This window comes from Exiguobacterium sp. A1_3_1 (genome assembly GCF_048985645.1).
GTDB classification, from domain to species: domain Bacteria; phylum Bacillota; class Bacilli; order Exiguobacteriales; family Exiguobacteriaceae; genus Exiguobacterium_A; species Exiguobacterium_A indicum.
This window is the reverse complement of sequence record NZ_WBYY01000001.1, coordinates 1-57,671: the sequence shown is the minus strand read 5'-3', so window position 1 is coordinate 57,671 and position 57,671 is coordinate 1. Positions and strand designations below refer to the sequence as shown.

Sequence of the window (57,671 nt, the reverse complement as noted above, 5' to 3'; positions counted from 1 at the left end):
TTCGCCACTGTCCTTTTCACTAAAAGCAGTCGCTAAAGCGATGACCGATCAACTGATCGTGACGAACTACGTCTATGATCCGGAAAAGACGGAACAGCTTCGTAAGCAGACGAGTGATAAAGTTGAACCAGTCATCATTTCAGAAGGCGAAGTGATCGTTAAACGAGGCGAAGTGATTTCACAAGATGCCTATCGTCAGCTACAATTAGTCGGCTTGATTTCTGATCGACAGTCGTTGAAACCGTTACTCGGGGCGATGCTTGTCAGTGCGTTGATGACTGCCTTTTTATTTGGATTCATTCACCGTTCAAAACTGCGATACGCTCAAATGGGGCGGATTCGATTATTCGGGCTTGTCTACCTCGTCGTCAGTCTACAATTACTCGTCATGTATGGTATGGCGTTCTTAGCAGACGACATCAATCCAGCATTTTACTTACTCACGCCGACCGCTTTTGCTGCGCTCGTCTTGCGCAATTTATTGAACGAACGGATTGCATTATCGAGTTCTCTGTTTACGGCGCTTGCCGGAACGTTCTTCTATAGTACGAACCAGAACTTCAGCTTCAATATCGCAATCTATTTATTGGTCGGTGGTTTAGTCGCAACGTTTTTCCTGCGCTCTAGTTTGTCACGACGTCGTATTTTCATGAGCAGTGTTTCGATTGCCGGAGCAAACATCGCGATTTTCTTAGCATTCGTCCTGTTACGAAGTGGAACGTTCGAACTACGAGAAACGCTGATTTTAGTTGGTTTTGCGATTGCGAGCGGTATCTTGAGTGCCGTCCTAGCAATTGGACTATTGCCGTTTCTTGAAATGACGTTCGGTATTTTAGCACCGACCCGTCTACTCGAACTGTTGAACCCGACGCATCCGTTACTCAAAAAATTATTAGTTGAAGCACCGGGAACGTACCATCACAGTATGATGGTTGCGAATCTAGCAGAAACAGCCTGTGAAGCAATCGGAGCAGATGGCTTGCTTGCACGAGTCGGCGCCTACTATCATGATTTAGGGAAAACGAGACGACCGCTTTATTTCATTGAGAACCAGCATGGACGCAATCCCCATGATCGATTGACACCGGAAGAGTCGGCACGTGTCATCTTGGCACATACCGAGGATGGTGTTGAATTACTCGAAGAAGCAAAACTGCCTGCAGCGATCATCGATATTTGCCGCCAGCATCATGGAACCTCTCTGCTGAGATACTTTTATGTCAAGGCAGCAGAACAAGGTGAGGTCGATGAGGAGACGTTCCGTTACACGGGTCCGAAACCACAAACTCGTGAAGCGGCGGTCATCATGATCGTTGACTCGATTGAAGCGGCAGTTCGTTCGATGAAAGCTCCTTCAGAAGAAGGAATTCGGGACTTGGTCGCGAAAATCATTCGTGAAAAGATGATGGATGATCAATTTGCGGAATGTGACATTACGACACGTGAGATTTATCGCGTTGGTGAAAGTGCGTGTCATACCTTATCCGGTTTGTTCCATGAACGAATCGAGTATCCAGAATTAAAGAAAGAGGCAACGACATGAATATTTATATGACAGACGAAAATAATCGTCTAACGGAAGAACAACGACAGCTTGTCGAATCGATTTTGATTTACACGGCGGAACAAGAAGAAGTCGATTCAAATAGTGAGTTGTCCGTGACTTTCGTCTCAAACGATGAGATTCAAGAAATCAATCGTGAATGGCGTGGAAAGGATCAGGCGACAGACGTCATTTCCTTTGCGATGGAAGAACTAGGAGAAGATGAAATCGATTTTGGATTGCTCGAAGACGAACCAATCGTCCTCGGCGATTTGATCATTTCCGTAGAACGGTGTCGTGAACAAGCGGCAGAGTATGGGAATCATTTTGAGAGAGAGCTCGGTTTCCTCGCTGTCCATGGTTTTCTCCATTTACTCGGATACGATCACATTGAAAAAGCAGATGAGGAAGTCATGACGAAGCGACAGGAGGAAATCCTGCATCACTTCGAGTTATATCGGGGCACATTGTGAAAAGCTGGTGGCAACCCTTTCGACATGCCATGAACGGATTGCGCCAATCGATTCGAGAAGAACGGCATATGAAAGTTCACGTGACAGTTGGTGCCATCGTGTTGCTTGTCGCCTTTCTATTACCCTTGACGTCTGTCGAGCGAGCGATCCTCTTCTTGACGGTCGGGATCGTCATCAGTGCCGAGATGTTCAATACAGCGTTTGAGCGCGTCGTTGATCTCGTGACGCAGGAATGGCATCCACTGGCAAAAGCAGTCAAGGATATTGCAAGTGGAGCTGTTCTTGTGTTGGCGCTTACATCTATTGCAATTGCACTATGCATCTTCATCCCATATTTGGTACAATAAGAATCCGGCCTTTTTGGCCAATATCGTTCCTAAGAAGGGGATACTCACATGAAAACAGAACAATTACTCGAACAAGCTAAACGTGCACGCGAAAAAGCGTATGTTCCATATTCGAAATTCCAAGTCGGTGCTGCTCTACTAACAAAAGACGGACAAGTCTTCCATGGTTGCAATATTGAAAACGCTGCATATGGTCTTTGTAACTGTGCAGAACGGACAGCAATCTTCTCTGCGTGGGCACAGGATGCGCGCGAGTATGCAGCGATGGCTGTCGTTGCGGACACAGAAGGACCGGTCGCACCATGTGGACAATGCCGCCAAGTGCTATCAGAGATGTGTGACGCAGATATGCCAATCTATTTGACGAACCTTAAAGGGGATGTCACAGAAACAACAGTGGGCGCCCTCTTACCAGGAGCATTCACGAAAGGGGATTTACATGTTTAAAGAAGGATTCAAATCGGGCTTTGTCTCGATCATCGGACGCCCGAACGTCGGAAAATCGACATTCCTCAACCGTGTCATCGGACAAAAGATTGCCATCATGTCTGATAAGCCACAAACGACGCGAAATAAAATCCAAGGTGTCTATACGACAGAAGACGTTCAGACGATTTTCATCGATACACCAGGGATTCATAAACCAAAACATAAACTCGGTGACTTCATGATGAAGGTCGCAACGAACGCATTGCGTGAAGTTGATGCGATTTTGTTCATGGTCAACGTGACAGAACCAAAAGGAAAAGGCGACGATTTCATCATTGAAAAATTGAAGGAACTCGATACACCCATCATTCTCGTCATGAATAAGGTCGATTTGATTCATCCGAATGATATTCCGCCAATCATCGAGTCATATAAAAATGAGCTCGAGTTTGCGGCAGTCGTTCCGATCTCTGCGCTTCAAGGTAACAACGTCGGACCGTTACTTGAAGAAATCGCGAAGATCTTACCAGAAGGACCGATGTATTATCCGGCGGATCAAGTCACTGACCACCCGGAGCGTTTCATCATCTCAGAGATGATTCGTGAGAAAGTCTTGCAGAAGACACGCGACGAAGTACCACACTCGATCGCAGTCGCGATTGATCAAATCAAGACGCGTGAGAATGGAAACATGGTCGATGTCCATGCGACGATCTTGATCGAGCGCGATTCCCAAAAAGGAATCATCATCGGTAAACGCGGAGCACTTCTAAAAGAAATCGGCTCTGAAGCACGAACGGACATCGAGATGTTACTCGGAACGAAAGTTTACCTGAACTTGTGGGTCAAAGTCCAAAAGGATTGGCGTAACAAGGCCGGTCAATTGCGTGAACTTGGCTTCCGCGATGACGAGTATTAAGCGATGATCGATAAGGCGGAAGGGCTTGTACTACGAACGGTCGTATACGGTGAATCGAATAAGATCGTCACGCTACTGACACGTGAATACGGCAAGCTCGCCGTCATGGCGCGAGGAGCGAAGAAGCCGGGTAGTCGTTTCAACGCGGCAAGCCAGCCTTTCGTTCGAGCCGTCTATATCTATCCACGGTCACGTGGTCTCGGTCAGTTGAAATCAGCAGACGTCATCACGAGCCACGCGCATATCCGGCAAGATGTCGTCTTGATGGCGTATGCGATGTATCTACTGGAGCTGGCAGATAAAGCGCTTGATGAACGAGTGCCGCAACCGGCACTCTATGATTTGTTCGTCGAAGGACTGGAGGCGATGGATGAAGGACTTGATCCCGACGTCGTCTCTTTCATCATCGAGTTGCGCCTGTTGCGTCATCTAGGGATTGCGCCGCACTTGAATGGCTGTACGATTTGCGGGAGTGCTGAAGCACCGTTTGCTTTTTCGTTACACCATGGTGGGTTATTGTGTCGCCGGCACCGTCATGAGGATGAACATGCGGTCTTTATGTCAGAAGCAGTCGCGAAGATGCTCTATGTGTTTTCCGTCTATGATTTCTCGCGGATCGGTACCGTGACGGTGAAGCCGGAAACGAAGCGTCTACTGCGTCAAATCATGGATGCTTATATGGAACGCTACAGCGGGTTACGTCTACGTTCAAAACGTGTCCTCGACCAGTTGATTGATTTCGGCAACGATTGACAGCAACAAGCGGGTTCGGTAGAATAAATGCGGTAGAAGCAACTAAATGAACACGATGACGAAAAGGAGTACCGTCTTTTTCTCAATCAAGCGATTCCAGGGTGGTGTGAGCTGGAAGTGAGAGGGGCGCGAATGGCGTTTCGGAGTGTTCTTTGTCAAAAAGAGTGGCATGCGATGCATGCAAGTAGGGTGGAACCGCGGGCTCGTCTCGTCCCTATGTGCAACGATTGTTGTACATAGGGGCGTTTTTTGCGTTCCTTAATCATTTCGGAGGTGAAAGTCGTGAAGATGACAGTACAAGACATGATCTTGACATTACAAAAATTTTGGGCAGAACAAGGCTGCTTGACGATGCAAGCATACGACGTAGAAAAAGGAGCCGGTACGATGAATCCGATGACGTTCTTACGGAGTCTCGGACCAGAACCATGGAACGTTTGTTATACAGAACCATCACGCCGTCCGGCTGACGGTCGTTACGGGGAAAACCCGAACCGTCTGTATCAACACCATCAATTCCAAGTCATCATGAAACCATCACCTGACAACATTCAGGAATTGTACTTACAAAGTCTCGAGTTGCTTGGTATCAACCCACTCGAACATGATATTCGTTTCGTAGAGGATAACTGGGAGAACCCGACGTTCGGTGCTGCAGGTCTCGGCTGGGAAGTATGGCTGAACGGGATGGAAATCACACAATTCACGTACTTCCAACAAGTCGGTGGAATCGAGTGTAATCCGATTGCAGTAGAGATCACGTACGGAATCGAGCGTCTCGCTTCGTACATCCAAGACGTCGAGAGTGTCTTTGATCTCGTTTGGACAGATGGCTTCAAATACGGTGATATCTTCTATCAACCGGAGTTCGAACATTCGAAGTATACGTTTGAAACATCAGATGTCGCCTTACTCTTCACGTTGTTCGATCAATATGAAAAAGAAGCGAATCGCGCCTTGGACGAGAACCTCGTTTTCCCAGCGTATGATTACATCTTGAAATGTTCACATACCTTTAACCTTCTCGACGCGAAGGGGGCGATTTCCGTCACGGAACGTACAGGATTCATCCATCGTGTCCGGAACATGTCGCGCCGTTGTGCGCAAAGTTTCATCGAAGAACGGGAACGTCTTGGCTTCCCATTGATCAAGTCGAAAGCAGGTGAGTCACATGCATGAATTATTACTTGAAATCGGTTTAGAAGAGATGCCGGCTCGATTCGTCCTTCAATCCGAAACACAACTCAAGGAACGCGTGACGCGTTTCCTTGAAGAAGCTCGGATTGAGTTCACAAGCGTCGAATCCTTCTCGACACCACGTCGTCTTGCAGTGTATGTCAAAGGTCTCGCAGCACGTCAAAGTGACCTCGAAGAGACATTAAAAGGACCAGCAAAACGTATCGCGATGGACGAAGCAGGGAACTGGACGAAAGCAGCCGAAGGGTTTGCGCGTGGTAAAGGGTTAACGACGGACGATCTCTTCCTTGGAGAAGAAAAAGGAGTCGAGTATCTCTATGCGACACGTAAGGAAGTCGGACAAGCGACAGCCGATCTACTTCCTGGACTAAAACAAGTCGTCGAAGCGATGACATTCCCGAAAAACATGCGTTGGAGCACACAATCGTTACGTTACATGCGTCCAATTCGTTGGTTGATTGCCCTGCTTGACGATCAAGTCATCCCGTTTGAAGTCGCATCCGTCGAAACGGGTCGGACATCACGTGGACATCGTTTCCTCGGGCAGGACATCACGATCCTGCGTCCGAACGCTTATGTTGAAGCGCTCGCAGGAGAAAACGTCATCGTCAGTTATGAAGCACGTCGTCAATTGATCGAAGAACAAATCGCAGCGCTTGCGGCACGCGAACAATTCGAAGTGCCGATCGATGCGTCTTTACTTGAAGAAGTCACGAACCTCGTCGAGTATCCGACAGCCTTGTTCGGTGCATTCGATGAAGCGTATCTTGAGTTACCAGAAGAAGTCTTGATCACGACGATGAAAGAACACCAACGTTACTTCCCGGTCAAACGTGACGGTGCGTTGCTCCACTATTTCGTCACGGTACGAAACGGAAACGCAACACATCTTGAAAACGTCGCACGCGGAAACGAAAAAGTCATCCGTGCCCGTTTAGCCGATGCGCAGTTCTTCTATGAAGAAGATAAAAAAGCAGATATCGATGAACAGGCGAAACGTCTTGATAAAATCGTCTTCCATGAAAAATTAGGAACGACAGGCGAAAAAGTCCGTCGCGTCCGTCAGATGGCACTCGCACTTGCAGATCGTGTCGGTGCAGACAAAACACGTGTCGAACGTGCAGGACAGATCTATAAATTCGACCTCGTCAGTCAAATGGTCTATGAATTCACAGAATTGCAAGGTCTGATGGGTGAGCGGTATGCGAACATGAAGAATGAGGATCCGGAAGTCGCGGCTGCGATTCGTGAACATTACATGCCACGCTTCGCGGGGGATGCAAGTCCGGAAACACCGACAGGAACACTCTATGCGATTCTCGATAAGATGGACAGCGTCGCTGGATTCTTTGGTGTCGGTATGATTCCAAGTGGATCAGCGGATCCGTACGCATTGCGTCGTCAAGCACAAGGGATTGTTCAGATTTTATCAGATCGCAAGTTGAATCTGACATTGACTGAATTGATTGCCTTCGTCGTTTCAGAACAGGTGGCAGCAGGTCTTTACGCGAAGGATGCCGAAGAAGTCCAATCTGCATTACAAGACTTCTTTGCACAACGCTTGAAATACCGTCTATCGGAAATGAACTTCCGTCATGATGTCGTCGAAGCCGCTCTTGATCATACGTTGACAGTCGAAGCGAATGAGCAACGTGCTGCAATGCTTGAAAGTGCGACGAAAAAAGAATCGTTCAAGAAAACGGTCGAACAACTCAGCCGTGTCTTAAACATCTCGAAAAAAGCAGAAGACGTCACAACTGTTAATCCAGCGCTCTTTGAAAATGATGCGGAACGCGCGTTGCATGAGGCGATTGAGAAGACCTTACCAGAGGTTGATCAAGCAATCGCGTCACTTGATTATGAACGAGCGCTTGAGGCACTTGATGCAACCGTTCCGTCGATTACAGCCTACTTCGACGGTACGATGATCATGACGGACGACGAAACAGTCCGTACGAACCGTCTTAGCGAAATGAAACGATTTGCGCAAGCCATCGAATCAGTCGCCCGGTTCAATGCACTTACTTTAGCGTAAAGAAAAAGGACGGATGAGCCGATGAAGTTAAATGAACGGCAAAAAAAGATACTCCAAATCGTCAAAGAGAATGGTCCGATCACGGGAGAGCAGATTGCTTCTGCACTCTCCCTGACACGGGCGACATTACGACCCGATTTGTCGATTTTAACGATGACCGGCATGCTAGAAGCGCGTCCACGTGTCGGCTATATGTACGTTGGAAAGAAAAATGCGTCCATGCTTCATGAGAAACTCGACACCTTGACCGTCGGCGAATTCATGTCGTCGGCAAAGGTCATTCATGAAGGGATGACCGTATACGATGCGATCGTTCACTTATTCCTTGAAGATGTGGGTTCGCTGTTCGTCGTCAGTAAGGACCATGCGTTAGTCGGTGTGTTGTCACGTAAGGATTTTCTACGTGCGGCAATCGGTAATCAAGAATTAGATACGTTACCGGTCAACATCATCATGACACGGATGCCGAATTTGACGGTCTGTGAAAAATCGGAAACGTTGATTGGTGCCGGCATGAAACTGATCGAAAAGCAGATTGATTCAATGCCAGTCGTCGAAGAGGAGAACGGCGTCTTGAAAGTCGTGGGTCGAATGACGAAGACGAACATGACGAAAGTGTTGGTCGCTTTAGCACGTGATGAAGAAATTTAAGGAGGGTTCCTGATGCGTCAACGGATTTATGTCGTGAGTGACTCTGTCGGAGAGACGTGTGAACTCGTCGTCCGCGCAGCTGCAATCCAATTCCCGGAACAAGCCATCGAAACGGTCCGCATTCCGTTCGTCGATGATGATCAAGTTATTTATGACTTGGTTCTTCATGCGAAAGAAGAACAAGCGACAATCGCTTTCACGATCGTTCATGCGACCCATCGTCGTCTGCTTGCAGACACAGCTCGCGCTCACGGTGTTAAAGCGATTGATCTACTTGGTCCATTGCTTGACACGATGGAAGATCGCTTGCAGATGCAACCGAAGGAAGAGCCAGGGTTAATCTATCGCCTAGATGAGGAGTATTTCCGAAAAATCGAAGCGGTTGAATTTGCTGTCAAGTATGACGATGGACGTGATCCAAAAGGTATCAAACGTGCGGATATCGTCTTGATCGGGGTGTCGCGTACATCAAAGACACCACTTTCGCAGTATCTGGCTTTGAAGCGATATAAAGTAGCGAACGTACCACTCGTACCTGAATCGATCCCGCCAGCGGAGCTATTCGATATTCCAAAAGAAAAATGTTTTGGACTACTCATCTCACCGGAAAAGTTGATCGACATCCGAATGGAACGCCTGCGTTCATTAGGACTCAAACCAGAAGCAGCATACGCGCAGATGGACCGAATCAACCGGGAACTCGAATACGCACGGAATTTATACGAACGAATCGGTTGCCAAGTCATCGACGTGACGAATAAAGCAGTCGAGGAAACGGCAAACCTGATTTTGACCGGAATTTCCGGGAAGGCGCATGACTAGTCAAGCAGTCAGGAACATAGTATACTTGTTTAGCTGATAAATGAGATAATGCCCTTTTTCTAATGAAACGGAACGAGTCATCGTTCCGTTTCATTGCGGGTATGGTCATGTAAGGATAAGTTCTCAAGGAAAGGGGAGAGGACGGAATGAAGCGAATTCCTGATGAAATCGTCGATCAGGTCCGCCAAGCAACGGACATCGTCGAATTGATTTCAGAACGTGTAGAATTAAAAAAACAAGGGAATCGATATTCAGGGCTTTGCCCGTTTCATTCTGAGAAATCACCTTCCTTTTCTGTTTCTCCTGATAAAGGGATGTACTACTGTTTTGGATGTGGTGCAGGTGGAAACGCAATCACTTTCGTCATGGAAACAGAAGGAATGAGTTTCAAGGAAGCCGTCTCTAAATTAGCTGATCGAAGCGATGTCACACTTCCGGAACTGGAGCCGGATCGATTCGAACAATCGGAATCGACACCCGAACAGGAAAAGAAGTTCCGGATGCGCGAGGCACATCGGATCGTCACCGAGTTGTATCATGAGGTGTTGATTCAAACGGAAGCAGGCGACGCGGGACGAATCTATTTAGAGAATCGTGGTATCCGTGAAGGTGCGATGCGTGAGTTCCGACTCGGGTATGCACCGGATCAAGATCGTTTTACAGTGGATTCCTTGGCACGACGTGGGTTTGATTTAGATGAGATGGTCGAAGCGGGATTGATTTCAATCGGACGCGATGGCGATTATCGAGATCGATTCAACGGTCGAGTCGTATTTCCTATCTCCGATCGTGATGGCACGATCGTCGGATTTAGTGGACGTTCGATTGATGGTCGTGATCCGAAGTATGTCAATACAGCGGAAACACCTTTGTTCAATAAAAGTGAACTGTTATTCGGATTCGCTCAAGCACGAGGAGCGATGCGCAAAATCAAACAAGTCGTCCTCGTTGAAGGGAATCTTGATGTTGTGCGTGTCGCTCAAGCGGGTATACCTTATACGGTAGCCTCTTTAGGAACAGCCTTAACACCGGTTCATGCCCAAAACCTAGCACGTATCGTCGATGAAGTCATTATTTGTTATGACGGAGACAAGGCAGGACGCGCTGCGACGTTAAAAGCCCTACAGTTGCTTGAAGCCGTTGCCGTCGACTGTTCCGTCATCCGTTTACCGGATGGCGAAGACCCGGATTCCTTCATTGGAAATCAGGGCGAAGAGACGTTTTTACACTGGATTGAACAAGAACGGGTTTCAAGTCTTGAATTCAAATCTTTTTATTTTCGACAAGGAAAAAACTTGCGATTAGAAGGAGAACGCGTTCGATATATTGAAACTATGCTTGAAGAGATTGGTCGAACATCCAATCCGTTGTTACGGGACATTTATTTAGGAAAACTTTCTGAGGAATTTAAACTCTCGAAAGACTCCTTGATCGCACAAGTGCGTCCAACCGTCCAACAACCGAAGAGAGAACAAATCGTTTCCGATCGCCCAGCTGCTCTACCGACAGCACCTCCTGACCGAACTTTCGCGAACTGGAAAAAGGCAGAACGCTTCTTGCTTGCCTACATGATCCGTTCAGAAGAAGTATGTCTTGAAGTGCGAGAGCAACTAGGTGTCCAATTCAATGATCCGGCACACCAATTGATTGCCGGCAAGCTATATGAATTTTACGGAGCAGGTACGCAAGGAAGTCCTGATCGTTTTTTGACGATGTTGCACGACGCCTCTTTGCAACGAATCGTAGCGGATTTAGAGTTCATGCTAATGCCTGAATATGATCCTGATTTGCTCAGTCACTACATTCGTGCCGTCCAAAATGAACAGCAACGTCGGTTGTTAGAAGAAGAAAAGTCACGATTGAATCAACAAACAGATATCCGTGCTCAAGCGGAGCTGATGCAGGCGATCATAGAACGGAAGCGTCGTTTAAAAGATCGATGACCTGCTGCATGATGTGGAAGGAGTGTATGGTTCGATGGCAGAAAAAGCAAGATCAGAAGCTGAATTACTCCGTCTCGCGAAAGAGGAACTCATCGCGCTCGGACATAAAAATGGTGAATTGTCACACCAAAAGATCGAAGACAAACTAAGTTCGTTCGAATCAATGGATGCTCAGCAATTCGAGGAATTCCTTCAATTGCTTGAAACAGAAGGTATCAAGGTCAACAATGACGGTACAGGGGACGAAAAAGAAGAGGCGGATCTAAACGATTTGTCTGTTCCTCCTGGTGTCAAGATCAATGACCCTGTCCGGATGTATTTAAAAGAAATTGGTCGCGTTGATTTGTTAAATGCAGAAGATGAAGTCGAACTTGCTAAACGAATCGAACAAAACGATGAAGAAGCAAAAAAACGATTGGCGGAAGCAAACTTACGTCTCGTCGTTTCGATTGCGAAGCGTTATGTCGGACGCGGTATGTTGTTCCTTGATTTGATTCAAGAAGGCAACATGGGTCTGATCAAAGCGGTCGAGAAATTCGACTATACGAAGGGATATAAATTCTCGACGTATGCAACATGGTGGATTCGTCAGGCAATCACACGTGCGATTGCTGACCAAGCGCGGACAATCCGAATTCCGGTTCACATGGTTGAGACGATCAATAAATTGATTCGTGTCCAGCGTCAACTCTTGCAAGATCTCGGACGTGAACCATCACCGGAAGAGATTTCGAAAGAGATGGAAATCACGCCAGAAAAAGTCCGTGAAATCCTGAAGATTGCGCAAGAGCCGGTTTCTCTTGAAACTCCAATCGGGGAAGAGGACGATTCACATCTCGGAGATTTCATCGAGGACCAAGATGCGACGGCACCACAAGATGCTGCAGCATACGAACTCTTGAAAGAACAACTCGAAGATGTGTTAGATACACTGACGGATCGTGAAGAAAACGTCCTTCGTCTTCGTTTTGGTCTTGACGATGGTCGGACACGGACACTTGAAGAAGTCGGGAAAGTATTTGGCGTTACACGTGAACGAATTCGTCAAATCGAAGCAAAAGCACTTCGGAAATTACGTCATCCGAGTCGTTCGAAACGCCTGAAAGATTTCCTCGATTAATTCAAAGTGTGAAGAATATATGAAATTTTAGTGGGAAGGAAGAAAAAAGTTTCGTTTTTTTCTTCCTTCCCTGTTTTTTTTACAGTAGAATAGTAACGGGGAATACCATTCAGTCACCAACTTGGTTGGGTATAGAATATGGGGGGAATCCAAATGCGTAATCCATTAGTACCGTTCGCGGCGATCGCAGTCATCGCCATCATCGCTATGATTTCATTGTCTTACTTTGGGGTCGATCAGGTGAAGGAAGCTCGCAAAGGGCCGTCAACTGCAGAAATGAAGCCAGAAGACTTGTTTGCATCTAAAGGATGTACAGGATGTCACGGTGGAAACTTAGAAGGCGGAACAGGTCCGAACTTAACAAAGATCGGTGCGAAGCTGAAAGAAGATGAAATTAAGAACATCGCAATGAACGGTAAAGGGCAAATGCCTGGCGGTCTTGCGAATGACGAAGAAGCAGCTGTTCTAGCCAAATGGTTAGCTGCTAAGAAATAAGAACAAGGGCATCTATCTCGTTACGAGATGGATGTTTTTTTGTGGTGTATGGTATCTTTTTTAGCGTAAATCCGCTATTTTTAAAAGAGAGTTTTTCGGAAAATAGGAAGGATGAAGATGATGCAAATGAACGTCGTATTGGATCAACGACTCCAAAAAGTCGTGTCGTATATTCCACAAGGAGCTATCCTCGCAGATATTGGATCAGATCATGCATTCGTACCATGTTTTTGTATCCAGCAACAGAAAATTGAACGCGCGATCGCGGGAGAGGTAAACGAAGGACCGATGGAAGCGGCAAAAGGACAAGTGGCGCTTGTCGGGCTCGAGTCACAAATCGATGTCCGCCTTGGAAGTGGACTATCGGTTTTAAAGCCGGGCGAAGCAACAGCGATTACGATTGCAGGAATGGGCGGAACACTGATTGCCTCAATCCTTGAAGAAGGCAAAGATCGGCTGTCGGGGGAGGAACGTTTGATCCTTCAACCAAATGTTGATGCAGTTGATGTTCGGAAGTGGTTGCTGACGAATTCATATGCGTTATTGTCTGAAGCCATCGTCGAGGAGAACGGAAAGATCTATGAAATTCTCGTTGCAGAACGTGGAGATGAAACACTGTACTCAGAGGACGAAACAACACGTCAGTGGGAATTGTTCTTTGGACCACAGTTAATGCGGGAACGTGCACCAGAATTCATTGAAAAATGGCAGATTGAAAAACAAAAGCGAGAGTATATCCTAGCTCAGATGAAACAAGGACAAGCAACGGAGGTTTTATCTGAAAAAATCGAAGCCATCGAACGATTGATTCAAAAGATGGAAGAGGTGACGAACTAATGGCGAATGGGAACCATGTCATTGAGCAGTTTGAAGCATTTGCTCCGAAAAAATTTGCACTCGAAGGTGATCCGATTGGTCTACAAATCGGAACATTGAACAAGGACGTCAAACGTGTGCTCGTGACGCTTGATGTCTTGGAGTCTGTCGTCGATGAAGCGATTGAAAAGAAGGTCGATCTCATCATCGCGCATCATCCACCGATTTTTAGTAAATTAGCAAATGTGACGGATCGTTCTGCAACAGGACGGATCGTCACAAAATGTATCAAACACGATATTGCGGTGTATGCTGCACATACGAACCTTGACGTAACACCAGGCGGGGTCAATGACTGGATGGCAGATGCGCTTGGTCTTGAGTCTTGTGAAGTACTAGCACCGACGTTTGAAAACACGCAATATAAACTAAGTGTCTATGTACCGACCGAGGCTGTAGAGCGCGTTTCAACAGCCCTTGCACAAGCGGGAGCAGGAAAAGAAGGAGACTACAGTGATTGTCAATTCCACGTCGATGGAACAGGTCAATTCCGACCGTTGACGGAAGCTACCCCGTATATCGGTGAAGCAGGGCGACTCGAACGCGTTTCAGAAGTCCGAATCGAAACGATCGTTACGGAACTGAATCAGAAACAAGTCATTCGAGCGATGAAACAGGCTCATCCATATGAGGAAGTCGCCTATGATCTCATTCGCCAAGAACGCCCGGCAACATCACTTGGTCTTGGACGGATTGGTCGGTTACCGGAAGCAATGACGTTACGAGAATTTGCAGAACATGTTCGCGATGCGTTTGGTGTACAAAACTTACGCTTCGTCGGAGACGAATCGCGCCATATCCAAAAAGTAGCGGTCCTTGGTGGTGACGGCAATAAGTACGTCTCGACTGCAGCATTTGCAGGAGCAGATGTCCTTGTGACAGGAGATCTCTATTTCCATGTAGCGCATGATGCGATGGCACTTGGACTAGCAGTCGTCGATCCGGGACATCATGTGGAGTCGGTCATGAAAGAAGGCGTCGTCAACGAATTAAGCAAACGATTCAAAGAGAAGAAGATAGATGTGGAACTCATCGTCTCGACAGCCAATACGAATCCCTTTCATTTTTTGTGATATGTAAAGTAAAAAATGAGATAAAACACCGGACGGCGATGATTCGCTGTCCGGTGTTTGTTATTACTTCTATCATATTCAGGTTAAAGGATTTTTACTTTTGGTAAAATCCGTCGTAGTTCAAGGAATGGTGTCTTGTCATGTGTACTGATGTCTGATGGATCATATTGCTGTAAGAAATCAATGACCTTTTTCGTGATTGGTGTTGGTGTTGATGCACCTGATGTGACACCAACTTGCTGTACACCTTTAAGCCATGATAGATCGAGTTCTGTTAAATCACCAATCCGATGCGCTGGAGTTCCTGCGATATCGAATGATACTTGTGCCAATCGGTTCGAGTTGTTCGAACGTGGATCACCGACGACGATGACAAGGTCACAATCTCCTGCTTGATCAGCCACCGCTTCTTGCCGGACTTGTGTTGCGTTACAGATTTCATTGTGTACTTCTACATGCGGATACTTTTTACGCACGTGTTCCATCAAAGCTTGGACATCCCATTGGCTCATCGTCGTCTGATTCGTGACGATGATTTTTTTATGAGCGAGCTGAGGCGGGAGTTCATCGATATCTTCGACTTTTTCGATGAGGTGCACATGCTCTGGTGCTACACCGACTGCACCTTCAGGTTCCGGGTGTCCATGTTTGCCGACGTAGATGACTTCATAATCATCCGCGACGACTTGTCGAATCAAATCGTGTGTACGCGTCACGTCAGGACATGTTGCATCGACGACGTGCAGATTTTTTTCGGCGGCGCGTGCATAAACAGCAGGCGAAATACCATGCGCTGTAAAAATGACAGTTCCTTCTTGAATCGTCTCAAGTGCTTCGAGGCGATCGGGACCATCGACTGTGATGACACCCATACTTTCGAATTCACGTGTGACATGAGCATTGTGAACGATCATACCAAGAATATGAATCGGGCGTGGCAAGTCTTTATTCAATGCCGCTTGTTGTGCAAGTTTCATTGCATCGACGACACCGTAACAATAGCCGCGGGGGCTGATTTTTTTTACTAGCATAGTTGTAGATTCTCCCTTTGTGAAAAAGAATGATTAGTTAGAGTGTACCATTGTTTAGACGGGAATGAAAATAGAGGAGTCTGTTTCAGAAACAGAACATGGTATACTAATGAAGTTGCAATTATTTAATAAGGGGGCGAAAGGGTGGAGTCTAAGAAAATGATGCGGTCGTATTTTTTTCAAATCACCGCCATCTTATTCATCCTGTTATGTCTTGTCATTTCAGCGCTTGCCTTTACTGCGGATCGAGTCACGATTTCACGAGTCGAACAGCAAACGGAAAAGCAGAGTGAGAAAAGTGTCGAAGTTTCTGGAAACGCGATCCGTGATAACATTGGGAATTTACATGAGGAAATCATGAGTTTGCAGTTAAACGTCGAAAATCCTGATAAGCTAAGTCGAAAAATTGAAGAATCAAATCTTCTTGATATTGATACTGGATTTAAAAGTCTTTTTTATTTTGACAGAAAGACGAAACAGATTACTTGGTTCTCAAGTGAAGATCGTCGCGTACCAGATAGTACGATAGTAAAGGATGATGATTTTCTACAAACTCTGACAAGTACGGATTTTCATATGAGTAAGCTGTACTCAATGGAATCAGATGCCGTCACATATATGTTCGTGCCAGTTCGAGATGGTAACGAACGTGTAGGTGTGTTTGGTGGTGGACTAAGTGCGATGAATTCAATCATTTTCCGGAAATCATTAGAATCTTTTGATGATCAAACGATTGCCTATTTATTTAATAGTAAAAAAGAATTGCTAGCAACGTCGAGTAATCTTGTGACAGACGAAGAACGACTATTGTCGAGAAGTGTGATCGATCGTGCATTTCAATCCGTCGAACCATCTGAAATCTTTAGTACGAATCAAGATATGTATTACTTTGCAAAAGATTTAAAGGTGACGGATTGGAAAATTCTCGTTCGAACGCCGCGAAACGTTTTTTATGAACCTGTCTACACGACACGGCAGCAGTATTTGATCATCGCCGCTTTGACGCTCGTCCTTAGTCTGATTGTTGGCTATTTAATGTCACGACAATTGACATCTCCTTTACTTGAGCTTGTTCATAAAATTGAGAAAAGTAGTTCCCCGAAACCGATCGTCCTTGAACGTGTCGGATCAAACGAAGTGAAGACATTGGTCGCTGCTTATAATGAATACTCACAGCGAATGGAACATGCGCGACTTGAGCAGTTAAGTCAACAGCAAACCATGTTGCAGCAAGAGAAGCTAGCGTCACTTGGTCAATTAGCGGCGGGCATTGCTCATGAGATACGTAATCCATTAACACCAGTCAAAATGACCTTACAGTTATTAGCCGCAGAAAAGGATCGAGATACAGAGATGTTGATGTTAGCTTTATCTGAGCTTGATCGAGCGAACGGCATGATTCAGACGATGCTTGATTTATCCAAAGGCGAGAACAATGCGCTTCAAAAAACGACGATTGATATGAATGATTTAATGAAGAAGCTGACATATATCTTAGAAGCGGAAGCTCATCTTTACGAAGCGGATTGTAAAATTTATACACCTTCCTTTATGCCAAAGATTCATGCATCAGAAGAGGGGATTTTGCAGATTTTAGCAAACTGTGTTCGAAATGCCCTTCAAGCTGTCGCGTTTAAAGGGCCAGATGGGATTTGTCATTTGCATGTGCATATCTATCCGGAAGAGGTTGTCTTCATCATCCAAGATAATGGTGTCGGAATGGACGGTGATCAGATTGATCATGTTGGTCAAGCATTCAAGACGTCAAAAGTGGATGGAAATGGTCTTGGACTGTTCATGTCAAAACAAATCGTACGCGATCACAAAGGGAAGATGATTTTTGACAGTAAACCTGGAGTTGGCACAACGATTCAAGTTCACTTACCTCGAAAGGAGCAAACGGAATGAAATTCAATAAAGCGTGGCTATTCGTCTTAGTCATTTGGATATCATCCGTTCTTCTTATATCCAATATGTTCGTGAATACGGATTCGAATCCGCGTCGTCATCTCATCGGTTTTACGATCGTCAATGATAAACATGAATTTGCGCAGCGGCTCGTTGATGCGTTCAAGACACAAGCGAAACTGAATAAATATGAAGCAGTCGTCGCGACGTCGCATAATTCACGCATTAATGAAAGAGAGCAGATTGAAGAATTCATTCGAATGAAAGTGGATGCAATTTTCGTTACCACACTCGACGATGTTTACATCGCTGAATCTTTAGAAAAAGCTGCCAAAGAAGATATCCCTGTTTTTGCGATCGATCGATTGATTCGCTCCGATGCAGTCGTCAGTTCGATTACCTCAAATAATCAATTGATTGGTGAACAACTTGCATCATTCATCAAACACGAACGCATCAAGCAGACGGGACGAGCCACCGCTAATATCATTGAAGTCGCAGGTACGGCAAACGTCAACACGACGAATGAACGACACCGGGGATTTTTGACTGGTCTTGAGCGGGAGTCGGATCTGAAAATCGTCGAATCCGTGAATGGAGATTACGACCCCGTCACTTCAGAACAGGTCATGACACAGGTGATTGAGTCGGGAATTCCGTTTGATGCAGTCTATTGTCACAATGACGATATCGCGCTAGGTGTCCTCGAAGCATTGAAAAAAGCAGGGATCAAAGGAAAAATAATTGTCGGCATAGACGGGAATCGTGCTATATTAGAAGCTGTTGACATGAAATCGATGGATGCGACGGTCGTCCAGAGTGCTGATGAGATGATGAAAGTCGCCTTCAGTGCATTGAAGCTTCATACGAAAAACAAAAAGATTCCAACTCGTTTTTATACGTACTCCTATCTGTATGACGGTAGTAGACCCATAACCATGTTGAACTAATCGAGAGGCAGAAGCCTCAGCAAATAAGGAAAGGACGGTGTCAATTCATGAATGGATTCAGCCATTATCAATTACACCCGTTCGTCATCGAAGCACTCGATGACGCCCGCATCACAAAACCGACCGACATTCAGTCGCGGATCATCCCAGCTGCAGTAAAGGGACGCGATATCATCGGTCAATCACAAACAGGAACAGGAAAAACGTTATCGTTCCTTCTTCCAATCGTTCAAAACGTCGATCCAAAGCTTCAAGAATTACAAGCCATCATCGTTGCTCCAACGCGCGAACTTGCATGGCAAATTCATGAAGAACTGAAATCGTTACTCGTGAAGGAACCAGACTTCATCAAGACGAGTCTTATTACAGGTGGAATGGATCGCGAACGTCAAATCGGTCGTGTGAAAGTCTCGCCCCAAATCGTCATCGGAACACCAGGACGTATTTTAGACCTATTCAAAGAACAGGCTTTAAAACCACATTTCGTGAAGCACTACGTTATCGATGAAGCGGATCAAATGCTCGACATGGGCTTCTTGCCAGAAGTTGACCGGATTGCGCAAGCTCTTCCAGAACAGCTTCAGATGATGGTCTTCTCAGCAACGATTCCTGAGAAATTGCAACCGTTCTTGAAAAAATACATGAACAACCCGCGTTATGCGCATGTGGATCCAAAACAACAGACAGCGAAGAAAATCGTTCACCATACGATTCCGGTCAAGCATCGTGAGCGCTCACAATTGACGTTGAAAGTCGCGAAAGCGCTGAATCCGTATATCTGTCTAATTTTTACGAATACAAAAGCAGAAGCAATCGAAGTCGAAGCTTTGTTCCTAGAAGCAGGACTGAACGTTGGTTCCCTTCACGGAGATCTTCCGGCACGTCGTCGTAAACAAGCCATCAAAGAAATCAACGATGCGAAGTATCAATACGTCATCGTGACGGATCTTGCTGCACGCGGAATTGATATTTCAGGTGTCTCGCACGTCATTAACCACGGCATTCCAAAAGATTTAGACTTCTACGTCCACCGTGTCGGTCGGACAGGTCGTGTCGATCAAGATGGATTGGCATATACACTGTTTGAAGATCACGAGAACGGCATGATCAATCGTTTAGAGGACCGTGGCATTCAATTCACAAACGTTGATGTCAAAGGAACTCAAATCGTCGAAGTTAAAGAACGTCGCCGTGCGAAGCCGCACATGAAGACTGCCGTCTCGAAGACAGCACATAGCCGTCTTTCGGGTGAAGCAGCAAAAGCGAAAAAACGTGTTAAACCAGGTTATAAGAAGAAACATCAATACAAGCTGAAAGAAACAGCAAAACGTGAACGCATCAAAGAACAACGTGGTGTCGGTCGCGCGCAACGTAAAGAAAACGCACGCAAATCAAAATAATTCCATTGATGACACCCGTGAAATGAAAAAACATTTTTCGGGTGTCTTGTCGTTTTCAAGATTTGGTACACTGTAAAAAGAGAAAGGTGGAAAAGAACATGAAAATAGGTTCACACGTCTCCGTTTCGGGGAAAAAAATGCTGTTAGGTGCAAGTGAGGAAGCGGCATCTTACGGTGCAACGACGATGATGGTCTATACAGGAGCACCTCAAAATACACGCCGTAAGCCGATGGAAGAGTTACGGATTCAAGAAGCATTGCAACATATGAGTGCTAATGGAATAGAGGAAATCGTCGTGCATGCGCCGTATATCATCAACTTAGGGAATACGACGAAACCCGAGACATTCGAACTCGCCGTTTCGTTTTTAGCAGCAGAAATCAAACGAGCAGAAGCTCTTGAAAAGGCGCAACACATCGTATTACATCCTGGTGCGCATGTAGGTGCTGGGGAAGAAATCGGAATCAAACGGATTGTCGAAGGACTCAATGAAGTACTGACAGGTGACGAACAGGTCAAGATCGCGCTTGAGACGATGGCTGGAAAAGGATCGGAAATCGGAAAAACTTTTGAGGAACTTGCTCAAATCATCGAAGGCGTCACACATCATGATCGTCTGTCCGTCTGTCTCGATACATGTCACGTGCATGATGCAGGATACGATATCGTGCACGACTTAGATGGTGTTCTTGAACAATTCGACCGGATCGTTGGACTGGATCGTCTTGGTGTCATCCATGTGAATGACTCAAAGAATATCCGTGGTGCTCGAAAGGACCGTCATGAAAATATTGGTTTTGGTGAGATTGGATTTGATGCCTTACATCGTGTCGTGCATCATCCTGCTCTGGCACATTTACCGAAAATCTTAGAGACGCCATACATTGGTCTCGATCCAAAGAAAAAAGTGGCACCGTATAAACAAGAAATCGATATGTTACGTTCGGGTGCGTTTGATGCAGACTGGCGTCTACCGATTCTAGGAGCACCAGTCGAATAACTCATAAAGGGGTGTCTGTGATGTGTCATATACTCGTCGTTGATGAGACTAGTTTTGCGATACGACAAGCTGTTGTCCACTACTATGAAACAAAGGAACCGTTTTATTTGCCGGCAGAACTGGTAGAGGGAGAAGAGGTGTTTCTTGCGACGACTGACGGTATCATGGCGTATGCTGAAGCCTTGTTCACCGAGTATACGACACGTCCAGAAGATCCATTTTGGTTGACGAATGCTGACGACTCAGAAGGGTCATATGTGTGCCTTGATCTCATCAGTGTGGATTTACGTCATCCCTTACTTGGACGACCACTCGATCAACTTGGTCTTAAAACTGGACCAGTCGAAGGAGTGTTTCGCACGCGTCTGCTTGATTCATGGCAGTATGGGTATTTCGAAACGGATGTACTGACACTCGAACAATCTAAACAACGTCGAATCGAGCGCTTCAAGGAGCGAAATCATCTGGAACAAGTCGCGCGTCAATGTATGCATTGTGAGGAGTCTAGGCAGTCGTTACTGGAATGGCATTTGACACCAGAAGGATATCAGACGGTTTGCCCGACCTGTCACCGATGGTTACATCAACAGATGCTTCATGCGGTGGATACGGCAGCAGCAACGGAAGAGAGTGAGTAAAATCTTTTCCTATTCAAGCAGAGCTCCCACGATCGACATTTAATCATTAAAACCTTAAAAAGAATCAAAAAACAGTTCTCTTTTCTGCGCTGGCAGCAAAGAGAACTGTTTTTGTTTGGATTAGAAAAAGCGTTCTACTAAAAATAGATAGATTTTCATCCCAAGGAAGACACCGAAGATTCCGACGACGGCTGGAAAAACAGGTGGAGCAGGAATCGGCAGTTTCAGTGCGGTGAACACAACGCCGCAGATGACGCCGGCGAGAAGGGATAATAAGATTTGCTGAAGCATACATTTCGTCCTTTCTGCTGTAAATCAGCATTTGAAGTAGAGTACGTGGTAAAACATGACCAACATCATGTAGCATTTTGATCAAGAATGACTTTGTCCTCTTTCTTTTCAATCGTGATCCACTTGTGTGTCAATGGAGCTGTAAAACTAGGTTTTTGTTTTAGTTTGCCGCTCGTATAGTCTTGAATCAGCAGCTGGGATTCACAGCTCTGTTTTCCATCCTTCACGTAATGATAAGATCCATCGGCTGCCTGCTCACGCGACTTTACATTATCAGCAAGGGCGAGGGCGAGACAATCCTTTAAATACTCCTTATGTTCTTCGTCCATGATCGGGAACAAGATTTCAATCCGTTTTCGCATGTTGCGTGTCATCCAGTCCGCGCTTGACCCATACATCAAATCCTGTCCATTGTGGTGGAAGTAGAAGATGCGTGAATGCTCCAAGTAACGGTCGACGATCGAGATGACGCGAATATTCTCCGAAACATCTGGAATGCCAGGACGCAGACAACAGACGCCCCGAACGATAAGTTCGACTTGGACACCGGCGCGCGATGCCTTGTAGAGCCGTAAAATGATGTCTTTTTCCGTTAGACTATTCATCTTAGCAACGATTCGACCATTTCCGTGTTTTTTATGATGATGAATCTCTTCATCGATTAATGACAGGAACTTCTCAAGCATCGCGTTCGGTGAAGTTTGGATAACGTTCCATTCCGGCTGTTCCCCGTACCCGGATAACCAATTGAAGAAGTTCGTCGCATCTTCGGCGATCTCTTCCCGAGCGGTTAATAATCCGACGTCCGTGTATAGTTTCGCCGTCGAATCATTATAGTTGCCGGTACCAAGGTGGACAAAACGCTGAATTTTGCCTTCGTGGAGTCGGACGACGAGCGTGATCTTCGAGTGTGTCTTTAAATCACTATATCCGTAGATGACATGGGCGCCGGCCTTTTCTAGTTGCTTTGCCCATTCGATGTTTTTCGCCTCGTCGAATCGAGCCTTGAGTTCAACGAGGACGGTGACCTGTTTCCCGTTTTCGGCAGCCGTTTTTAAGGCCTTGATGATCGGTGAATCACCAGATACGCGATAAAGTGTTTGTTTGATGGCAAGGACGTTCGGATCATTTGCCGCTTGGACGATGAACCGGACGATAGGATCAAACGTATGATACGGATGATGCAAGAGATAATCGCGTTCGAGTAATTGATTGAACAGATTTTTTGAACTATCGAGTGCTGGTGGGTCGACTGGCATGATCGTCTGATAAATCAAATGATCATATTCAATACCGATTTGACTGTAAAAGGCAAAGGAGAACGTTAAATCAATCGGACCATCCACGGCAAAGATGTCGCGTTCCTGTAAATCAAGCACATCGCGCAACATGTTGAGCAGTTCGGTATTGATGGCAGCTTTTTGAACTTCGAGTCGAATCGCGACTCCCCAACGCCGCTTTTTTAATTCTTTCTCAATCAGCTTTAATAAGTCATGCGTACCTTCCTCGTGAAACGGAAGGTCGGCATTCCGCGTAATTCGAAACGGCATCGCAGACAACACACGATAGCCTTTGAATAGACTATCGATGAAGGCGATGATGACGTCTTCGAGTAAGATGACAGCGGTCGTCTCATCATCTTCTACCGGTAAATCGACGAATCGTGGCAAGACAGCAGGTACTTGTACAAGCGCCAAATTCCGTTTTGTCCCGTCTTCTGCCTCGAGTACCGTCGCGATGTTGAGTGACTTTGACGAGAGCATCGGGAATGGACGATAGGCATCGACGGCGACAGGCGTGAGTACCGGAAAGACTTGTTCACGGAAAAAGGATTTTACATAGGTCGTCTGATCCGAAGTCAGGGCATCATATTTTAAGAATGTAATGCCTTCATCGGATAACGTCTGATTGATTGATTGAAATGCTTCGTATTGCCGATCGACTAACTCCTTTGTTTTCGCTGCGATCGCACGTAACTGCTGTTTGGGTGTCATTTGTTGTTTATTTTCCGGTTTATTGAATCCGGCGAGTACTTCATCCTTTAAACCACCGACCCGTACCATATAGAACTCGTCTAGATTGGAACTAAAGATACCGAGAAACTTAAAACGTTCCATTAACGGATTGCGTGTGTCAAACGCTTCATCCAGTACACGTTTGTTGAATTGGAGCCAGCTAAGCTCACGATTATTGAAATGTTCCGGTATGTCGAGCTTCATGAAGGAAGATCTCCTTTCGTTTCGAAGGTAATCGTACAATCAATGATTCGTTCCAGGTGTTTCTTTTGTTTTTCCGCTTTTTCGACTTCGAATCCATAATCATGATCCCCTGTATCGAGGACGAATTGGAGTTGATCCTTTTGAAGGAATAGCTCCAAATGATCGACAGCTTTTCGCTCCGTCACGTCGAGCGCATGACTTAATTTGAGGAGAGAACCAAGTAGATCGAAGCGATCCAGCGATTTTTCCGTAAACCAGTCCTTGAAAGGTTTCGCAAGCTGGTTCATCCGTTTGGCAGAAGAATAGGAGCTGACAAGCGAGAGAGCAACGCGATCCTTGTGCGTCATGCCATTCATTTCGGTATTCGTCAACAGGTAGAACGTCTGGTCCGATCGTGTATCTGGATTAATGTATTGTCCACAATAAAATAAGCGACTTGCTGAATCGAGCAGTCGTAGATCAGACGCGCGTTCTGAAATCAAGTCGAGCGTGACGAGCTGCCGGTACATCGATTTGGCGAGAGTTCCAATATATGACGCACGATCTCGATTGACCTTATAGTCGCTTTCGAGCTGATAGAGACTTTGCTCACGTACGTTTTCAATCCGACGGTATGCTTCGTCCTGCACATCGAACTCGTAAACAAGACCTTCGCGAAGACCGAGATTACTCATGACGAATTCTTCCGCTTCGATGTGATGAGCTAACTCTTGAATCGCAATCAATGCCGGCAGGAAGATATCAATTCGATCCTTTGAGAGTCCTTCGATTTTCGATAGTTGTTTCGCCGACTTGCCTTCGAGATCGTCCACCATCTTCGCGAGTTCCTTCGCTTTGATTTGATATTGGTGAACACTTCGTAGGGGATAGTCCTGATTCGACTGATGGATCCGAACGAAATTTCGGGCAGAACCACCGACACCGATTAAAGGAAGCTTTTTATTACTCAGCCATGGAATCGATTCGAATTGCTCCCGTAGGAATTTCACCAATTTTTTCTTATCGCTGGCACTTAGTGTCTCGTCCGAAACGAATTGCCGTGTCAAAGTGACGGCACCAAATGGAAAGCTGTGATACGCCACCATTTCGCGATTTTCAATCAAGGTGACTTCCATGGAACCACCACCGATATCGACAGAAAAGCCATCAGTCAGGAAGGTCGAATTGATGATGGCAAAATAGCCATAGTATGCTTCTTGTTCATCTGTCAGAACCTGAATGGAAAAAGGCGTGTTTTCTGTAACGGATTCAACGATGGCATCTCGGTTCGTTGCATTACGGATGGCTGCTGTCGCGACACAGATTGTTTCTTCGACTTCATGGGTGACACCAACTTCATAAAAACGATGTAACGTTTCTTCGAGTAAGGCGATGCCTTCATCATCGAGTGCTCCATCCTCGTTGATGTGAGCAGATAACCGGGCGACGACTTTAATATTAATCTTCTCGATATAGCGACCAGAAGCGATCGGATGGAAGATGACATAACGAATCGAGTTGGAACCGATATCGATGACTGCAAGTTCTTGTTTCAAATGACTCCGACTCCTCTCTGCGATGCGTGCACTAAAAGAATTCCCTCTCTGAACAAGCCGGAAACAGCTAGCTTCTTTCTTTATTGTACCTTGAATGTTTTCTAAGGAGGATAGGAAGTTGCTAGAGTTGCACCAATAATTGGCGGGCGCTATAATAAGACAGTTGATTAAGGCGTAATTATTCCGTTTTACGAAAACGGAAGGAGTGAAAATACATGGAAACACCAATCATCGAGATTGATCAAGTCAGCTATGATTACCCGGATCGTCGGGTGTTGAATCAAGTCTCGTTTCAGGTCGAGCAAGGGCAATTTTTAGCCATCGTCGGTGAAAATGGATCCGGAAAATCGACGCTGATCAAATGTATATTAGGGTTATTGCAACCGAAAGGAACGATTCGTTTATTTGGACAATCCCAATCACAATTCAATGAATGGTGGCGGATCAGCTATGTTTCGCAAAAAGCGGCAGCGTTCAACTCCGGTTTTCCGGTGACTGTCGCAGAAGTCGTTGAGATGGGACTGTACGCTAAAAAAGGACTCTTTCGTCGCTTGTCTCGCGACGATCGAGACAAAGTACGAACGGCCCTCGAAACGGTCGGCATGTGGGAGCGACGCGATTCAAAAGTCGGCGACCTATCCGGTGGTCAACAACAACGTGTTTTCATCGCACGTGCGCTCGTCAACGATCCTGATTTAATGATCTTGGATGAACCAACCGTTGGTGTCGATCAGCGATACGTGAAAGAATTTTATGAGATCTTAGAAGAACTTCGTCGAGATAAGCGCCGGACATTCGTTCTTGTCACGCATGATATTCATTTCGTCAGTAAACTTGTCACGGATGTGATTCATCTGGTCGATGGACGTTTAGGATGTAACTGTGGCATCAAGGAATACTGGGAACTAGATGAACAGACGATTCGCTCCCTCTATCCGGTTCCGGGACGTGTCCTCGTTCATGAAGGGAAGAGTGTCCAATGATTGAAGCGTTCATGACGTTAAAGTTTTTACAGTACGCTTTGGTGGCTGCCATTCTGATCGGATTCACGGCACCATTGATCGGTTCGTTCGTCGTCGTCCGGCGGATGAGCTTAATCGCAGATGCACTATCACACGTCACGCTAGCTGGGATTGCGCTCAGTCTATTGATTTCTGGAATGGTCGCACAATTAGCGGACTTGAATCCACTGTATTTAGGAATCGTGACGTCGGTCATCGCGGCACTGACGATCGATTGGTTGCGTGCGAAGTACAAGCACTTCCAAGAACTCGCAATCCCGATCATCATGGCGACGGGAATGGGGCTTGGGGCAACATTCATCAGTCTCGCGAACGGCTTTTCAATGGATCTCGTCTCCTTCTTATTTGGAACGGTCTCTGCTGTCGCCTTGACGGATGTGTACACGATTCTTATCGTGACGATTGTCGTCGTCATCTTCGTCTTTGCTTTTTACAAGGAATTGTTGTTCCTCTCCTTTGACGAGGAGCAGGCGCGCGTTTCCGGGATTCGCCTTCGCTTAGTGCATATTCTCTTTATGATCGTCGTTGCGCTTGTCATTGCGATCAGTATGCGAATCGTTGGGATTTTGCTTGTCTCAAGCTTAATCACGTTACCGGTTGCGGCAGCACTTCGAATTGCGAAGAGTTTTAAGATGACAATCTTTTTAGCAATCATCTTCGGCGAAATCGCTACAGTACTTGGACTCATCCTGGCTTATCAGTTCGATTTGGCACCCGGCGGAATGATCGTCTTGATTGCGGTACTTGAGCTGATCATCGTGATGCTGTTGGAACGTTTTTGGATAGGAGGGAAAACACATGAAGACGAACATCGAACAAGCGCGTGAACGCATGAAGGCTTCTGGGTTTAAAATGACACCGAAGCGTCTCGATTTGCTATCGTATCTGTTTGAAGTGAATCGTTATGTCAGTGCGCGGGAAGTAGCAGAAGCTCTTCGAACGTCTCATCCTTCGTTAAGTTATGATACAATCTATCGAAACTTGAATGACTTTTCGGAAATCGACTTATTGGAAGTGACGGAATTAGACGGTGAGATGAAATACCGAGCAGCTTGTGCTTCAGGACACCATCATCATCATTTGATATGCCGAATCTGCGGCAAGACGGAAACATTGAATGTCTGTCCGATGGAATGGGTTTCTCCGGTCCAAGAGACTGGCTTTGAAGTTGAGGATCATAAGTTCGAAATTTATGGACGCTGTGCGAATTGTCAACGCATGACATCTTAAATGAAAGAGGATGCCCGGTCGGGCGTCCTCTTTTTGCGTTTTAAAAGACTAGTCCTGTTCAAAACGGGAATAGTCGAACAGAGGTGATGAGAAGATGATTTATGATACACAAGAAGCGCGACAAATCGATGAGTGGGCACGGACATCCGGACTGCCACTTGAAGTGCTGATGGAACGAGCTGGAAGTCACATCGCAACACGTATCAAAGAGCGTCATAGGAAGACGGAGCGAATCTTGATTTTATGTGGGACAGGCAATAACGGTGGGGATGGGTATGTCATTGGACGCGAATTGATACGCGACGGATTTGATGTCACACTACATGCACCATTTGGAGAAAATCGTTCGGATACATCCATCGTTCATGTTCATTATGCAGAAGCGTTTGGACTCGTGACCGAACAACCGTGTGGTCAATATGATGTCATTCTAGATGCCTTATATGGAACGGGATTTGATCCAAAGCGGATGAATCAGGTGTTCGAAGCGCAATGTGAATTCGTATCGGAACAAAAGCGACAAGGGGCACGTATCTATGCAGTAGATGTTCCAAGCGGAGTACCGACGGATCATGCAACGGAATTTAAGGAGACAGCGATTCGCGCAGACGTGACATTCCAATTACATGCAATGAAACGATCTGCCTTTTTAATACGAACAGCACCGTTTTATGGCGAATTAGAAACGATTGATATCGGATTACCGACATTCGGTGAATGGCGCGTATCACCTAAGGGTGTGACCGCCTTGTTCAAGCGGGAACCATACGGTCATAAAGGAACGTACGGGACGGCGCTATTGATTGGTGGAAGTGAGACGATGCCGGGTTCCATCCAACTCGCTACACGGGCAGCCTTACGAACAGGAGTCGGTAAACTACAAGTGGCAACGACGGCACTTGCGAAACATGGAATCATCGCCCAAGCGCCGGAAGCGATGGTCATTGATCAGACGTTACTAGCAATTCAGGAGATGATTCCCTCCGTCTCAGCAGTTGGAATCGGTCCCGGATTATCGCAAGAGGCAGTCGAAACATGGGTGGACTATCTGCTTGAGAGTGATTTGCCGGTTGTACTAGATGCTGCAGCTCTAGTAAAAGAAAGTTATCCCGAACGAACCGCGCCAATCATCGTCACACCGCATATCGGTGAATTCGCCCGAATGACGAATCAGAGTGTCGCAAGTATTCAAGATGATCTTTTTGGTCAGGCAACCGACTATGCCATCTTGCATCAAGTAACTGTCGTTTTGAAGTCTCATGTCATCTTAATCGCGAAACCAGATGGAGGCGGATTCGTCGTCTCTGGTGCATCAAGTGGTCTCGCCAAAGGAGGAAGTGGGGATACGCTGTTTGGCATATTAACCAGCCTTCTTGCACAACATCCAACAGGAGATATCGAAAGAACACTAGCGCAAGGAGCGGAGTGGTATGCACGTGCTTCAAAACAAGTTGAACGACGGTTACATCCCAGTAGTTTGTTAGCAACGGATGTCATCGAAGAGTTAGGACGACTTGAGTTATAGAACACTGGATGTGAGAGAAAAGTCTTCCGCAGCAAGTATAAGGGAAGACTTTTCTTTTTAGGGAATAATTGACACATTCTATATGACAGGAGTATCATCAAGCGATGTCGAAACCTATATACGGAAAATCTACTGGAAAGGAGGGGGATACATGGAGGACATTGTCCGGAAACAACAATGGTGGATTGGAAACTTTGCTCTTTTCATGATGCTTGTTGGTGCTCTAATCATTTATACGACGACGGAAGAGACAATCAAGAATGCATATTTGAGTCGTTCTGTCATTATTTCATTTTTAGTCATCATGGGAATTTTTATTTTTTATATCAGTCGTCGTAAGATGGAAATCGTTTTGCAAACGCACTTATTGTCCTTGATGTTGCTCGTCGTTCCGATTACATCGATTAGCTTTTTACCTTACGCGGCAGTTACCGTTTGGGCAAGTAGCTTTTTGTTTTTGATGATCGCTTTAATCTCCTATCAACGCATCATGATGTGGTACGCCATCATTGTTACCATCGCAACTAGTTTGTACGTCATGGGGAATGTCGATACCGTAACGGTGGAAATTGATCCGACCGACCATTATGGGCGGATTGGTATGATTGTGATTGGCGTATCGATTGCACTTGTCATCAATCACTTGCATATTCGCAATTTAAATCGTTTGAATGACCTTGCGATACAATTACACGATACGGCGCGACGTGATGAAGAAACAGGTGTCTTGAATCGCCAAGGATTAAACGAAATTGATTTTCCAAGATCCGAACAACAGCTCATTTTTGTCGGGATTCATTTAGAAAACTACTATGAGCTGGCACGTTATTTTGGAGAAGATATTCAGTTACAAGTACTACGCGCCTGTATCGAGCGACTCAAGAGACAACTACCTCCTTATCAAGCGTTTGCTCGGATTGAAGCAGGGACGTTATTGATTGTCATGGAAAAGCCGGACGAGGTGGCATGTAAGGAAGCGATGGAAGAATTGAGCCAAGAAATTTCCGTACCATACGAAATCGAGGGGCATCATGTCTATGTCAACATATCCATCGTCATTGATAATGGCGATGGGGCGACCGACAATCGAAAGCGTCGGGTGCAGCAATTATTGACTGCCTTACAAGAAGCAGCGCAACAAAACGAACGTGTGATGTGTATTGACCAAGAATGGCGTAAGGATCAAGAATTACGAGTCAAAGCTGCACAATCGTTAGCACAGGCTAATATTGAAACGGATTTTCACCTCGTCTATCAACTGCAATACGATGTTCGATCAGAGCAATTCATCGGTCTCGAAGCATTGGTTCGATGGAAGACCCCGCTACAGGGAGCCGATCGACCATCCGTGTTCATCCCGATTGCTGAAAAAAGTGACTTGATCATTCGTCTAGGTGAGTGGATCTTTGAGGAAGGATGTAAGACGCGTAAAGCATTGGTCGGTCTGGTTCCGGATGAGTTTACGTTGTCAGTCAACGTATCACCACGACAGTTGACGAGTGAGTCGTTCATGCCATTCATTGAACGAACGTTACTCAAGTACGCATTAAAGCCGCAACAGATTAAGATTGAGATTACGGAAAGTCAGTCGCTCGATTTTGAGAGTCAGTCGATTCATCGAGCGCTCAAGCGCATCAAAACGCTTGATTTCCCAGTTTCGCTTGATGATTTCGGTACTGGTCATGCGTCTTATCACGTCCTCGAACGTTTATTACCGTTACGTCAATTAAAGATTCCGAAGCAATTCATTGAACAAATTGGAGCATCGGAGAAACGACAATCGATTCTTGAGTCGATTTTTCAATTGAGTGAGTCGATGCATGTCGAATGTATCGTTGAAGGAGTAGAGACAGGAGAGGAAGTACGCATTGCCAAAGAAATCGGGATTCATTTGTTCCAAGGCTATTTCTTCGCTAAACCCGTACCACTTAAAGAAATCATCTGTCTGCTACAAAAAACGAATGAAGGAACGATTCATTAATCAAAAAAAGCCACTTCAGTCCGAATTTTTCGGAGAGAAGTGGCTTTTTCATACAATACTTATGATTGGTACAGTCGATATTGATTTCGACCTTGCGTTTTTGCCTCATATAAAGCGGCATCTGCTTGCTTAAAGACCATTTCAGCAGGCTGATGATGAGCGTAAGCAATTCCAGCGGATACGGTGATTGATACGGCATGATCCTGCATCACGAACGGTGTTTGCTGAACGGCTGTTACGATTGTTTCCGCTATGATAACAGGAGAATATTGTTCGCTATCCGGAATAATGATGATGAATTCTTCACCTCCATATCGGCCGACCGTGACTGGTACAGGACAATATTCATTCAATATAATCGAAAAATGGCGTAAGACGGCGTCACCGATGGCGTGACCGTGTGTATCGTTCACAGTCTTGAAATGATCCAAATCGAATAGAATCACACTCCAAGAGGCGTTACTTTTTTCGAGCGTCGTTACTTTTTCTAAAATGACATGTCGATTCGCAAGCCGTGTCAACTGATCGGTCGATGCGAGGTAGGATTGATAGGAGTACAGAACAAAGTGCTGTTGAAGGAGCGAGGATAACCGATAAAACAAAATCGCTCCACCAATCGTTAGGATAAAATAGGGAATATAGATCGTTTCCCATGCATCGACAGGAGAATTGCTTATGATCAGTCGCCAAAGAACAAGTAATGAACCGACCGTGACGATGGCGGAAAAGAAGTACCCTTGTCGTGTGATAAATCGGCGACAAATAAACGAAAGAATTAAAAAACCAAGTAGTGTGATGACAGAACTAAGTAGAACATTCAGTGAAGCGCCGTCATGAATCAAGAACCGATAAAATAGAAGCATCGTTCCTGTCACTGCGATACTGACGTTACCGCCAAATAGGGCGGATAAAGCGAGAGGTAACAATCGTAAATCGATCAGTGCCCCATTTAAATCGATGGCGTGGTGCATAAGGAGAATTCCTGTTACTCCATTCGCGAGTCCGAAATACAGGCGAGTGGACATCATCGAGTCCGGTTGAATCGGTAAGCGATCACGCAACAGATAAAAAGTGAATGTAGAGACAAGAAAGATAATACAGATATTGACGAAAAAGATATTCACTGTCGTAAGCATCATGAAACCCTTTCTATTAGAAAATCTAAATCTAATGCCATTGTATGCTATCTCATCGGATAATGGCATAGAAAATGGAAAAAACAGCCTAATCGGCTGTTTTAACGAATTGGTGCAAATTTTTGAATCTCTTGAACGGCCTCATTCCAGGAAGCGACACGAATGACATTATTCGGTACGGCTTTACGGTTATAAGGTGCATCGAACAAGATTACAGGAATAGAGGTGTCTTCTGCGATTTGTACAGCATTCTCTAATCGATCTTCCATGAATAAATCGAGTGATAAATCACGGACGACTTGTACTTTGTCGTGTGATCCCGTCATGATCAAGGAATCAAGAGGAAGTTCGTGTTGTTTGATCCACTCTTCTGTTACAGGACGAACGAGCTCCGATCGTGCTGTTACGTAATGGAGATCATATTGCTTCCGCAAATTCCATAAGTGATGACGAACATGTTCTTGAGGGATGGATTCACGATAAATGCCTGTCTCGTGACCAGAGTTCACCATGTAGTCCCAAAATTCGATTTGATTCATATCGGTATACGTATGCAATTCATACTCGGACGCCTGATTGAAGTCAATCGACGTTCCGAGATGTTTATTCATGTAAGTGAAGCAAGAGGATGGATGTGTGATCGTTCCATCAATGTCGATTCCAATTTTCATTTACAGTCACCCACGTTCTAAAAATTTTTCTTCACTTAGTATAACATAGTCGAAATCGAGATAGGAAAAAAGACTCCTCGCGAGGGAGGAGTCTTCCACTTATGCGTGATTTGCTTTTTCGGCTTCTTTTTCAGCCTGTTTTTCGAGAACGATTGCATCAATCTCTTTCTTCAATTCTTCGACCATCGTTGCTTCCGGTACTTTACGGATGATTTCTCCGTGACGGAACAATAATCCTTCGTTGCGTGCGCCAGCGATACCGATATCAGCTTCACGTGCTTCACCAGGACCGTTGACCGCACATCCGAGAACCGCGACTTTGATGTTCGCTTGGATGTTTTCGATATAGTCTTCGATTTCTGCAGCGATCGACATCAAATCGATTTCGATCCGACCACATGTTGGGCATGAGATCAATGTCGCCGCATTCGCCGCGAGACCAAATGATTTCAAGACTTCTTTTGCGACTTTTACTTCTTCGACAGGATCCGCTGAAAGAGATACACGAACCGTGTTTCCGATTCCGCGTGACAAGATCGCGCCAAGTCCCGCTGCTGATTTTAATGAACCAGAGCGAAGTGGACCAGATTCCGTGATCCCGACGTGAAGTGGATAGTCGAACGATTCAGAAGCAAGTTGATACGCTTCAAGCGCCAACTGTACGTCTGATGCCTTAAGCGAGACGATGATGTCATGGAAGTCGAGATCTTCGAGGATCTTAATGTGGTGCAACGCACTCTCGACCATACCACGTGCTGTCGGGTAGCCGTATTTTTCAAGAATGTGCTTTTCAAGTGAACCGGCGTTTACTCCGATCCGGATTGGGATGTTTTTCGCTTTGGCTGCTGTCACGACGGCTTCGACCTTTTCGCGGCGACCGATGTTACCCGGGTTGATCCGGATTTTATCGACGCCAGCTTCGATTGCCATGAGTGCAAGTTTATAGTTGAAGTGGATGTCTACGACAAGCGGAATGTTGATTCGGCTTTTGATTTCTGCAAGTGCGAGCGCATCACGTTCTTCTGGACAAGCGACGCGGACGATTTGGCAACCAGCTTCTTCAAGACGTAGAATTTCAGCGACTGTCGCTTCGACGTCGTGTGTTTTAGTTGTCGTCATACTTTGGATGATGACTTCATTATTTCCACCAATGACAAGGTCCCCTACACGAACAGGACGAGTCTTAGAGCGATGGACCATTTTCGGCATATCGAAAATCTCCTTTTGTGGCATACCGCCATATTGTTTATGTTTACCCTTCCTATCATATCGAACTATTCCCTAAAAATCGAGAAACAAGAACGAAAATCGAACATTTACAATTGTTTAATGAAAGAAGGACGTCCGTCAATCCGTCGGACGCCTGATTTTGATACTCATTGAGGTTTGCGTGAAGCGCGTGGCTTCGCGGAACGGGCAATCCATAATGGAACTAATGTGTAGACGAAGTGTCCGATTAGGAGTATCCCGATTCCGAAGCGAGGATAATCGAGTTGGTATAGAAGCATACCGAGTGGGAAAGACCAGAGATTCGTCGCGACCGTGTAAGGAAACGTTTGGCGATACGCCCACGGACGGGGAAGTAACAATCGGACAAATCCCTTCGTTAGATACGCCATAAACAATACGTAAAGTAATACAGCGATTGCGATAAAGATGAAATGAAGGATGAACCAGACGACGATTGGGATGTTTTTTTGTAAAAAGAAGGAATCAATGACCGTCGTCCAAAATGAAATCCAAGCTAATCCACAAAAATAAAGGGAAACATCTGCCAAACGAAGACGCAAAAACGGACGATTTGGAATTAAAGAAGTTTGTAAGTAATTAATCAGTTGACGTAAAAATGACAAGTAAATCACTCTTTCTACTGTTTTAAAACAGATTTTAATTATTTAATTTTTATTAGTAATAAAGGGTTTTTGTGTAATGGTACAGATTAATAAAACCTTAACAAACGGATGTCTCAAAAACTATTTACAAGTTCAACAGACCTTTACATAATGGGGGAGTTGAGAAAATAAACTTTACAAACACATCAATCCACATGAAATAAAGGAGCTGGCAAGATGAACTATGATTTGCAGGAAATGATTTTCACCTTCATCGGTGGACTCGGGATTTTCCTATTCGGTATTAAGTATATGGGAGATGGGCTCCAAAAAACAGCAGGAGACCGATTACGTTATATCCTCGATAAATATACGACGAACCCACTGTTAGGTATCCTAGCAGGTATCGTCGTCACGATTTTGATACAGTCGTCGTCAGGGACGACCGTCATCGTCGTCGGACTCGTTAGTGCAGGTCTGATGAATTTACGACAGGCGATTGGAGTCGTCATGGGGGCTAACATCGGAACAACGATTACGGCCTTCATCATCGGCTTTAACGTCAAGGAAGCTGCGCTTCCAGCAATCGCCATTGGTGCTTTCTTGATCTTCTTCTTTAATAAAGAACGGGTTCAATACATCGGACAGATTTTCTTTGGCTTCGGTGCATTGTTCTATGGTTTGACATTGATGGGCGACGGAATGGCTCCACTTGAGTCAAGTGTCTGGTTCCGTGAGTTGACGGTATCGATGTCGGATAACCCATTGCTTGGTGTATTCGTCGGAACGATCTTTACCGTTCTTGTTCAGTCGTCGTCAGCAACGATCGGTATCTTACAAGAGCTATACGCTGGTGGCATGATCGATATCAAAGCAGCACTTCCCGTCTTGTTCGGTGATAACATCGGAACGACGATCACAGCAGTACTCGCAGCACTTGGTGCGTCGATTGCAGCTAAACGAACAGCAGCAGCACACGTCATCTTCAACATTATCGGGACGATTTTATTCTTGATTGCTTTACCGATCTTCTCGAATTTCATTACTTGGATCACGGGCGCGCTTGATTTAGGTCCAAAGATGCAAATCGCCTTTGCACATGGAACATTCAACGTCGTCAATACGTTGATTCAGTGTTGGTTCATTGCGCAAATCGCATGGCTTGTACAAAAAATCGTACCGGGTACGGATACGACGATTGATTCAAAACCGCGTCATCTGGATCAAAATATCTTGAACCAATCTTCAGCACTCGCATTAAACCAAGCAAAGCTCGAAGTATTGCGTATGGGTGAATTCTCGAAAGACGCACTTGCAAAAGCACAGCGTTACACACAATCGCATGATAAGAAAGATGTATCGGAATCACAACAGATTGAATATGCGATCAACCATTTAAATACAGAAGTCACGAGTTATCTCGTTAAAGTAGCGGCACATGATTTATCAGAACGTGAATCAAATGAGCACTCGTTACTGATGCATGCCGTCAATGATTTTGAACGGATTGGTGACCACGTTGAAAACATCGTCGAATTGGTTGACTTCCAAATCGTCAACCGGATTCAGTTCACATCATCAGCGAAGCAAGAACTTGATGATATGTACGCTTTGACACAAGAAATCGTCGATTGTGCCGTTCGCGCTGTCGAAGAGGATGATGTCACACGGGCTCGAAAAGTTCTCGAACTCGAAGGTAAACTCGATGCACTCGAACGTTCATTCCGTAAGCATCATGTCCTTCGTGTTAACGCTGGCGAATGTACGGGACAAGCAGGGATGATTTTCGTCGATCTCTTGTCGAACCTCGAACGAATTGGCGATCACGCTGTCAACATCACGGATCTCGTCCTTGAACAGCGGACCGCATTAACGAACTAAGTGAAATACGATTTATCTATGACAGCTGATTTCAAAAAATGAAATCAGCTGTTTATTTTTTTGAAATAGCATATTGACAAGTTTCGCCACATCTCGTAATCTAGTAAGAGTAAGAAACATACATCATGGCGGTGTAGCTCAGCTGGCTAGAGCGTACGGTTCATACCCGTGAGGTCGTGGGTTCGACTCCCTCCGCCGCTACTATTACTTAAGGACCCTTAGCTCAGCTGGTCAGAGCAGACGGCTCATAACCGTCCGGTCGCAGGTTCGAGCCCTGCAGGGTCCATTCAGTAAAACGCTTCTCGTTGAAAAACGAGGAGCGTTTATTTTTGTTCCCCCGGGGAATAGTAAAGATATTGTAATAATATTCATACTATAGTAACTAAGGGAGAGCGAAGAGAGATGGAACGTAACCATACGATGATGCAGTTTTTTGAGTGGCATGTAGAGAATGATGGGAAGCACTGGCAACGCTTGAAAGAGCGGGCGCCTGAATTACGTGCTGCCGGCATCACGTCCGTGTGGATTCCACCGGCGTCAAAAGGTCAATCGGATGAAGATACAGGATATGGCATCTATGACGTCTATGATTTAGGCGAATTTGATCAAAAAGGAACGGTCCGTACGAAATACGGTACGAAAGATGAACTCGTCGAAGCGATCCAGGTTGCTCGTGAGAACGATATCGCTGTTTACGCGGATGTCGTCATGAACCATAAAGCAGCAGCCGATGAACTCGAGACGATCAATGTCGTCGAAGTCCATCCGGAAGATCGTTCGAAAGAAATTTCAGAAGAGTTTGAAATCGAAGCTTGGACGAAGTTTACGTTCCCGGGACGTAACGGAAAATATTCAGATTTCATCTGGACACATGAATTTTTCAATGGAACGGATTTTGATGCTCGTGAAGAAAAGACGGGTGTCTTTAAAATTTCCGGTAAAAATAAAGATTGGAATGATCAAGTCGATGATGAATTCGGAAACTATGACTATTTGATGTTCGCGAACATCGATTATAATCACCCTGAAGTCCGAGAAGAAATGATCCGCTGGGGACATTGGTTCCAAGAAACAATTGATTGCCAAGGTTTCCGACTCGATGCCATCAAACATATCAACTATGAATTCGTTCATGAATTCGCAAAATCAATGATTGAAAAAAGTGAAGGTGACTTCTATATGGTCGGTGAGTTCTGGAAATCAGATCTCGATGATTGTCGTCATTTCCTCGATAGCGTCGACTATACGATCGATTTATTCGATGTTCCGCTTCATTACAAGTTCCATGAAGCTTCGAAGCAGGGGCAAGACTTTGATATGACGACGTTGTTTGCGGATACCCTTGTCGAATCACACCCGACGAATGCCGTCACGTTCGTCGATAATCACGATTCACAACCGGGCGAATCACTGGAGTCGTGGGTGGATGACTGGTTTAAACAACATGCTTACGCGGCGATTTTACTTCGTAAAGATGGTTATCCATGTGTCTTCTACGGTGACTATTATGGTGTGCAAGGACCACATCCGGTAGAAGGAAAAAAAGAAATGATTGATGCCTTACTCTATGCACGGTATCACAAAGCGTATGGTGAACAAGAAGATTATCTCGATGATCCACATTGTGTCGGTTGGGTTCGTCGTGGAGTTGAGGAAATTGAGAACTCCGGCTGTGCGGTCTTATTGTCGAATGCCGATATGTGTGAAAAACGGATGTTTGTCGGTGAAGAACGTGCAGGTCAAGAATGGTTTGACTATACGAACCATCAAGATCACCCTGTTGTGATCGACGATGAAGGATTTGGTGTCTTCCCAGTTCCAGGTGGTGGTGTATCAGTTTTTGCTCCACGAGAAGTCGAGTAAATCCGAGGGTCTTGACTTGCGTCAACACAGGTTCTTTTGCTAGTCTTAAAGGGTATTGAAGTTTTCGAAAATAGTACAAAGGGGGACATGAACATGTCAAAATTTGAATTACCAGAACTCGGCTACGCTTATGATGCGCTTGAGCCACATATCGATGCTCGTACGATGGAGATTCACCACACGAAACACCACAACACGTATGTCACGAACGTGAATGCGGCGCTTGAGGGTACAGAACATGAAGGAAAGTCACTTGAAGAACTTCTTCAAAACTTGGATGCTCTCCCAGCAAACATTCAAACTGCAGTCCGTAACAACGGTGGCGGTCACTGGAACCACTCATTCTTCTGGAAACTGTTGAAGAAGAACGATGGTGCTGCTCCAACAGGGGAACTCGCGGCAGCAATCGACGAAGCATTCGGATCATTTGATGCATTCAAAGATGCATTCGCGAAAGCAGCAACAACTCGTTTTGGTTCAGGTTGGGCTTGGTTAATCGTTGATGGTGGGAAATTGGCAGTCGTTTCGACACCAAACCAAGATACACCAGTCATGGAAGGCAAAACACCAATCCTCGGTCTTGATGTTTGGGAACATGCATACTATCTCAACTACCAAAACCGCCGTCCTGATTACATCAATGCGTTCTTCAACGTCGTTGATTGGGATCACGTAGCGAAGCTTTACGCTGACGCGAAGTAATGTGAAAACGAGCGTATCGTTCAATTGTGAACGATACGCTTTTTTTAATGCGGAAAATGATGGGATAGGTTGTTATGGAAAGTTTCCTTCTATATAATGAAACAAGATGACTTTTGAACGATAGGGGAGTACGCCATGGCTAAACGAATCACCGTACGAGGAAGACGGCGTAATCATCTGCCGCTTCGTCTGAATTTAATGTTCTTCGTCGTTTTTTTATTGTTTGCGATTTTGATTTTCCGTTTAGGAGTCGTGCAAATCGTCAATGGTGAGAAAATTTCGCGGGAAGTTCAAAAAACAGAAATGATCGCATCAAAATATGAAGTGCCACGCGGAAAGATTTATGACCGGGATGGTCGTCTTTTGGTTGATACGATTTCTAAATACTCCATCGTCTACCGTCGCGCACAAACGACGAAAGTCGATGAACGCATTGAGATTGCACAGCGTCTTGCGGCAATCATTGATCTACCGAAAAAAGATTGGAAAGTCACGGAACGGGACATCAAGGATTTTTGGGTGGCGACGAATACAAAAGAATCGGATCGTCGATACCAAGAGGCAGTAAAAAAGAAGTATCCTTCAACAGAAGCACAAAGTAAGCTCTCGATTCCGGAGCAAGATAAAATTCGTTTAGATGCCATCACAAAAGAGGATATCGATTATGATGATCAGACAATGGAAGTCATCGCGATCAAACATAACATGGAAGTTGGTTATGCACTTGATCCGCAGCTCGTCAAACTCGGTGCATCTGCAAAAGAGATGGCGATCATCGATGAAAATCTAGAAGATTTAAAAGGTGTATCGGTGGAACCGTTTTACGAGCGTTCTTATCCATATGAAGGAACACTTCGGAATATCTTTGGGAAGTACTCGAAGATTCCAGCAGAACAACAAGCAGAGTTCAAAGCAAAAGGTTACAGCTTGAATGACCGTGTCGGAACATCATTCCTTGAACAACAGTATGAAGATCTACTGCGTGGGAAACCCGCATACGATGTGTATGAGACGTTCAATGGAGAGCCGGTCGGTGATCCAAAACGCGAGGAAGGCGAGTCTGGTAAAGATCTCGTTTTAACTGTTGATGCAGAGTACAACAAACAAGTCGACAAAATCATGCAACAAGCCATTAAAATGGGGCGTGGCATGGGTAGTCGTTATCTAAAAGAAGGTTACGCCGTCGTCATGAATCCACAGACAGGTGAGATTCTTGCGATGTCTGGTCAAAAGTTGGATCCAGCAACCGGCAAGTTCTCAGATGTCGCAATCAATAACGTCTTGACGTCGCTTCAAATCGGTTCGACGATCAAAGGTGCAACGGTTGCGATGGGACTTGAGGAAGGTGTTATCCGTCAAAACGAAGTCATCAATGATGCTCCGATCACGATTGGTGGTACGAAAAAAGCATCGTACGTCAACATGGGAGCAATCACGGATTTGACGGCACTTGAGCGTTCATCAAACGTTTATATGTTCAATATTGCGATGCGGATGGCGAAATATCCGAGTAATGGTATCGCTGGAGCAAGTGTAGATGCAGCGGCTGCGATCATGCAGAATTACTACAGTCAGTTCGGGCTCGGAGTGACGACCGGTGTCGATTTACCGTACGAAGCAAAAGGTGTTCAAGGGACACCGGACCGTGTCACGCTACTCATGGACCGAGTCATCGGACAGTACGATGCCTTTACACCGCTACAAGTTGCACAGTATATTTCAACACTTGCCAACGGTGGCTATCGTGTTCAACCGCACTTCTTAAAAGAAGTTCTCGCGTCGAATTCGATTGAAAAAGGAACGAAACAAGTGGATTATAGCTTCAAGACGAATTACCTGAATCGGATTGAGGTCAGTCAAGATAACATTGATCATGTCCGCGAAGGATTGCATCGTGTCGTTAAGGGAGAGCGTGGTACAGCAAAAATCATTGCCCAAACCGGTATTGATGCAGCTGCGAAAACAGGTACAGCGCAGGTCAGTGTCTATGGTGATGATGGAATCGCCTTACGTGACGGAAGTGGTCAACCGGTTCGTTCATTGAACTCGAACCTTGTCGGTTGGGCACCGTATGACAATCCAGAGATGGCATGGGCCGTGTTCCTTCCTTATATGGAACAAGAAACCGTCAACTCAAAAATCGGTCATGATCTTGTCAAAGCGTATTTCAATGTGAAGGACGTACCATGGCAAACTAAGCCAAATTAACTAGAAATAAAGCGAGAGTGAGCAATCACTCTCGTTTTTTTGTTTGTATTGACCTTTTTTTCTAATGGATTTCGAATTGTAAACACTAAAAAACACGCCTTTACAATTCTTTTACGTTGGATTCATTTCGTTTTAATAGTTCATCCGTAGTATAAGTCTTGTAAGGAAAACGGATAAAAAGTCGTGACATCGTCAGCGACATACTTTCGAGGAGGAAAATTAATCATGTCTTGGATGAAAAAAACAGCACTCATCACAACGGTAGCATCAATCGCAGTAGTGGGGGCAGCATGTGGTAACGATAAAGGCGGTTCTGCTAGTTCATCTGATTTAAAAGGAAAAATCGCAATCGACGGTTCTTCTACAGTCTTCCCGATCATGGAAGCTGTCGGTGAAGAATATTCGATGGAACAACCTGACGTAGATGTCACAGTCGGTGTCTCTGGTACAGGTGGCGGATTCAAACGCTTCGTCGTTGGGGAAACAGATCTTTCAAACGCATCGCGTGAAATTAAAGAAGAAGAAGCAGCTGAAGCGAAAAAGAACAACATTGAATTCACAAAAATGGCACTCGCATATGACGGTTTGACTGTCGCAGTCAGCAAAGAAAATACATGGGTAAAAGAACTCACAATGGAGCAACTCGAGAAAATCTGGCTCGACCCGAACATCAAGACTTGGAAAGATGTCGATTCTTCTTACCCGGCTGAACCATTGAAATTCTTCAGCCCAGGGAAAGATTCAGGAACATTTGATTTCTTCTCTGAGGAAGTACTTGAGAAAAAAGACATGCGTAAAGATGTTCAATTATCAGAAGACGATAACGTTCTCGTCAAGGGTGTTGAAGGAACGAAAGGCGCAATCGGATACTTCGGTTATGCGTACTACGCTGAGAATAAAGATAAGTTGAAGGAAGTACCACTTTCTGCTGAAGGAAAAGACGCAGTTGATCCAACACCAGAAACGATCAAAGATCTCTCTTATCCACTATCACGTGAAATCTACACGTACATCAATAACAAATCGATGAAAGACAAAAAACAAGTCGCTGACTTCGTTCAGTTCACGAACGAGAACGCTGGTGATCTTGCTGAAGAAGTCGGATATATCAAAATGCCGCAAGATCGTTACGATGAAAACGCAAAAGCAATTGAAGACGCAATGAAATAAATCATCGAGTCATGAGGATGGCCCAACCGGGGAAGTCTGTACCGGTTGGGTCCCGTTCTCATGTCAAGAAGGAGTAGGGAGTGAAGAAGGATGAGTTCAACACAAAATAAATCGGTTCGCGAGCTGATTCAACAGAACCGACAGCAAAAATATAGTATGAAAAACGTCATGGAACGCGTCATGCCGATCGTGTTATTCCTTTGTGCGTTCGTCTCGGTCGTTACGACCATCGGCATCATTCTCACGTTAGTCATTGAAACAGAGCACTTCTTCGAAGTCGTTCCGTTCAAGGAATTCTTCGGCAGTACGAGCTGGTATCCACTCAACTCACAACCAGAGTATGGAATTTGGCCGCTTGTCGTCGGGACGCTTGAGATTACCGTGATTGCGATGCTAGTTGCCGTGCCGATCGGTCTCACATCAGCGATTTATTTAAGTGAGTACGCGTCAGACCGCGCACGCCGTATCTTAAAACCAATTCTTGAAGTGTTAGCAGGTGTTCCAACGATCGTCTTCGGATTCTTCGCGTTGACGTTCGTCACACCAGTACTCGTAAAATTGATTCCAGGTATTCAGATTTACAATGCGCTCAGTCCGGGAATCGTCGTCGGGATCATGATCATTCCAATGATTGCTTCGATTTCTGAGGATGCGATGAGCTCTGTTCCGAAAAAAATTCGTGATGGTGCACTTGCACTCGGTTCGACACGTCTTGAAGTCGCTTTGAAAGTCGTCGTTCCAGCTGCCTTATCAGGTATCATTGCGTCGATCGTACTCGGTATGTCACGTGCAATCGGTGAGACGATGATCGTAACGATCGCTGGTGGTTCGAATCCGACAGCTGCGATCGATCCACTCGAGCCAGTCCAAACGATGACAGCGTATATCGTTCAGGTTGCCTTAGGTGATGCTGGATTTGGAACTGTCGAATATTACAGTATCTATGCGGTTGGTACACTCTTGTTCGTCTTCACATTAGTGATGAACTTACTTGCGAACTGGATCACACGCCGCTTCAGAGAGGAGTACTAAGATGGCCTTACCAGAAAAGCAACCTGTCTCAAAAAAATTCATTGATCCGGTCGCGGTGAAGAAATCCATTAGCCAGCGACTCATCGTCAACAACGTCACAAAAGTCATTTTCCTTGCTGGACTGTTCTTCGGTCTCGTCGTCTTAGGTATTCTCTTGTTCGGCGTCATCCGTGACGGTGCGTCATGGTTATCACTTGAGTTTCTACAAAATGCACCATCACGCCGTTCGGAACGGGCTGGGATTTATCCGGCGTTAATGGGCTCCATCTTCTTGATGCTCCTCATCATCCCGATGATTTTCATCATTGGTGTCGGGGCAGCGATTTACCTAGAAGAGTATGCGAAGAAGAGTCGGATGACTTCATTCATCGAAGTCAACATCTCAAACCTTGCAGGTGTACCATCGATCGTCTTCGGTTTACTTGGTTTGACGTTCTTCGTACGTAACATGGGCTTCGGTTCAACATTGATTGCAGGAGCCTTGACACTCGCGTTGATGAGTCTTCCGGTCGTCATCGTCTCGTCTCAAGAGGCTATCCGTGCCGTTCCACAAGCAATGCGTCATGCATCACTTGCACTCGGTGCGTCAAAATGGCAAACGACGTTTAAAGTCGTTCTTCCGGCATCACTACCAGGTGTCATTACTGGGATCATCTTGGCTGTATCTCGAGCAATTGGTGAGACAGCACCACTCATCATGGTCGGAGCTGCGATTTTCATTGCTCGTGCGCCAGAAAGTATTTTCTCAGAATTCACAGCATTGCCGATTCAAATCTACAACTGGACAAGTCGTCCGCAAGCAGATTTCCAAGGACTTGCAGCTGCGGGAATCATCGTCTTAATGGTCATTCTCTTGACGATGAACTCACTTGCGATCTGGATCCGGAACCGTTTCTCAAAACGTTATTAATCGAACGAGATAGATAGAAGGGATTTCTTTTAAGGAGGAAGACAGATGATGGATACGAAGCTGAATACGAAATCAGTCGTTACAGAAGGGACAGAGCGTATGAACCAACCAGTAGCAGCACGTGAGAGCGTCTATAACGTCAAAGACTTAAACTTATGGTACGGTGACGATCATGCGCTGAAAGATGTCAATCTCGACATTAAGAAAAATGAAGTCACGGCAATCATTGGACCGTCTGGCTGCGGGAAATCGACATTCATCAAAACATTGAATCGAATGGTCGAACTCGTTCCGATCGTACGGACGAATGGTGCAATCGAGTATCACGGACGTAATATCTTTGATAAAGAATACGGTGTCGAAGAATTACGGACATCGGTCGGAATGGTCTTCCAGCAACCGAACCCATTCCCGAAATCAATCTATGACAACATCGCTTATGGTCCTCGTGTCCACGGCGTCAAAAACAAAAAGATCCTCGACGAGATCGTCGAACGTAGTTTACGCCGTGCGGCAATCTGGGATGAAGTCAAAGATCGTTTGAACGAAAATGCCTACGGTCTTTCTGGTGGTCAGCAACAACGTCTTTGTATCGCCCGTTGCCTTGCAATCGAGCCAGATGTCATCTTGATGGATGAGCCGACATCGGCACTTGATCCGATTTCTACATTAAAAGTAGAAGAACTCGTCCAAGAATTAAAATCGGACTACTCGATCATCATCGTGACACACAACATGCAACAGGCTGCACGTGTTTCGGACAAAACAGCGTTCTTCTTGAATGGTGAAGTCGTCGAGTTCGATCAAACAGACCGGATCTTTGGCAATCCGAGTGACAAACGGACGGAAGATTACATTTCAGGACGATTCGGATAAGAAGGGGAGACGAGACGAATGGCAGCGAACCGTACGATTTTTGGAGAAAATCTTGCAATACTCGATCAAAAGGTCTTTTTACTGGCTCGCAAGACGATGCAACAGATCGCAACAACGGCAGAAGCACTCGAAAAATATGATCAAGACATCGCGCGTAGTGTCATCGAAAACGATAATGAACTCGATGATCTTGAACTTGAAATCAACGATGATGCGATTCTCTTAATCGCGAAGCAACAACCCGTTGCGACGGATTTACGACGAATCATCACCGCGATGAAAATTTCGTCGGATCTCGAACGGATTGCAGATTATGCGGGGAATATCTCAAAAGCTGTTCTTCGTGTCGAAACATTCCCGTATGTCATCGATATCTCTTTGTTGAAGGAAGCATTCGAGACATTACTGGATATGACGGAAACTGCGATCGTCGCCTATCGTGACGGAGATGTCGAGAAAGCAAAAGCCTTGTCTGATCTCGATAACGTCATTGATGAGACGACATATAAGGCACTTCGCCAGTACATGCGTCACATGTCACTTCAGCCGATTGTCGTCGATGAAGTCATGCAATTCACGAACATTTGCCGCTACATCGAGCGGATGGGTGATCACTTGACGAACGTCGGGGAGCATCTGATCTATCTCGAAAAAGGAAAACATTATGATTTAAACGGATGAATCAAGTAGGCAGGAGGAATTTCCTCTGCCTACTTTTTTTGTAAAGGGATTCGAAACACGTTTGTAGAATAGGAAAGAAGTGAATAATGACAGAGAGGTGATTGGGAATGCTTGAGCAAATCATTAAATTGAAAGAACAAGGGCTGACAACAAAACAAATCGCAGCTCAATTGGATACGACTGAAGGAAAAATCAAATATGCGTGGACTAAATATCGTAAATCGTTAACAGAACAACCTTTAGTAGCGCTGAAAGTAGAATCAAAAACGGTCAAGCAGACAAAAAAGTCGACTGCACCTGTATTAGACGTCGTACCGTCTGTGCAAGTGGTACCTTCGCTAGAACGTGACGCGTTTGGAATGGCGACACATTACGAGGATGACATCCTCCACGCCATCGTTCAGTCACCGACAGCGTTATACGTCTACTGGGAATTGTCTGAACTGTCGAAACAGTTGCTAGAGACGCACTATCACACGACGTTTGATTCGTTCCGTAAAGAATTACGCATTATTGATGTCACGCTTGTTGAATATGAACAAGGACAGGCAAATCGGACGTATCAATTCGAGCTACCAGAAATGACGAATGCTTGGTTCGTTCGACCAGTCGCCCCGAATACTACATACATCATTGAATGGGGCATTCAAACGATCGACGGGGACTTTGTTCCAGTACTGCGTTCAAAACCAGTCGAAACGCCACGTGACGAGCCAGTTACGGACGGACGGTTCGCGGAAGTCGTGCATCATTGGCAATACGGAGAGGTCGAACAACCGGAATGGGTCGAAGTATTACGTCCTTACTCCTATTTCGATCGCGTCCGATAATGGAATTAGAGAGAGGGAAAGGAAGAGAAGCTATGCGAAAAGGATATTTTTCACTCGTCTTACATGCACATTTACCATATATCCGTCATGAAGAGGCGCATCGTCTAGAAGAACGGTGGATGTATGAAGCGATTTCAGAAACCTACATCCCATTATTGTGGGAGGTCGATCGCTTGTCACGTCCGCTCGGCTGGACGGTCAGCATTTCACCACCCGTCATCGAGATGCTTGCCGACCCATTGATTCAAGAGCGGTATATCGAGCATATCGAGGATACGTTACGTTTGATTCGCCAGGAACTAGAGCGAGAGCTTGCTCAAAAGGAACGAGATGCGCTTCTATTCTATCAAGACCGCTATCAAGATTTATTGAATACGTTCCTTCACTGGGAAAAAGATTTGAACCGCGCATTCCGTCATTACAAGGAGCAAGGTTATCTCGATTTGATTACGTGTACGGCGACGCACGGATTCAGTCCGCACATGTTGTCTGAACAAGCGGCACGTTCTGAAATTCAGACGGGATTGAACTGTTTCGAACGTCATTACGGATTCCGTCCATCTGGTCTTTGGATGCCAGAGTGTGCGTATACGCCCGGACTTGATCGTATTTTGTATGAAGAGGGCATTCGTTATACATTCGTTGACGAACATTCAATCTTAAACGCGGATCCGTCACCGAAACACGGAATCGGAGCACCTGTCTATTCGCCGCACGGTGTGGCACTGTTCCCGCGTGATCAAATCATTTCCGGCAAGATTTGGAGCTCTGTCATCGGATACCCGGGTCATCCGGATTACCGCGAGTTTTATCGTGACCTTGCGTACGATCGAGAGTGGGATCAAATCGCTGAGTTCATGCACCCAGAGGGCTTACGTTATGATACAGGATTGAAATTGCATCGTGTAACAGGAGAAACGGATCAAAAAGACTATTACGTTCGTGATTGGGCATGGCAACGGACAAGTGAGCACGCAGCAGACTTCGCACAAGCACTTGGTGAACATTTAGATGCGCATCAAGGACAAGACTTCCCACCGTTCCTTGTCACAGCACCATTTGATGCCGAATTGTTCGGTCACTGGTGGTTTGAAGGTCCCGACTTCCTCGGTAAAGCGATGGAACGTTTAGAAGATCAAGGAATTGAGTCGATTTCACCGGCGATCTTCCTCGAACGTCACTTCCAAGACATCGACACGGCGCACGTCGCGATGGGAACGTGGGGACGAAAAGGCTACGCGGAAGTCTGGATCAATGAACGGAATGACTGGATGATTCGTCATCTCCATCAGCTTGAGAAGAGACTAGCAGGAATCGTAGCTCGAAATCGTCATCAAGATGCGTTGACTGTCAAAGCGAAGCGTCAACTCATTCGAGAATACCTCCTCGCTGTCTCGAGCGACTGGCCGTTCATCCTTGATGGACAGACGACAGCGCAGTATGCTGCGAATCGTTTCCGGGAGCATATCCTACGTTTTGAAGAAACCGAGCGTCGACTGGATGCTGAGGAGCTGACGGTGGAATGGTTGGATGCTCGATATCGCGAATATCCTTTCCTTCAAGATTCAGATATTGAACCGGATGTCTTCTTGACGGCACATGATTACTACGTGGCAGTGAAGCGTGAGAAATCTTGGAATACAGACGCCATCTTATTGTTCGTCCGACAATATGATGCGTCAGACCGACCAGCTTCGGAGCTCGCTCGACGGCTCGCTGCTGCTGGTGAGAACGTCTATGTCGTCACGGAACATCCGGAAGCGTATCGATTTGAAGAAGGTGTTCACGTTTACGGAGTGCAAGTGACAGGTCTACCGCTCGTTCAGACCTATAACCAACTGGCGGCACTAAATTTAGCCTTCTTACGCCAAGCGCAAGCTTTGAGTAAGATCGTTGATTTCGCAGTCATCCACAACTTCAACATGGAGACCGCATCAGCTGCCCAAGCTATCGCGAAGATCAAAGAGTTGCCACTCGTCAGTAACGTCTACGATGTCGAAAGTGAGCGTTCTCCTGATCGTTCAGGTGGTCTGGTCGTTGCCTTAAAACGACTTGAAGGAGATGCGTTGCGCCAATCAGCGGTTGTTTATCTAGAACGAGAAGAGTCACGTCACGGGGTGGAGCAAGAGTATCACGTCGAAAAGAAGCCACTGCGTTTTGAAGAGAACCTTGAAAAACCATATCAACACGTGACGAATCCGAAAAAGAACGGATGAACAGTTGCAATTCCTTTCCTTTCTTGGTACGATACTTGAGTATGCTTAACCTTATGTAAAGCAAAATCACTTGATACATCGAGAGCTAGATAGGAGGGAATCCCATGCGCGTTAAAATCACATTAGCTTGCACTGAAACTGGTGACCGTACTTATATCACTAAAAAGAACAAGCGTAACAACCCAGAGCGTCTTGAGTTGAAGAAATACAACCCACGTCTCCGTAAGCACACACTTCACCGTGAAGTGAAATAATTGAGATGGAAGCCGTCACTTCGTGTGATGGCTTTTTTTGTGGAAAGGAAGACATTCATGAATAAACAAGAAGTACGCCGTCTGATCAAAGAACGACTCGATATGATGGAGAACCGTGCGGAGAAGGAACGGTTGATTCACGAACATGTATTATTATTACCTGAATGGCAACAAGCGACTTGTGTCGCGATCACATTAGCTTTTCGAAATGAATGTGATACAAGAATGCTGATTGAACAGGCGTGGCAAGAGGGCAAGACGATCTTGATACCAAAAGTAGTCGGAGACGAGATGATCTTTTATGAACATGGACCAGAAGATCAACTGCAAGCAAATCAGATGGGGATTTCTGAACCGACCGCTTCAGCACCTCGCGCTTCACTTGCTCAAGCAGAGCTTTGCCTTGTTCCGGGTCGTGCCTATCGACGGGACGGCTATCGGTTAGGATGGGGGGGAGGTTATTACGATCGTGCACTCGTGCCCTATGCAGGATGTAAAGTATCGATTGCCTTTTCTGAACAACTTCTTTCAGATTTTGAAGTGGAAGCCTTTGATATCCCCGTTGATCTGATCGTCACTGACTTAGAGGTCATCCGATGCTAAGCGCGACCATTTTGTTTTGTCTATTGCTTGCTTGGACCGGACGATCTTTTCGTTTATTGACGACAAGTGGTGCTATCATGACCCTGCTCGTTGGTAGTGGTGTCTCATTCGGATTCGGTTGGCAAGGATTAGTAGTACTCTTACTCTTCTTTGGTAGCTCGAGCCTGTTATCGAAGGTCGGACGGTCCAGAAAACAATCGGTCGACTCCATCGTTGAGAAAGACGGCGCGCGTGACGGATGGCAAGTCCTTGCGAATGGAGGGGTAGCGTTCGTTGCTGCCTTAGCGTATGCCATGACGATGGATTTTGCGTATCTCTTGTTGTTTCTATTCGTCATCGCAGCATCGAATGCTGATACGTGGGCATCCGAAATCGGACCGCTCTCAAGACGTGATCCATGGTCGCTCAAAACGTTACGACGGGTACCAGCAGGAACAAGTGGAGCGATGTCGCTGATTGGAACGGTCGGTACGATCGCAGGAGCTGCGTTCATCGCGATAGCAGCGCATTGGATATTTTCTCTTTCTTTAAGAGACGTCTTACTCGTAACAAGCATCGGTGTACTCGGGAGCCTGCTGGATACACTATTTGGAGCAGTAGGGCAACGCGTTTACCGATGTACAGTTTGTGGGGAATACACAGAAAAGCGAAAGCACCATGGGCAACCGACAGCTTATGTTTCAGGTATTCGATTTTTAGGGAATGATGCTGTCAATGTCTTAACGAGTGGTTTGGCAAGTGGAATCGGGTTTATCATCGTTCGATTCTGGTAACTGGAAAGTATATGAGTATGTAATTCCTTATGTTAGGATATCAATGACACGAAACGGACAAATGTGATTAATTTCACATGATACAAATAATGTGAAAGATGTTACAATTTATTTGTGAGATAGTTAACAAACTCTTAGGATGAATGAAAGGGTGGACATAACGATATGGAATTACATGCGAAAGTGACACGGGTAGCCCTCATTGGAGCTGGTGCAGTCGGTTCAAGCTTTGCCTATCAGATGTCAACAGCTGGGCTTTGTGAAGAACTTGTCATCATTGATGTCAACAAAGCCAAAGCAGAGGGCGAGGCAATGGACTTAAACCATGGAACACCATTTAGCTCTTCACCGATGCGAATATGGGCTGGCGACTACGCGGACTGCCGCGAAGCGGAAGTCGTCGTCATCACGGCAGGCGCTCCACAAAAACCAGGTGAGACAAGACTCGATCTCGTTGCAAAGAATGCGTTGATCATGAAAGAAATGATTCGTCAAATCATGGATTCTGGTTTTGATGGGATCATCGTCGTGGCTTCTAATCCGGTTGATATCATGGCGCATCTTGCCTGGAAATATTCCGGTCTTCCGAAATCCCGCGTATTTGGATCAGGAACGGTGCTTGATACAGCACGTCTGCGTCAAATGCTTGGAGAATACTTTCACATTGACTCCCGAAATGCCCATGCCTATATTCTTGGAGAACATGGTGATACGGAATTCGCTGCCTGGAGTAACAGCCGTATTTATGGAAAAACGATTGATGAACTACTTGCTGAAGACGATCGTTATTCTCAAGCAGATCTTGATCAAATTTACATCAACGTCCGAGATGCTGCTTATCATATCATCGAGCGCAAAGGGGCAACCTACTATGCGATCGGGCTTGGGCTTGTTCGGATCGTTCGTGCCATCCTCGGAAATGAGAACTGTCTATTAACGGTCGGTGCGCATGTCGATGGGCAGTATGGCATTTCCGGTATCCACATTGGAGTTCCCGCCATCATTAATCGTCAAGGTGTGCGTGAAATCATTGAAGTCTCATTGACGGAAGAAGAGTTGAAGAAATTCCATCATTCTGCTGATGTATTGCGTCAGACGCTTGAACCCGTCTTGCAAGGATAAGCGTACGCATCATGCTGAAGGTATTACCGAAATAAAGTAGCAAAAAAACTCAAGTGTCGGACTTTCTTCATATTGTCCATACTTGAGTTTTTTTGATGTAAAGAACGAATACATAAAAAATCACATCTATTCGTCCAGTAGTAAAAAGAGAAAAATCTAGGTTTTATTTTACTAGAAAAGGGTTAAGTAAGAGATAGAAGCATTTTTACGTCATTTTTTGTACGTCATGATACCCAAAAAGGAGAGAACCGACAGTCATGTATACTTTTCGAAAACTAACTAAAGAGGATGCAGAACAATACTGGAATCTACGCCTTGAGGGATTAAAAAATCATCCAGATGCATTCGGTCATTCGTTTGATGATGAACAGCAAACCCCGCTCCGCGAAGTACAAGAAGGACTTGAGGGAGAACCCGACTCCGATGAGGTTTGGCTTGGTATGTTCGACGGTGATACGTTGTTTGGGTTTGGTCAGGTCAAACCATATGAATTGTCACGTGAATCGCATAAAGCGATGATTTCTGGAGTATACGTATCACCTGAATATCGCGGGGGTACTGGTCGCGCTTTAATGGAAGCCTTAATCGAGGAAGCGAAAAAGTTACCGGACGTCGAGCAAGTCATTCTTGCCGTTTTATCAGGAAACGAAGCCGCACAAAATCTTTATGAGTCGCTCGGTTTTGAAGTATATGCCGAAGATCCAGATTCCGTAAAATTAGAAGACGGCACATATCGTGATGATATTTGGATGAAGAAGTACGTCTAAGTTCTTCAGAGGATGTAGATTAGAAGCTGTAGCAAAAAAAGTGCTACAGCTTTTTTGCATGGTATCCGTAGGATATCAGTATCGGCAAAGAATGAATATTTGTTATCATGAGAACAAAGCGGATGTCACATCGTAGTCCGATTGAAAGGGAGCGAATGAACATGAAAGAAGTCATACGTACGATTGAAGAGCTTGTCTCGATTCCGAGTCCAACAGGTTCGACAAAAGAAGCGATTACATATGTAGAAAAGCGATTGGTATCAGAAGGAATCACGTATCGAAAACTTGAGAAAGGAGCGATTTTAGCGACACTACCTGGTGCTTCAACGCGTACTCGGTTACTGACGGCACACGTCGACACACTAGGAGCGATGGTGAAAGAGATTTTACCAACAGGACGACTTCGTTTATCACAATTGGGGGGATATGCTTGGACAGCAATTGAAGGTGAGAACTGTCTCATTCACAAGATGGACGGTCAAACGATTTCAGGTACAATCGTGTTCCACCATTCGAGTGTTCATACGTCGCGCGAGACGAACAAGACGGAACGCTCCGCTGATAATATCGAAGTACGGCTCGATATCCGTTCAACGACAGCAGAAGAGACGCGCGTTGCGGGGATTGAAGTAGGAGACATCGTAACATTTGATCCGCGATTCCTCTACACGGAAACGGGATTCGTGAAGTCGCGCCATCTCGACGATAAAGCATCCGTTGCTTTGTTGCTTGAATTGATCAAGGAATGGAAAACAATCGAGCTGCCACACACGGTCCAGATTCTGATTTCAAATTACGAAGAAGTTGGATTCGGTGGAAATGCTGGATTCACGGAAGAAGTCGCAGAATACATCGCGGTCGACATGGGGGCACTAGGAGACGGTCAACACTCCGATGAATTCACGGTCTCGATCTGTGCGAAAGATGGTTCGGGTCCATATGACTTGGCTTTACGCCACCAGTTAACGCGTTTAGCACAACGTAACAGTATTCCATATAAGGTTGATATCTATCCATTCTATAGCTCGGATGCCTCAGCGGCAGTAAGTGCGGGACACGACGTCCGGCACGGATTGTTCGGTCCGGGAATCGAATCGAGTCATTCGTACGAACGTACACATGAGACGTCGTTACAAGCGACATATGATTTGTTGCATGCCTATGTAAAGGAGCCGATGGTTGATGAAGACACTGTATGACGTACAGCAGTTACTCAAGACATACGGAACATTCATCTATCTTGGGGACCGAGCGTCCGATATCGCGATGATGATGCTTGAACTCGATGAATTACAAGAAGCAGGCGTTTTGGAACAACGTCAGTACGATTCAGCGAAACTAATCTTACGACATGAATTAAAGCGTTCACAATCCGATAACATTTAAGATTGTGCAACCCTTTGCGCAAACGGGTTATGTCCGGTAAAATGAGGAAGCAGACATTATATGAGTATAGGGGAGACGAAGCAATGAAATGGTTACTCGGCATTGATATCGGCGGCACGACAGTCAAGATGGCAATTTTGGATTTGCAAGGGATCATCGTAGAAAAGTGGGAAATCGAGACGGTCGTTTTGAATGATGGCGTACAAATTCCTGGAGATATCGCAAAATCCTTCTTTGAGAAGTGTCAAGAGAGCAATAAACGACCAGAAGATTTCGTCGGAGCGGGCATCGGTGCGCCGGGATTCATTGATTTCAATACAGGTGTCGTTGAGAAAGCAGTCAATATCGGTTGGACTAACTTTGAACTCATCGGTGAATTCGAACGTTTGACGGGTTTACCGGCTGTGCTTGAAAATGATGCGAACGCAGCGGCAATCGGTGAGATGTGGAAAGGTGCCGGTAGTGGGGCAACCGAACTCCTTGCTGTCACACTCGGTACGGGCGTCGGTGGTGGTCTGATCACGAACGGACAAATCGTGCATGGTACAGTCGGAATGGCTGGAGAAATCGGTCATATCACGATGTTGCCTGAAGGTGGCGTCCTATGTGGATGTGGTCGCAAAGGATGTCTTGAGACGATCGCGTCAGCAACAGGGATCGCTCGTCTTGGTCTTGAGAAGCGTAAAGGGAAGGAAACGTTACTCAACGACATCAAGGCAGTGACAGCAAAAGACGTATTCGAAGCGTATGAGAAAGGAGACCGGATTGCAACGGAAGTCGTAGAAGAAGTGACGTTCCATCTCGGTCTTGCCATCTCCAACTTAGCGAACAGTATTAACCCGGAAATCATCGTTATCGGTGGTGGTGTGTCAAAAGCGGGCGAGACATTGCTTGCACCACTCCGTCAACAGTTCGAACGCTTCGCTTTACCACGGGTTTTCGGATCAACGACGTTCAAGATTGCCGAGCTTGGAAACGATGCAGGAGTCATCGGCTGTGCATGGCTTGCGAAGCAGATGTTTCTCAAAAAATGATAATATTCAATTTCAGTAAAAGGTTCGCTTCGGCGAATCTTTTTTTTGTTTACAAACGTACAGTAATTATGTGATTGTTAAGTATCTTCCGGATTCCAGTTGCATTTTTGTAAAACTAAGCGTAAAATTTTCACGTGATATGGGTATATGTAAATTATGAGGTAAGTTGTGTGAACTGAAATCAGAAAGCACATGTAAATTAGGAGGCAGGTTTTTATGCAGCAAGACGCAAACATCTGGTCGCGAATGCGCCTAAAGATGGGTCAAGGCGTTCGCAGCACCTATAAAGAGCACAAGCTCTTTTGGATTGCGACCTTATTGATTTGGTTAAAAACGTATTTAGCGTATACACTTTTCTTCAACGTTCCCGTAACAAACTCTGCGCAAGCATTCATTCTACTAATTAACCCAATTAGTTCAGCGCTCTTCATGTTCGGGTTCAGCTTCTTCTTCCGAGGAAATGTTCAAAAATGGTTCATCTACGGCACACTGTTCGTCGCGACACTCATTTTATATGCGGACATCATTTTCTTCCGCTTCTTTAATGACTATCTGACGTTGCCGGTATTGTTCCAAACATCGAATGCGGAAACTGTTTCTGCATCGCTCGGGTCACTTTTGAATTGGTCCGATTTATTGATCGTCGGTGACTTGATCATCTTACCGTTCTTCTTACGGAAAATGGACATGTCAAAAAATGTTGCGTCACGTGGACGCGCGATTCTCGCATTCGTTGCAGCAGTTGTCGTTTTCCTTGGAAACTTGACGCTCGCTGAGACAGAACGTCCAGAATTGCTCACACGTGCCTTCGACCGAGAATTGCTCGTTAAAAACATCGGAACATTTAACTTCCATATGTATGATGCTCTCATTCAGTCTAAGACATCTGCGCAAAAAGCACTCGCGGACAGTTCTGAACTGTCGGAAGTTCAAAGTTTCATTGATTCAAAACATGCTGAACCGAACCCAGCTATGTTCGGAAAGTACAAAGGAAAGAACGTCATCGTCGTTTCCTTTGAGTCGGCACAATCCTTTGCAGTTGGATTAAAAGCACCAAACGGACAAGAGATTACACCGAACCTGAATAAGTTGATCAAGGAATCGCATTCATGGGATAACTTCTATCACAACACAGGACAAGGGAAAACGGCAGATGCTGAGTTCATTCTCGAAAACTCGATCTATCCACTTGGACGCGGTGCAGCATTCTTTACGAACGGAGAAAATGAATTCCGGGCAACTCCTGAAATGCTGAAAGAAGACGGCTATTATTCAGCTGTTTTCCATGCAAACAACAAATCGTTCTGGAACCGAGACATCGTCTACAATAGCTTTGGCGTCGATCGTTTCTTCTCAGAGACGGATTATGACCTAGGTGATCCAGCAGATTTGACGGAGTGGGGCTTGCTCGATGATAAATTCTTTGAACAGTCATTGCCGATGTTGAAAGATTTACCACGTCCGTTCTATTCGAAGTTCATCACATTGACGAACCACTATCCATTTGAGATGCCAAAACCAGAAGATGAACTTGTACCACCGCTTGAGACAAGTTCTACGACGCTGAACCACTACGTTCAGGCACTAGCGTATCAAGATATGGCACTCGGTAAATTCATCGAGGGTCTGAAAAAAGATGGTACGTGGGATGATACGATCTTCATGGTCTATGGTGACCACTATGGTATCTCGACGAACCACAATGCTGCGATGGCAGAACTCATGAACAAAGATGAGTTGACGCCGTATGATGTTGCACAATTGCAACGTGTACCATTCGTGATCCATTTACCGGGTCAAACGAAAGGTGTCAAACATGAAGACGTCGCGAGCCAAATCGACATTAAACCGACATTGCTTCATCTGTTAGGACAAGACTTCAAGAATGAAGTATTGTTCGGTACTGATCTCTTCTCGAAACAGCACAAGGATTATGCGCTGTTCCGCGATGGTTCCGTCATAACAGACAAAACGGTTTATACGCAGGAAACATGTTATGATCGTCAGACAGGTGAAGAGGTAAAAGATGGAGAGTTAGCAGAGATGTGTAAACAATCTACGAAACAATCCGAGAAGGAGTTAGGACTTTCGGATAAAGTCATCTATGGTGACTTGCTCCGTTTCCTTCAAACTTCAAAATAAGATGAAGAAAACGAATCTACTTTCGAGTGGATTCGTTTTTTTGTAGAAAGGCAAATAAAAAGAGAGATGCGCGAGGCATCTCTCTTCAGATTTTAGACAAAAGGGCTGACACCAAAAAATGACGCATCTTTTCACGCCCTTTCCTCAGGCGTGTGCCTCTAACCTGTCTCTTATA

General features: G+C 45.5%; 53 protein-coding genes and 2 tRNA genes (1 of these 55 running past the window's edge). 47 read left to right on the top strand and 8 right to left on the bottom strand.

Annotated features, from left to right (window positions below):
- The 15 genes from F8N00_RS00275 to F8N00_RS00205 form a co-directional block, all read left to right on the top strand.
- Positions 1 to 1,543, top strand: the 3' portion of a protein-coding gene (locus F8N00_RS00275) for an HD family phosphohydrolase (protein WP_421017591.1). It extends 515 nt beyond the left edge of the window; 1,543 of the gene's 2,058 nt are visible here — the last part of the coding sequence; its start codon lies beyond the left edge, outside the window; it ends in the stop codon at positions 1,541 to 1,543.
- Entirely contained in the window at positions 1,540 to 2,016 is a 477-nt protein-coding gene (ybeY, locus tag F8N00_RS00270) for an rRNA maturation RNase YbeY (RefSeq protein ID WP_029341033.1), read from the top strand. Before F8N00_RS00275 ends, ybeY begins: the two co-directional genes overlap by 4 nt.
- A complete protein-coding gene (locus tag F8N00_RS00265; RefSeq protein ID WP_058265082.1) occupies positions 2,013 to 2,363 on the top strand; it encodes a diacylglycerol kinase in 351 nt (116 codons plus the stop codon). The genes ybeY and F8N00_RS00265 overlap by 4 nt, the downstream gene beginning before the upstream one ends.
- A 48-nt stretch (positions 2,364 to 2,411) precedes the next feature.
- Complete coding sequence (locus F8N00_RS00260; protein WP_023467498.1) at positions 2,412 to 2,810, top strand: cytidine deaminase; 399 nt, start codon at positions 2,412 to 2,414, stop codon at positions 2,808 to 2,810.
- Positions 2,803 to 3,711, top strand: a complete 909-nt coding sequence (era, locus tag F8N00_RS00255) for a GTPase Era (protein WP_023467500.1) — start codon at positions 2,803 to 2,805, stop codon at positions 3,709 to 3,711. Before F8N00_RS00260 ends, era begins: the two co-directional genes overlap by 8 nt.
- A 3-nt stretch (positions 3,712 to 3,714) precedes the next feature.
- The gene (gene recO / locus F8N00_RS00250; protein WP_023467502.1) at positions 3,715 to 4,464 is read left to right on the top strand and encodes a DNA repair protein RecO; all 750 of its coding nucleotides are present in this window, start codon (positions 3,715 to 3,717) and stop codon (positions 4,462 to 4,464) included.
- 288 nt (positions 4,465 to 4,752) lie between these two features.
- Complete coding sequence (gene glyQ, locus F8N00_RS00245; RefSeq protein WP_029341034.1) at positions 4,753 to 5,643, top strand: glycine--tRNA ligase subunit alpha; 891 nt, start codon at positions 4,753 to 4,755, stop codon at positions 5,641 to 5,643.
- The gene (gene glyS, locus F8N00_RS00240; RefSeq protein ID WP_421017590.1) at positions 5,636 to 7,696 is read left to right on the top strand and encodes a glycine--tRNA ligase subunit beta; all 2,061 of its coding nucleotides are present in this window, start codon (positions 5,636 to 5,638) and stop codon (positions 7,694 to 7,696) included. The genes glyQ and glyS overlap by 8 nt, the downstream gene beginning before the upstream one ends.
- 21 nt (positions 7,697 to 7,717) lie before the next feature.
- Complete coding sequence (locus F8N00_RS00235; protein WP_023467507.1) at positions 7,718 to 8,347, top strand: helix-turn-helix transcriptional regulator; 630 nt, start codon at positions 7,718 to 7,720, stop codon at positions 8,345 to 8,347.
- 12 nt (positions 8,348 to 8,359) lie between these two features.
- Positions 8,360 to 9,169 carry a pyruvate, water dikinase regulatory protein gene (locus F8N00_RS00230; protein WP_047396410.1) on the top strand — a complete coding sequence of 270 codons (810 nt, stop codon included), beginning with the start codon at positions 8,360 to 8,362 and terminating at the stop codon, positions 9,167 to 9,169.
- Between the two features lie 146 nt (positions 9,170 to 9,315).
- Positions 9,316 to 11,112: a DNA primase gene (gene dnaG / locus F8N00_RS00225; RefSeq protein WP_023467510.1), complete on the top strand. Its 1,797-nt coding sequence runs from the start codon at positions 9,316 to 9,318 to the stop codon at positions 11,110 to 11,112.
- Positions 11,113 to 11,146: 34 nt separating this feature from the next.
- Entirely contained in the window at positions 11,147 to 12,232 is a 1,086-nt protein-coding gene (gene rpoD / locus F8N00_RS00220; protein ID WP_023467512.1) for an RNA polymerase sigma factor RpoD, read from the top strand.
- A gap of 153 nt (positions 12,233 to 12,385) precedes the next feature.
- Positions 12,386 to 12,727 (top strand): cytochrome c550, encoded by a 342-nt coding sequence (cccA, locus tag F8N00_RS00215; RefSeq protein ID WP_023467513.1) that lies wholly within the window; start codon positions 12,386 to 12,388, stop codon positions 12,725 to 12,727.
- A 117-nt stretch (positions 12,728 to 12,844) separates the two neighbouring features.
- Positions 12,845 to 13,564: a tRNA (adenine(22)-N(1))-methyltransferase gene (locus tag F8N00_RS00210; RefSeq protein WP_326937793.1), complete on the top strand. Its 720-nt coding sequence runs from the start codon at positions 12,845 to 12,847 to the stop codon at positions 13,562 to 13,564.
- A complete protein-coding gene (locus F8N00_RS00205; protein WP_058712882.1) occupies positions 13,564 to 14,676 on the top strand; it encodes a Nif3-like dinuclear metal center hexameric protein in 1,113 nt (370 codons plus the stop codon). Before F8N00_RS00210 ends, F8N00_RS00205 begins: the two co-directional genes overlap by 1 nt.
- Before the next feature lie 83 nt (positions 14,677 to 14,759).
- On the opposite strand, the gene F8N00_RS00200 is transcribed toward F8N00_RS00205, so the two are convergent.
- Positions 14,760 to 15,707 carry a 4-hydroxy-3-methylbut-2-enyl diphosphate reductase gene (locus F8N00_RS00200; protein WP_023467517.1) on the bottom strand — a complete coding sequence of 316 codons (948 nt, stop codon included), beginning with the start codon at positions 15,705 to 15,707 and terminating at the stop codon, positions 14,760 to 14,762.
- Positions 15,708 to 15,851: 144 nt separating this feature from the next.
- Here F8N00_RS00200 and F8N00_RS00195 point away from each other — a divergent pair, with 144 nt between their 5' ends.
- From F8N00_RS00195 to F8N00_RS00175, 5 genes are all read left to right on the top strand, one after another.
- Positions 15,852 to 17,615: an ATP-binding protein gene (locus F8N00_RS00195; RefSeq protein ID WP_421017589.1), complete on the top strand. Its 1,764-nt coding sequence runs from the start codon at positions 15,852 to 15,854 to the stop codon at positions 17,613 to 17,615.
- Positions 17,612 to 18,565, top strand: a complete 954-nt coding sequence (locus tag F8N00_RS00190) for a sugar ABC transporter substrate-binding protein (RefSeq protein WP_035398353.1) — start codon at positions 17,612 to 17,614, stop codon at positions 18,563 to 18,565. Before F8N00_RS00195 ends, F8N00_RS00190 begins: the two co-directional genes overlap by 4 nt.
- A gap of 47 nt (positions 18,566 to 18,612) precedes the next feature.
- A complete protein-coding gene (locus F8N00_RS00185; RefSeq protein ID WP_023467520.1) occupies positions 18,613 to 19,965 on the top strand; it encodes a DEAD/DEAH box helicase in 1,353 nt (450 codons plus the stop codon).
- Between the two features lie 98 nt (positions 19,966 to 20,063).
- The gene (locus tag F8N00_RS00180) at positions 20,064 to 20,966 is read left to right on the top strand and encodes a deoxyribonuclease IV (protein WP_058712880.1); all 903 of its coding nucleotides are present in this window, start codon (positions 20,064 to 20,066) and stop codon (positions 20,964 to 20,966) included.
- A gap of 20 nt (positions 20,967 to 20,986) precedes the next feature.
- Entirely contained in the window at positions 20,987 to 21,604 is a 618-nt protein-coding gene (locus tag F8N00_RS00175; protein WP_058712879.1) for a hypothetical protein, read from the top strand.
- A gap of 120 nt (positions 21,605 to 21,724) precedes the next feature.
- Here F8N00_RS00175 and F8N00_RS00170 read toward each other — a convergent pair whose 3' ends face one another.
- From F8N00_RS00170 to F8N00_RS00160, 3 genes are all read right to left on the bottom strand, one after another.
- Positions 21,725 to 21,895 carry a XapX domain-containing protein gene (locus F8N00_RS00170; protein WP_023467523.1) on the bottom strand — a complete coding sequence of 57 codons (171 nt, stop codon included), beginning with the start codon at positions 21,893 to 21,895 and terminating at the stop codon, positions 21,725 to 21,727.
- A 65-nt stretch (positions 21,896 to 21,960) separates the two neighbouring features.
- Entirely contained in the window at positions 21,961 to 24,114 is a 2,154-nt protein-coding gene (locus F8N00_RS00165; protein WP_058265088.1) for an RNA degradosome polyphosphate kinase, read from the bottom strand.
- Positions 24,111 to 25,649, bottom strand: coding sequence for a Ppx/GppA family phosphatase (locus tag F8N00_RS00160; RefSeq protein ID WP_421017588.1), 1,539 nt, complete (start codon positions 25,647 to 25,649; stop codon positions 24,111 to 24,113). Before F8N00_RS00160 ends, F8N00_RS00165 begins: the two co-directional genes overlap by 4 nt.
- 215 nt (positions 25,650 to 25,864) lie before the next feature.
- Here F8N00_RS00160 and F8N00_RS00155 point away from each other — a divergent pair, with 215 nt between their 5' ends.
- From F8N00_RS00155 to F8N00_RS00135, 5 genes are all read left to right on the top strand, one after another.
- Positions 25,865 to 26,632, top strand: coding sequence for a metal ABC transporter ATP-binding protein (locus tag F8N00_RS00155; RefSeq protein WP_023467526.1), 768 nt, complete (start codon positions 25,865 to 25,867; stop codon positions 26,630 to 26,632).
- Complete coding sequence (locus F8N00_RS00150) at positions 26,629 to 27,498, top strand: metal ABC transporter permease (protein WP_023467527.1); 870 nt, start codon at positions 26,629 to 26,631, stop codon at positions 27,496 to 27,498. Before F8N00_RS00155 ends, F8N00_RS00150 begins: the two co-directional genes overlap by 4 nt.
- Positions 27,470 to 27,901 carry a Fur family transcriptional regulator gene (locus F8N00_RS00145; protein WP_023467528.1) on the top strand — a complete coding sequence of 144 codons (432 nt, stop codon included), beginning with the start codon at positions 27,470 to 27,472 and terminating at the stop codon, positions 27,899 to 27,901. Before F8N00_RS00150 ends, F8N00_RS00145 begins: the two co-directional genes overlap by 29 nt.
- Before the next feature lie 94 nt (positions 27,902 to 27,995).
- Positions 27,996 to 29,426 carry an NAD(P)H-hydrate dehydratase gene (locus F8N00_RS00140; protein ID WP_421017587.1) on the top strand — a complete coding sequence of 477 codons (1,431 nt, stop codon included), beginning with the start codon at positions 27,996 to 27,998 and terminating at the stop codon, positions 29,424 to 29,426.
- Between the two features lie 151 nt (positions 29,427 to 29,577).
- Positions 29,578 to 31,407: a GGDEF domain-containing phosphodiesterase gene (locus tag F8N00_RS00135; RefSeq protein WP_023467530.1), complete on the top strand. Its 1,830-nt coding sequence runs from the start codon at positions 29,578 to 29,580 to the stop codon at positions 31,405 to 31,407.
- A 59-nt stretch (positions 31,408 to 31,466) separates the two neighbouring features.
- On the opposite strand, the gene F8N00_RS00130 is transcribed toward F8N00_RS00135, so the two are convergent.
- The 4 genes from F8N00_RS00130 to F8N00_RS00115 form a co-directional block, all read right to left on the bottom strand.
- Positions 31,467 to 32,546, bottom strand: a complete 1,080-nt coding sequence (locus tag F8N00_RS00130) for a GGDEF domain-containing protein (RefSeq protein WP_058712875.1) — start codon at positions 32,544 to 32,546, stop codon at positions 31,467 to 31,469.
- 98 nt (positions 32,547 to 32,644) lie between these two features.
- Positions 32,645 to 33,214 carry a 5' nucleotidase, NT5C type gene (locus F8N00_RS00125; RefSeq protein ID WP_023467532.1) on the bottom strand — a complete coding sequence of 190 codons (570 nt, stop codon included), beginning with the start codon at positions 33,212 to 33,214 and terminating at the stop codon, positions 32,645 to 32,647.
- Positions 33,215 to 33,313: 99 nt separating this feature from the next.
- Entirely contained in the window at positions 33,314 to 34,423 is a 1,110-nt protein-coding gene (gene ispG, locus F8N00_RS00120) for a flavodoxin-dependent (E)-4-hydroxy-3-methylbut-2-enyl-diphosphate synthase (protein ID WP_023467533.1), read from the bottom strand.
- A 167-nt stretch (positions 34,424 to 34,590) separates the two neighbouring features.
- Positions 34,591 to 35,076, bottom strand: a complete 486-nt coding sequence (locus F8N00_RS00115; protein WP_421017586.1) for a hypothetical protein — start codon at positions 35,074 to 35,076, stop codon at positions 34,591 to 34,593.
- Between the two features lie 207 nt (positions 35,077 to 35,283).
- Between F8N00_RS00115 and F8N00_RS00110 the strand changes: the two genes are divergently transcribed.
- The 22 genes from F8N00_RS00110 (at position 35,284) to F8N00_RS00005 (ending at position 57,496) form a co-directional block, all read left to right on the top strand.
- Positions 35,284 to 36,927, top strand: a complete 1,644-nt coding sequence (locus F8N00_RS00110; protein ID WP_035398342.1) for a Na/Pi cotransporter family protein — start codon at positions 35,284 to 35,286, stop codon at positions 36,925 to 36,927.
- A gap of 127 nt (positions 36,928 to 37,054) precedes the next feature.
- A tRNA-Met gene (locus tag F8N00_RS00105) sits at positions 37,055 to 37,128 on the top strand.
- A gap of 11 nt (positions 37,129 to 37,139) precedes the next feature.
- A tRNA-Ile gene (locus tag F8N00_RS00100) sits at positions 37,140 to 37,213 on the top strand.
- Between the two features lie 116 nt (positions 37,214 to 37,329).
- Positions 37,330 to 38,790, top strand: coding sequence for an alpha-amylase (locus tag F8N00_RS00095; RefSeq protein ID WP_023467536.1), 1,461 nt, complete (start codon positions 37,330 to 37,332; stop codon positions 38,788 to 38,790).
- Positions 38,791 to 38,883: 93 nt separating this feature from the next.
- Positions 38,884 to 39,492, top strand: coding sequence for a superoxide dismutase (locus tag F8N00_RS00090; RefSeq protein WP_016404085.1), 609 nt, complete (start codon positions 38,884 to 38,886; stop codon positions 39,490 to 39,492).
- A gap of 135 nt (positions 39,493 to 39,627) precedes the next feature.
- On the top strand, positions 39,628 to 41,700 hold the full coding sequence (locus tag F8N00_RS00085; RefSeq protein ID WP_023467537.1) for a peptidoglycan D,D-transpeptidase FtsI family protein: 2,073 nt from the start codon (positions 39,628 to 39,630) through the stop codon (positions 41,698 to 41,700).
- Between the two features lie 225 nt (positions 41,701 to 41,925).
- Positions 41,926 to 42,870 (top strand): PstS family phosphate ABC transporter substrate-binding protein, encoded by a 945-nt coding sequence (locus F8N00_RS00080; RefSeq protein ID WP_023467538.1) that lies wholly within the window; start codon positions 41,926 to 41,928, stop codon positions 42,868 to 42,870.
- 90 nt (positions 42,871 to 42,960) lie between these two features.
- A complete protein-coding gene (gene pstC / locus F8N00_RS00075) occupies positions 42,961 to 43,902 on the top strand; it encodes a phosphate ABC transporter permease subunit PstC (RefSeq protein WP_023467539.1) in 942 nt (313 codons plus the stop codon).
- 1 nt (position 43,903) lies between these two features.
- Positions 43,904 to 44,812: a phosphate ABC transporter permease PstA gene (gene pstA, locus F8N00_RS00070; protein WP_023467540.1), complete on the top strand. Its 909-nt coding sequence runs from the start codon at positions 43,904 to 43,906 to the stop codon at positions 44,810 to 44,812.
- Positions 44,813 to 44,911: 99 nt separating this feature from the next.
- Positions 44,912 to 45,688, top strand: coding sequence for a phosphate ABC transporter ATP-binding protein PstB (pstB, locus tag F8N00_RS00065; RefSeq protein ID WP_053454494.1), 777 nt, complete (start codon positions 44,912 to 44,914; stop codon positions 45,686 to 45,688).
- A gap of 18 nt (positions 45,689 to 45,706) precedes the next feature.
- Positions 45,707 to 46,369, top strand: a complete 663-nt coding sequence (gene phoU / locus F8N00_RS00060; RefSeq protein WP_023467542.1) for a phosphate signaling complex protein PhoU — start codon at positions 45,707 to 45,709, stop codon at positions 46,367 to 46,369.
- Between the two features lie 107 nt (positions 46,370 to 46,476).
- Positions 46,477 to 47,199: a DUF4912 domain-containing protein gene (locus F8N00_RS00055; protein ID WP_336449190.1), complete on the top strand. Its 723-nt coding sequence runs from the start codon at positions 46,477 to 46,479 to the stop codon at positions 47,197 to 47,199.
- Between the two features lie 32 nt (positions 47,200 to 47,231).
- The gene (locus F8N00_RS00050) at positions 47,232 to 49,415 is read left to right on the top strand and encodes a 1,4-alpha-glucan branching protein domain-containing protein (RefSeq protein WP_023467544.1); all 2,184 of its coding nucleotides are present in this window, start codon (positions 47,232 to 47,234) and stop codon (positions 49,413 to 49,415) included.
- A gap of 104 nt (positions 49,416 to 49,519) precedes the next feature.
- The gene (gene rpmG / locus F8N00_RS00045; RefSeq protein ID WP_012369771.1) at positions 49,520 to 49,669 is read left to right on the top strand and encodes a 50S ribosomal protein L33; all 150 of its coding nucleotides are present in this window, start codon (positions 49,520 to 49,522) and stop codon (positions 49,667 to 49,669) included.
- Between the two features lie 57 nt (positions 49,670 to 49,726).
- Complete coding sequence (locus F8N00_RS00040) at positions 49,727 to 50,272, top strand: 5-formyltetrahydrofolate cyclo-ligase (RefSeq protein ID WP_421017585.1); 546 nt, start codon at positions 49,727 to 49,729, stop codon at positions 50,270 to 50,272.
- Complete coding sequence (locus F8N00_RS00035; protein ID WP_035398327.1) at positions 50,266 to 51,045, top strand: DUF92 domain-containing protein; 780 nt, start codon at positions 50,266 to 50,268, stop codon at positions 51,043 to 51,045. Before F8N00_RS00040 ends, F8N00_RS00035 begins: the two co-directional genes overlap by 7 nt.
- A gap of 165 nt (positions 51,046 to 51,210) precedes the next feature.
- Positions 51,211 to 52,167, top strand: coding sequence for an L-lactate dehydrogenase (locus tag F8N00_RS00030; RefSeq protein ID WP_023467547.1), 957 nt, complete (start codon positions 51,211 to 51,213; stop codon positions 52,165 to 52,167).
- A gap of 257 nt (positions 52,168 to 52,424) precedes the next feature.
- Positions 52,425 to 52,934, top strand: coding sequence for a GNAT family N-acetyltransferase (locus tag F8N00_RS00025; protein ID WP_023467548.1), 510 nt, complete (start codon positions 52,425 to 52,427; stop codon positions 52,932 to 52,934).
- Between the two features lie 161 nt (positions 52,935 to 53,095).
- The gene (locus F8N00_RS00020) at positions 53,096 to 54,133 is read left to right on the top strand and encodes a M42 family metallopeptidase (protein ID WP_023467549.1); all 1,038 of its coding nucleotides are present in this window, start codon (positions 53,096 to 53,098) and stop codon (positions 54,131 to 54,133) included.
- Positions 54,117 to 54,320, top strand: a complete 204-nt coding sequence (locus F8N00_RS00015; RefSeq protein WP_023467550.1) for a YqgQ family protein — start codon at positions 54,117 to 54,119, stop codon at positions 54,318 to 54,320. Before F8N00_RS00020 ends, F8N00_RS00015 begins: the two co-directional genes overlap by 17 nt.
- Before the next feature lie 83 nt (positions 54,321 to 54,403).
- A complete protein-coding gene (locus tag F8N00_RS00010; RefSeq protein ID WP_023467551.1) occupies positions 54,404 to 55,354 on the top strand; it encodes an ROK family glucokinase in 951 nt (316 codons plus the stop codon).
- A 216-nt stretch (positions 55,355 to 55,570) separates the two neighbouring features.
- Positions 55,571 to 57,496 carry an LTA synthase family protein gene (locus F8N00_RS00005; RefSeq protein WP_023467552.1) on the top strand — a complete coding sequence of 642 codons (1,926 nt, stop codon included), beginning with the start codon at positions 55,571 to 55,573 and terminating at the stop codon, positions 57,494 to 57,496.
- Positions 57,497 to 57,671 lie beyond the last annotated feature (175 nt).

Coding starts and splice junctions, on each gene's coding strand:
- era (WP_023467500.1), top strand. CDS start 2,803: ATGTTTAAAGAAGGATTCAAATCGGGCTTTGTCTCGATCATCGGACGC.
- rpoD (WP_023467512.1), top strand. CDS start 11,147: ATGGCAGAAAAAGCAAGATCAGAAGCTGAATTACTCCGTCTCGCGAAA.
- F8N00_RS00030 (WP_023467547.1), top strand. CDS start 51,211: ATGGAATTACATGCGAAAGTGACACGGGTAGCCCTCATTGGAGCTGGT.
- F8N00_RS00230 (WP_047396410.1), top strand. CDS start 8,360: ATGCGTCAACGGATTTATGTCGTGAGTGACTCTGTCGGAGAGACGTGT.
- F8N00_RS00235 (WP_023467507.1), top strand. CDS start 7,718: ATGAAGTTAAATGAACGGCAAAAAAAGATACTCCAAATCGTCAAAGAG.
- F8N00_RS00180 (WP_058712880.1), top strand. CDS start 20,064: ATGAAAATAGGTTCACACGTCTCCGTTTCGGGGAAAAAAATGCTGTTA.
- F8N00_RS00190 (WP_035398353.1), top strand. CDS start 17,612: ATGAAATTCAATAAAGCGTGGCTATTCGTCTTAGTCATTTGGATATCA.
- F8N00_RS00020 (WP_023467549.1), top strand. CDS start 53,096: ATGAAAGAAGTCATACGTACGATTGAAGAGCTTGTCTCGATTCCGAGT.
- ispG (WP_023467533.1), bottom strand. CDS start 34,423: ATGCCGAAAATGGTCCATCGCTCTAAGACTCGTCCTGTTCGTGTAGGG.
- F8N00_RS00040 (WP_421017585.1), top strand. CDS start 49,727: ATGAATAAACAAGAAGTACGCCGTCTGATCAAAGAACGACTCGATATG.
- rpmG (WP_012369771.1), top strand. CDS start 49,520: ATGCGCGTTAAAATCACATTAGCTTGCACTGAAACTGGTGACCGTACT.
- F8N00_RS00155 (WP_023467526.1), top strand. CDS start 25,865: ATGGAAACACCAATCATCGAGATTGATCAAGTCAGCTATGATTACCCG.
- F8N00_RS00205 (WP_058712882.1), top strand. CDS start 13,564: ATGGCGAATGGGAACCATGTCATTGAGCAGTTTGAAGCATTTGCTCCG.
- F8N00_RS00130 (WP_058712875.1), bottom strand. CDS start 32,546: ATGATGCTTACGACAGTGAATATCTTTTTCGTCAATATCTGTATTATC.
- F8N00_RS00095 (WP_023467536.1), top strand. CDS start 37,330: ATGGAACGTAACCATACGATGATGCAGTTTTTTGAGTGGCATGTAGAG.
- F8N00_RS00165 (WP_058265088.1), bottom strand. CDS start 24,114: ATGAAGCTCGACATACCGGAACATTTCAATAATCGTGAGCTTAGCTGG.
- F8N00_RS00185 (WP_023467520.1), top strand. CDS start 18,613: ATGAATGGATTCAGCCATTATCAATTACACCCGTTCGTCATCGAAGCA.
- F8N00_RS00025 (WP_023467548.1), top strand. CDS start 52,425: ATGTATACTTTTCGAAAACTAACTAAAGAGGATGCAGAACAATACTGG.
- pstA (WP_023467540.1), top strand. CDS start 43,904: ATGGCCTTACCAGAAAAGCAACCTGTCTCAAAAAAATTCATTGATCCG.
- F8N00_RS00090 (WP_016404085.1), top strand. CDS start 38,884: ATGTCAAAATTTGAATTACCAGAACTCGGCTACGCTTATGATGCGCTT.
- F8N00_RS00125 (WP_023467532.1), bottom strand. CDS start 33,214: ATGAAAATTGGAATCGACATTGATGGAACGATCACACATCCATCCTCT.
- glyQ (WP_029341034.1), top strand. CDS start 4,753: ATGACAGTACAAGACATGATCTTGACATTACAAAAATTTTGGGCAGAA.
- pstB (WP_053454494.1), top strand. CDS start 44,912: ATGAACCAACCAGTAGCAGCACGTGAGAGCGTCTATAACGTCAAAGAC.
- ybeY (WP_029341033.1), top strand. CDS start 1,540: ATGAATATTTATATGACAGACGAAAATAATCGTCTAACGGAAGAACAA.
- cccA (WP_023467513.1), top strand. CDS start 12,386: ATGCGTAATCCATTAGTACCGTTCGCGGCGATCGCAGTCATCGCCATC.
- F8N00_RS00015 (WP_023467550.1), top strand. CDS start 54,117: ATGAAGACACTGTATGACGTACAGCAGTTACTCAAGACATACGGAACA.
- pstC (WP_023467539.1), top strand. CDS start 42,961: ATGAGTTCAACACAAAATAAATCGGTTCGCGAGCTGATTCAACAGAAC.
- F8N00_RS00050 (WP_023467544.1), top strand. CDS start 47,232: ATGCGAAAAGGATATTTTTCACTCGTCTTACATGCACATTTACCATAT.
- F8N00_RS00145 (WP_023467528.1), top strand. CDS start 27,470: ATGAAGACGAACATCGAACAAGCGCGTGAACGCATGAAGGCTTCTGGG.
- F8N00_RS00005 (WP_023467552.1), top strand. CDS start 55,571: ATGCAGCAAGACGCAAACATCTGGTCGCGAATGCGCCTAAAGATGGGT.
- F8N00_RS00260 (WP_023467498.1), top strand. CDS start 2,412: ATGAAAACAGAACAATTACTCGAACAAGCTAAACGTGCACGCGAAAAA.
- F8N00_RS00200 (WP_023467517.1), bottom strand. CDS start 15,707: ATGCTAGTAAAAAAAATCAGCCCCCGCGGCTATTGTTACGGTGTCGTC.
- F8N00_RS00150 (WP_023467527.1), top strand. CDS start 26,629: ATGATTGAAGCGTTCATGACGTTAAAGTTTTTACAGTACGCTTTGGTG.
- F8N00_RS00170 (WP_023467523.1), bottom strand. CDS start 21,895: ATGCTTCAGCAAATCTTATTATCCCTTCTCGCCGGCGTCATCTGCGGC.
- F8N00_RS00140 (WP_421017587.1), top strand. CDS start 27,996: ATGATTTATGATACACAAGAAGCGCGACAAATCGATGAGTGGGCACGG.
- F8N00_RS00110 (WP_035398342.1), top strand. CDS start 35,284: ATGAACTATGATTTGCAGGAAATGATTTTCACCTTCATCGGTGGACTC.
- dnaG (WP_023467510.1), top strand. CDS start 9,316: ATGAAGCGAATTCCTGATGAAATCGTCGATCAGGTCCGCCAAGCAACG.
- F8N00_RS00135 (WP_023467530.1), top strand. CDS start 29,578: ATGGAGGACATTGTCCGGAAACAACAATGGTGGATTGGAAACTTTGCT.
- F8N00_RS00055 (WP_336449190.1), top strand. CDS start 46,477: ATGCTTGAGCAAATCATTAAATTGAAAGAACAAGGGCTGACAACAAAA.
- F8N00_RS00010 (WP_023467551.1), top strand. CDS start 54,404: ATGAAATGGTTACTCGGCATTGATATCGGCGGCACGACAGTCAAGATG.
- glyS (WP_421017590.1), top strand. CDS start 5,636: ATGCATGAATTATTACTTGAAATCGGTTTAGAAGAGATGCCGGCTCGA.
- F8N00_RS00035 (WP_035398327.1), top strand. CDS start 50,266: ATGCTAAGCGCGACCATTTTGTTTTGTCTATTGCTTGCTTGGACCGGA.
- F8N00_RS00085 (WP_023467537.1), top strand. CDS start 39,628: ATGGCTAAACGAATCACCGTACGAGGAAGACGGCGTAATCATCTGCCG.
- F8N00_RS00175 (WP_058712879.1), top strand. CDS start 20,987: ATGTGTCATATACTCGTCGTTGATGAGACTAGTTTTGCGATACGACAA.
- F8N00_RS00210 (WP_326937793.1), top strand. CDS start 12,845: ATGATGCAAATGAACGTCGTATTGGATCAACGACTCCAAAAAGTCGTG.
- F8N00_RS00080 (WP_023467538.1), top strand. CDS start 41,926: ATGTCTTGGATGAAAAAAACAGCACTCATCACAACGGTAGCATCAATC.
- recO (WP_023467502.1), top strand. CDS start 3,715: ATGATCGATAAGGCGGAAGGGCTTGTACTACGAACGGTCGTATACGGT.
- phoU (WP_023467542.1), top strand. CDS start 45,707: ATGGCAGCGAACCGTACGATTTTTGGAGAAAATCTTGCAATACTCGAT.